Origin of the sequence: Streptomyces sp. NPDC052721 (assembly GCF_040678315.1) — a bacterium.
Classification (GTDB): Bacteria; Actinomycetota; Actinomycetes; order Streptomycetales; family Streptomycetaceae; genus Streptomyces.
Genome location: NZ_JBFATL010000057.1, coordinates 1 through 47654, shown reverse-complemented (window position 1 = coordinate 47654; position 47654 = coordinate 1). Strand labels below are relative to the sequence as shown.

Annotated in this window: 39 protein-coding genes, 1 tRNA gene, 1 rRNA gene and 1 pseudogene; 25 read left to right on the top strand and 17 right to left on the bottom strand. The window is 71.6% G+C overall.

Annotated elements, in window-relative coordinates; genetic code table 11:
• The 3 genes from rrf to AB0L21_RS35760 form a co-directional block, all read left to right on the top strand.
• Positions 1-95: ribosomal RNA gene (gene rrf, locus AB0L21_RS35770) — 5S ribosomal RNA — on the top strand; the annotation flags it as partial.
• Between the two features lie 114 nt (positions 96-209).
• The gene (locus tag AB0L21_RS35765; RefSeq protein ID WP_365788346.1) at positions 210-872 is read left to right on the top strand and encodes a DegT/DnrJ/EryC1/StrS family aminotransferase; all 663 of its coding nucleotides are present in this window, start codon (positions 210-212) and stop codon (positions 870-872) included.
• A gap of 84 nt (positions 873-956) precedes the next feature.
• A tRNA-Thr gene (locus AB0L21_RS35760) sits at positions 957-1032 on the top strand.
• Positions 1033-1076: 44 nt separating this feature from the next.
• Here the strand turns inward: AB0L21_RS35760 and AB0L21_RS35755 are convergent.
• A complete protein-coding gene (locus AB0L21_RS35755; protein ID WP_365788343.1) occupies positions 1077-3836 on the bottom strand; it encodes a SpoIIE family protein phosphatase in 2760 nt (919 codons plus the stop codon).
• Positions 3837-4246: 410 nt separating this feature from the next.
• On the opposite strand from AB0L21_RS35755, the gene AB0L21_RS35750 reads away from it, so the two are divergent.
• The 10 genes from AB0L21_RS35750 (at position 4247) to AB0L21_RS35705 (ending at position 19227) form a co-directional block, all read left to right on the top strand.
• Positions 4247-9706 carry a HAMP domain-containing protein gene (locus AB0L21_RS35750; RefSeq protein ID WP_365709523.1) on the top strand — a complete coding sequence of 1820 codons (5460 nt, stop codon included), beginning with the start codon at positions 4247-4249 and terminating at the stop codon, positions 9704-9706.
• A 293-nt stretch (positions 9707-9999) separates the two neighbouring features.
• On the top strand, positions 10000-10680 hold the full coding sequence (locus tag AB0L21_RS35745) for a response regulator (RefSeq protein ID WP_132792470.1): 681 nt from the start codon (positions 10000-10002) through the stop codon (positions 10678-10680).
• 157 nt (positions 10681-10837) lie between these two features.
• Positions 10838-13582 (top strand): DNA translocase FtsK, encoded by a 2745-nt coding sequence (locus tag AB0L21_RS35740; RefSeq protein WP_365709521.1) that lies wholly within the window; start codon positions 10838-10840, stop codon positions 13580-13582.
• Between the two features lie 281 nt (positions 13583-13863).
• The gene (locus tag AB0L21_RS35735) at positions 13864-14706 is read left to right on the top strand and encodes a RodZ domain-containing protein (protein WP_365788342.1); all 843 of its coding nucleotides are present in this window, start codon (positions 13864-13866) and stop codon (positions 14704-14706) included.
• 96 nt (positions 14707-14802) lie between these two features.
• Entirely contained in the window at positions 14803-16275 is a 1473-nt protein-coding gene (gene rimO / locus AB0L21_RS35730) for a 30S ribosomal protein S12 methylthiotransferase RimO (protein ID WP_365788341.1), read from the top strand.
• A complete protein-coding gene (pgsA, locus tag AB0L21_RS35725) occupies positions 16272-17042 on the top strand; it encodes a CDP-diacylglycerol--glycerol-3-phosphate 3-phosphatidyltransferase (RefSeq protein WP_365788340.1) in 771 nt (256 codons plus the stop codon). Before rimO ends, pgsA begins: the two co-directional genes overlap by 4 nt.
• Positions 17039-17584, top strand: coding sequence for a CinA family protein (locus AB0L21_RS35720; protein WP_365788339.1), 546 nt, complete (start codon positions 17039-17041; stop codon positions 17582-17584). The genes pgsA and AB0L21_RS35720 overlap by 4 nt, the downstream gene beginning before the upstream one ends.
• 109 nt (positions 17585-17693) lie before the next feature.
• Positions 17694-18068, top strand: coding sequence for a helix-turn-helix transcriptional regulator (locus AB0L21_RS35715; RefSeq protein WP_014675397.1), 375 nt, complete (start codon positions 17694-17696; stop codon positions 18066-18068).
• Positions 18069-18325: 257 nt separating this feature from the next.
• Entirely contained in the window at positions 18326-18796 is a 471-nt protein-coding gene (locus tag AB0L21_RS35710) for a DNA starvation/stationary phase protection protein (protein WP_365788338.1), read from the top strand.
• 152 nt (positions 18797-18948) lie between these two features.
• Entirely contained in the window at positions 18949-19227 is a 279-nt protein-coding gene (locus tag AB0L21_RS35705) for a hypothetical protein (RefSeq protein WP_365709508.1), read from the top strand.
• Here the strand turns inward: AB0L21_RS35705 and AB0L21_RS35700 are convergent.
• The 3 genes from AB0L21_RS35700 to AB0L21_RS35690 form a co-directional block, all read right to left on the bottom strand.
• The gene (locus AB0L21_RS35700) at positions 19175-19939 is read right to left on the bottom strand and encodes an SDR family NAD(P)-dependent oxidoreductase (RefSeq protein WP_365709506.1); all 765 of its coding nucleotides are present in this window, start codon (positions 19937-19939) and stop codon (positions 19175-19177) included. The two genes, AB0L21_RS35705 and AB0L21_RS35700, sit on opposite strands and share 53 nt — an antisense overlap.
• An 88-nt stretch (positions 19940-20027) precedes the next feature.
• Positions 20028-20873, bottom strand: coding sequence for a DNA-formamidopyrimidine glycosylase family protein (locus AB0L21_RS35695; protein ID WP_365788337.1), 846 nt, complete (start codon positions 20871-20873; stop codon positions 20028-20030).
• A 479-nt stretch (positions 20874-21352) separates the two neighbouring features.
• Entirely contained in the window at positions 21353-26410 is a 5058-nt protein-coding gene (locus tag AB0L21_RS35690) for an ATP-dependent helicase (RefSeq protein WP_365788336.1), read from the bottom strand.
• A 305-nt stretch (positions 26411-26715) separates the two neighbouring features.
• Here AB0L21_RS35690 and AB0L21_RS35685 point away from each other — a divergent pair, with 305 nt between their 5' ends.
• From AB0L21_RS35685 to AB0L21_RS35675, 3 genes are read left to right on the top strand one after another with little or no spacing between them, the layout of a single operon-like run.
• Positions 26716-27663: an AraC family transcriptional regulator gene (locus AB0L21_RS35685; protein WP_365788335.1), complete on the top strand. Its 948-nt coding sequence runs from the start codon at positions 26716-26718 to the stop codon at positions 27661-27663.
• Positions 27633-28388 carry an AzlC family ABC transporter permease gene (locus AB0L21_RS35680; protein WP_365788334.1) on the top strand — a complete coding sequence of 252 codons (756 nt, stop codon included), beginning with the start codon at positions 27633-27635 and terminating at the stop codon, positions 28386-28388. Before AB0L21_RS35685 ends, AB0L21_RS35680 begins: the two co-directional genes overlap by 31 nt.
• The gene (locus tag AB0L21_RS35675) at positions 28385-28693 is read left to right on the top strand and encodes an AzlD domain-containing protein (RefSeq protein WP_365709494.1); all 309 of its coding nucleotides are present in this window, start codon (positions 28385-28387) and stop codon (positions 28691-28693) included. Before AB0L21_RS35680 ends, AB0L21_RS35675 begins: the two co-directional genes overlap by 4 nt.
• Before the next feature lie 111 nt (positions 28694-28804).
• On the opposite strand, the gene AB0L21_RS35670 is transcribed toward AB0L21_RS35675, so the two are convergent.
• Positions 28805-29749: a hypothetical protein gene (locus tag AB0L21_RS35670; protein ID WP_365788333.1), complete on the bottom strand. Its 945-nt coding sequence runs from the start codon at positions 29747-29749 to the stop codon at positions 28805-28807.
• Between the two features lie 80 nt (positions 29750-29829).
• On the opposite strand from AB0L21_RS35670, the gene AB0L21_RS35665 reads away from it, so the two are divergent.
• Positions 29830-30024 (top strand): DUF3046 domain-containing protein, encoded by a 195-nt coding sequence (locus AB0L21_RS35665; protein ID WP_103817556.1) that lies wholly within the window; start codon positions 29830-29832, stop codon positions 30022-30024.
• A 135-nt stretch (positions 30025-30159) separates the two neighbouring features.
• Positions 30160-31410 carry an AI-2E family transporter gene (locus tag AB0L21_RS35660; protein ID WP_365788345.1) on the top strand — a complete coding sequence of 417 codons (1251 nt, stop codon included), beginning with the start codon at positions 30160-30162 and terminating at the stop codon, positions 31408-31410.
• 25 nt (positions 31411-31435) lie between these two features.
• Here AB0L21_RS35660 and AB0L21_RS35655 read toward each other — a convergent pair whose 3' ends face one another.
• Both AB0L21_RS35655 and AB0L21_RS35650 read right to left on the bottom strand, forming a co-directional pair.
• Positions 31436-32182 carry a hypothetical protein gene (locus tag AB0L21_RS35655; RefSeq protein ID WP_365788332.1) on the bottom strand — a complete coding sequence of 249 codons (747 nt, stop codon included), beginning with the start codon at positions 32180-32182 and terminating at the stop codon, positions 31436-31438.
• Positions 32183-32268: 86 nt separating this feature from the next.
• Entirely contained in the window at positions 32269-32766 is a 498-nt protein-coding gene (locus AB0L21_RS35650) for a hypothetical protein (RefSeq protein WP_365709488.1), read from the bottom strand.
• Between the two features lie 281 nt (positions 32767-33047).
• Here AB0L21_RS35650 and recA point away from each other — a divergent pair, with 281 nt between their 5' ends.
• From recA to AB0L21_RS35635, 3 genes and pseudogenes are all read left to right on the top strand, one after another.
• Positions 33048-34178 (top strand): recombinase RecA, encoded by a 1131-nt coding sequence (gene recA, locus AB0L21_RS35645; protein WP_103817554.1) that lies wholly within the window; start codon positions 33048-33050, stop codon positions 34176-34178.
• A 3-nt stretch (positions 34179-34181) separates the two neighbouring features.
• A complete protein-coding gene (gene recX / locus AB0L21_RS35640; protein ID WP_365788331.1) occupies positions 34182-35063 on the top strand; it encodes a recombination regulator RecX in 882 nt (293 codons plus the stop codon).
• A gap of 288 nt (positions 35064-35351) precedes the next feature.
• Positions 35352-35534: pseudogene (locus tag AB0L21_RS35635) on the top strand (hypothetical protein); the annotation flags it as partial.
• A gap of 48 nt (positions 35535-35582) precedes the next feature.
• Here AB0L21_RS35635 and AB0L21_RS35630 read toward each other — a convergent pair.
• The 8 genes from AB0L21_RS35630 to AB0L21_RS35595 all read right to left on the bottom strand — a co-directional run bounded on the left by AB0L21_RS35630 (position 35583) and on the right by AB0L21_RS35595 (position 42059).
• Positions 35583-36023: a rhodanese-like domain-containing protein gene (locus tag AB0L21_RS35630; protein ID WP_365788330.1), complete on the bottom strand. Its 441-nt coding sequence runs from the start codon at positions 36021-36023 to the stop codon at positions 35583-35585.
• Positions 36020-36571 (bottom strand): cysteine dioxygenase, encoded by a 552-nt coding sequence (locus tag AB0L21_RS35625; protein ID WP_365709482.1) that lies wholly within the window; start codon positions 36569-36571, stop codon positions 36020-36022. Before AB0L21_RS35625 ends, AB0L21_RS35630 begins: the two co-directional genes overlap by 4 nt.
• 70 nt (positions 36572-36641) lie before the next feature.
• Positions 36642-36713: a putative leader peptide gene (locus tag AB0L21_RS35620; RefSeq protein ID WP_309544753.1), complete on the bottom strand. Its 72-nt coding sequence runs from the start codon at positions 36711-36713 to the stop codon at positions 36642-36644.
• A gap of 182 nt (positions 36714-36895) precedes the next feature.
• The gene (locus AB0L21_RS35615; RefSeq protein WP_365788329.1) at positions 36896-38539 is read right to left on the bottom strand and encodes an FAD-dependent monooxygenase; all 1644 of its coding nucleotides are present in this window, start codon (positions 38537-38539) and stop codon (positions 36896-36898) included.
• A gap of 177 nt (positions 38540-38716) precedes the next feature.
• A complete protein-coding gene (locus AB0L21_RS35610) occupies positions 38717-39610 on the bottom strand; it encodes an amino acid ABC transporter permease (protein ID WP_365788328.1) in 894 nt (297 codons plus the stop codon).
• On the bottom strand, positions 39607-40272 hold the full coding sequence (locus tag AB0L21_RS35605) for an amino acid ABC transporter permease (RefSeq protein WP_359273383.1): 666 nt from the start codon (positions 40270-40272) through the stop codon (positions 39607-39609). Before AB0L21_RS35605 ends, AB0L21_RS35610 begins: the two co-directional genes overlap by 4 nt.
• A gap of 75 nt (positions 40273-40347) precedes the next feature.
• Complete coding sequence (locus AB0L21_RS35600; protein ID WP_365788327.1) at positions 40348-41187, bottom strand: glutamate ABC transporter substrate-binding protein; 840 nt, start codon at positions 41185-41187, stop codon at positions 40348-40350.
• 95 nt (positions 41188-41282) lie between these two features.
• A complete protein-coding gene (locus AB0L21_RS35595; protein ID WP_014675420.1) occupies positions 41283-42059 on the bottom strand; it encodes an amino acid ABC transporter ATP-binding protein in 777 nt (258 codons plus the stop codon).
• A gap of 295 nt (positions 42060-42354) precedes the next feature.
• On the opposite strand from AB0L21_RS35595, the gene AB0L21_RS35590 reads away from it, so the two are divergent.
• Both AB0L21_RS35590 and AB0L21_RS35585 read left to right on the top strand, forming a co-directional pair.
• On the top strand, positions 42355-43041 hold the full coding sequence (locus tag AB0L21_RS35590) for a response regulator transcription factor (RefSeq protein WP_365709473.1): 687 nt from the start codon (positions 42355-42357) through the stop codon (positions 43039-43041).
• A gap of 9 nt (positions 43042-43050) precedes the next feature.
• Positions 43051-44481, top strand: a complete 1431-nt coding sequence (locus tag AB0L21_RS35585) for a HAMP domain-containing sensor histidine kinase (RefSeq protein WP_365788326.1) — start codon at positions 43051-43053, stop codon at positions 44479-44481.
• Between the two features lie 80 nt (positions 44482-44561).
• Here AB0L21_RS35585 and AB0L21_RS35580 read toward each other — a convergent pair whose 3' ends face one another.
• The gene (locus tag AB0L21_RS35580; protein ID WP_365788325.1) at positions 44562-45560 is read right to left on the bottom strand and encodes a TAXI family TRAP transporter solute-binding subunit; all 999 of its coding nucleotides are present in this window, start codon (positions 45558-45560) and stop codon (positions 44562-44564) included.
• A gap of 150 nt (positions 45561-45710) precedes the next feature.
• On the opposite strand from AB0L21_RS35580, the gene AB0L21_RS35575 reads away from it, so the two are divergent.
• On the top strand, positions 45711-46118 hold the full coding sequence (locus AB0L21_RS35575) for a MazG nucleotide pyrophosphohydrolase domain-containing protein (RefSeq protein ID WP_365788344.1): 408 nt from the start codon (positions 45711-45713) through the stop codon (positions 46116-46118).
• Between the two features lie 328 nt (positions 46119-46446).
• On the top strand, positions 46447-46605 hold the full coding sequence (locus AB0L21_RS35570) for a hypothetical protein (protein ID WP_365788324.1): 159 nt from the start codon (positions 46447-46449) through the stop codon (positions 46603-46605).
• A gap of 63 nt (positions 46606-46668) precedes the next feature.
• On the opposite strand, the gene AB0L21_RS35565 is transcribed toward AB0L21_RS35570, so the two are convergent.
• Positions 46669-47654 (bottom strand): glycosyl hydrolase family 18 protein (locus AB0L21_RS35565; RefSeq protein WP_365788323.1); only part of this gene is annotated, 986 nt, incomplete at its 5' end.

The following is a 47654-nucleotide window of genomic DNA, read 5'->3' as shown; positions in this document are numbered from 1 at the left end:
AAACGCCCGGTTACATTCCGAACCCGGAAGCTAAGCCTCACAGCGCCGATGGTACTGCAGGGGGGACCCTGTGGGAGAGTAGGACGCCGCCGAACAAATTTTGAAAAGGTCGGATCCTGAACTTCGGTTCGGGGTCCGGCCTTTTTCTGTTGTGCGTAACGTGTCGTTCACGTTGCGAGCCCAGCATCGCAGACATGGGAACTGCAGCAATGCTCAGGGCCGCCGGCGTGGGAGTCGGTGACGAGGTCGTCGTACCGGCCTTCGGGAACGTCGAGGTCGCCGAGGCGGTGACCCTGGCGGGCGCGCTCCCGGTGTTCGCGGACATAGATCCCGTGACCTACTGCCTCGACCCGGACGCGGTCGAGGCGGCCGTAACCGCCCGTACGGCCGCGGTGGTTGTCGTCCACCGCTTCGGACGGCGGGCCGACATCGCGCGGTTGCACGCGCTCGGGCAGCGGCACGGACTGCTGGTGCTGGAGCAGGGCGAGTACGAGACGCCGTACGACGAGATAGCGCAGCGCAGGCAGCAGGCCGCTTATCTCGACGCCAAGTTGAAGGGCGTACGGACGCCGGACGGCGGGGACGGGCACACCTATCAGCAGTACGTCGTGCGCGTTCCGGGGAACGGCCGGCCGGACCGGGACGCCTTCGCGCGGGCCGTGCGGGCCAAGGGAATTGAGTGCCGCGTGCCGGTGAAGACACCCGTGCACCGGCTGCCGGAGTTCCGTCGGTGCGTGTCGTTGCCGCAGACCGAGCTGGCCGCCGACGAAACCCTCGCGCTGCCCGTGGACGCCGCGCTCACCAAACGGGAGATGCACCGCATCGTGTCCGCCTGCAACGCCCTGGGCGGTCTGCTTCAGTCCGCCTTCTGACCGGGCTCGGCACGAATTTGGGAACTCGGGCCTGCTCGGGGTACAGTTTCTTCGTCGCCGCGAGGGAAACCTCGAAAACGACAGGCCCCTATAGCTCAGTCGGCAGAGCGTCTCCATGGTAAGGAGAAGGTCAACGGTTCGATTCCGTTTGGGGGCTCCAGCAAAAAGGCCCCACCCTCCGGGGTGGGGCCTTTTCGTGCTTCCTCAGGCCTCCTTGTGGATTCCCGGGACCCGCATCGCCAGAATCGCCATGTCGTCGGACGGGGCGTCGGAGGCGAAACGCTCCACCGCGCGCATGATGCGTGCCGCGACCGCGCCCGCCGTCAGACCCGTGCACGTCGTGAGGACGTCGGCGAGACCGTCGTCGCCCAGCATGCGCGAGCCCTCCCGGCGTTCGGTGACGCCGTCCGTGACGCAGAGCAGCACGTCACCCGGGTCGAGGGTGACCGTCTCCTCGTACAGCTCCAGGTCCTCGATGACGCCCAGCAGCGGCTGCGGTTCGGCCGCGGCGACCACCGTGCCGTCCTGGCGCAGGCGCAGCGGGAGCGGGTGACCGGCGCAGACGACCTTCAGCTCGGCGCTGCCGTCCTCCTGCGGGCGCAGCTCGCCGTAGAGGAGGGTCAGGAAACGGCTGCGGTCGCCCTCGTCGAGGATCGCGGAGTTCAGGCGCTCCAGCACGGCCGGGCCGGACAGGCCCTCGCGGGCCAGCAGGCGCAGGGCGTGCCGGGCCAGGCCGGTGACCGCCGCCGCGTTGGGGCCCGTACCGCAGACGTCGCCGATGGCGAAGCCGTACGCGCCGTCGCCGATGGGGAAGAGGTCGTAGAAGTCACCGCCGACCTCGTTGCCCTCGCCGGCCGCGCGGTAGATGACCTCGACCTCCACGCCGTCGATCTGCGGCAGGCCCGGCGGGAGCAGGCTGCGCTGGAGGGACTGGCTGATGGCCGTGCGCTCCGAGTACAGGCGGGCGTTGTCCAGGGCGAGGGCGGCCCGGCGGCTCAAGTCCTCGGCGAGTTCCAGGATTTCCTGGCGGAAGTGCTCGTCGGTGGGCTTGCCGAGGGTCAGCATGCCGATGACCCGGTTGCGGGCGACGAGCGGCAGGACGACCGTCTCGCCGCCGACCGCGGAGGCCGTCGCGAGCGTCGGGCCGATGCCGGAGGCCACCTGGTGCGTGGGGCCGCCGGCCAGGCCCAGGCTGCGCATGGACGTGCGCAGGGCGGCCTGGTGGGCGATCTCGCCGGGGGTCGTCCACACGCGGGCGCCGGGCGTCGGCACCGGGTCCGGCGGGGGAACCTTCGACAGCAACGACTTGATGCCGTCGATGAGTTCCTCGTCCTCGTGCAGGACGTACGACAGGTAGGGCTCGGAGGCCTGGTCGGCGATCGTGTAGACCGCGCACCAGGTGGCCAGCGTCGGGACCGTCATCTGGGCCATCAGGGCGAGGGTCTGGTCCCGGTCCAGGGTGCCGGCGAGCAGGTCGGAGGCCTCGACCAGGAAGCTCAGGGAGCCACGCCGCAGCCGTTCCAGCTCGCCGAGGCGGGCCGACTCGACGGCCAGGGCGATGCGGTCGGCGGCGAACTGCAGGCGCAGCGCCTCCTCGTTGGTGTACCGGCCGGGTGCCTCCGCCGCGACGCCGAGGGAGCCGGTGAGGCGGCCCTCGACCTTGAGCGGGACGGTGACGACGGAGCGCATGCCGGTTCCGGCGAGCAGGGGTACGGCCCCGGGGACGGCGGCGAGGTCGTCGTGGACGGCCGGCATGCGGGCGGAGCCGTAGCGGCCGGGGCCCGCCTCGACGGGCACGCGCGCGAAGCGCTGGCGGGCGGAGGGCAGGCCCGTGGAGGCACGGACCTCCAGTTCCGTCTCGTCGTCGGTGGCGAGCAGGAGGAACGCGGAGTCGCCGTCGAGCATGTCGCGGGCGCGTTCCACCGTGCGCTGGAGGAGGCCGTCGAGGTCGTCCGGGGCGGGGGAGCCGATGAACACCTCGAACGGATCGGTGCTCTGTCCGTCGGCGGACGGGGCCGGGTCGGTGGCCGGGACGCGGGACGGGGTCTGCAGGACGGCGCGCTCGTGGTCGCGGACGAGGAGGCAGACGGTGGAGGGTTCGCCGCCGGTGTCGCGGACCCTGAGGTGAGAGGCGTACACCTGGGCCACGCGGCCGTCGGCACCGCGGATGCCGTAGGTGCCCTCCCAGCGGGAGAGCTGGAGGGCCTCGGCGATGCCGGTGCCGGTGCCCGGGGTGTGCGGCCAGGCGGCCAGGTCGGTGAGGGGCTTGCCGATGACGTCGGACGCCGGGTGGCCGAACAGTTCCTCGGCGTCCTCGTTCCAGGCGCTGATGCCGCCCTTCCGGTCGACCTGGAGGACGGCGACGCGGACGCGGCCGTCGGCCAGCGGGAGCAGGTCGGCGGGCAGGGCCGGGCCGGCGGTGCGGGTGCCGACGGGGCGTTCGGGCAGGTTGAGCTGGAACCAGACGTTCTTGTGGGTGGGGGTGTAGTCCACGCCCCAGCGGGTGGCCAGGGCCGCGCAGAGCTGGAGGCCGCGGCCGCCCTCGCGGTCGGGGCTGCTCATGGCGACGGCGGAACTCTGGAGCGGAACCTCGCGCTCCGGGTAGCGGTCGGAGACCTCGATGCGCACGCCGTCCTCGGTGCGCAGGCACAGCACCTCCGCGTGCGTGCCCGCGTGGACGACGGCGTTGGTCACCAGCTCGCTGGTGAGGACCACCGCGTCGTCGACGATGTCGGCGAACCCCCAGCCCTGGAGGGTGTCGCGGACGAAGGACCGGGCGGTCGCGACCGATCGTCCGACGGGCTCGAAACTGGCAGCCGCGCGCGCGGTGATCACAGAACTCCTCGGCCGGTCGTCGACATGCAGGGCTGCGTGGCCGGCCGGCTCGCTCCGCTGCTGCGGCATCAGCTCGCCCGTCGGCTGTGGCTCCGGGGGCTGTCCCCCGGGGATCAGTCCGGTGGTCATGGTGTCCGGCCGCCCCTCCGATGCCCGCTCGTACTCGTGCCACCGCCCAGACCGGTCGGACCGGTGCGGCTGGACAGCCGCATGCAAGGTTACTTACCTTCGCGGTCCGAGCGGAGGCCGGTCGCCGGTGTTTACGCCCCCAGGGTGTGCGGACGATGTGCGAAGCTGCCGAACTGTTATGGCCGGGTTCGGCCGGGGTGAAACACTGGGCAAGCTTCTGACGAAGGTCGGGTCGGGCTGCGTGCGTTCCGTGTACGGCGGGCAGCAGCCCCTGGTGTGGCCGGATCTCGTCTGGCAGAAATACGCAGCAGTAACCGGTACGCGGAAGTAACCGGTATGCCGATGACCGGCAGGCCGGGCCGAAGCGGCCGAGCACAGCAGTAACGGTCTACCCCTCCGGGAGGGACACAGTGGAGTCTGGCGCGGCGACGCGAGGCACGAAGACGCGCGCGAAAGGCGAATCGTCCCTGGGCAGGAGCGGCGGCACCACCACAGTGGACACGGCTGCCCTGAACCGGCTGCTGGCGGCTCTCGGGGCGATGCGCGACGGGAACTTCCGCAAGCGGCTCACGGTCTCCGGGGACGGCGTGATGTCGGAGATCGCGGCCGTCTTCAACGAGGTGGCCGACCGGAACCTGCATCTGACCGGTGAGCTGTCACGGGTGCGGCGCATGGTGGGGCGTGAGGGAAAACTCACGGAGCGGCTGGAGACGGGGGCCTGTGAGGGCTCCTGGGCGACGGCCATCGACAACTCCAACGCGCTGGTGGACGATCTGGTCCGGCCGGTCTCGGAGGTCAGCCGGGTGCTCACGGCGGTCGCCGAGGGCGATCTGTCGCCGCGGATGGAGTTGCGGACGCAGGCACCGGACGGCGGTACGGGGCATCCGTTGCGGGGTGAGTTCCTGAAGGTCGGCCGTACCGTCAACAACCTGGTCGACCAGTTGTCGACGTTCACGGACGAGGTCACGCGCGTGGCCAGCGAGGTCGGCACCGAGGGCAAGCTCGGCGGGCAGGCCCGGGTGCGCGGTATGTCCGGTTCGTGGAAGGACCTGACCGAGTCCGTCAACACCATGGCGGACCGGTTGACCGCCCAGGTGCGGGACATCGCCCTGGTGACCACGGCGGTCGCCAAGGGTGACCTGTCCCGCAAGGTGACCGTCCATGTCGCCGGCGAGATGCTGGAGCTGAAGAACACCGTCAACACGATGGTGGACCAGCTGTCGGCCTTCTCCTCCGAGGTCACGCGGGTGGCCCGGGAGGTGGGCACCGAGGGCATCCTGGGCGGCCGGGCGCAGGTGCCCGAGGTGGCCGGCGTGTGGAAGGAGCTGACCGACTCCGTCAACACGATGGCGGGCAACCTGACCGCACAGGTGCGTGGGATCTCTCAGGTGACGACCGCTGTCGCCAACGGTGATCTGTCGCAGAAGGTGACGGTTCCCGCGCGCGGTGAGGTGGCGCAGCTCGCCGAGACGATCAACCAGATGACCGAGACGCTGCGGATCTTCGCGGACGAGGTCACGCGGGTGGCGAACGAGGTCGGCGCGGAGGGGCGGCTCGGCGGGCAGGCCAACGTGCCGGGCGCGGCGGGGACGTGGAAGGACCTGACGGACTCCGTCAACACGGTGTTCCGGAACCTGACCACGCAGGTGCGGGACATCGCCGCGGTGACGACCGCGGTGGCCAGCGGTGACCTGTCGCAGAAGGTCACCGTGGACGTGGCCGGCGAGATGCTGGAGCTGAAGAACACCGTCAACGGCATGGTGGACCAGCTGTCGGCGTTCGGTGCCGAGGTGACGCGGGTCGCACGGGAGATCGGCGTCGAGGGTGAGCTGGGCGGCCAGGCGCAGGTGCCGGGGGCGGCCGGCACGTGGAAGGACCTGACGGACTCCGTCAACACCGCGTTCCGCAACCTCACCGGGCAGGTGCGCAACATCGCCCAGGTGACCACGGCGGTGGCCAACGGCGACCTGTCGCAGAAGGTCACCGTGGACGTGTCCGGTGAGATGCTCCAGCTGAAGAACACCGTGAACACGATGGTGGACCAGCTGTCGAGCTTCGCCGACCAGGTCACGCGGATGGCCCGGGACGTGGGTACGGAGGGCCGGCTGGGCGGTCAGGCCCGGGTGGACGGCGTCTCCGGTACGTGGAAGGAGCTGACGGACTCCGTCAACTTCATGGCCGGCAACCTGACGTCGCAGGTGCGGCAGATCGCCCAGGTGACGACGGCCGTGGCGCGCGGTGACCTGTCCCAGAAGATCGACGTCGACGCGCGCGGTGAGATCCTCGAGCTGAAGAACACGATCAACACGATGGTCGATCAGCTGTCCGCCTTCGCCGACCAGGTGACCCGGGTCGCGCGGGACGTGGGTACGGAGGGCCGCCTGGGCGGCCAGGCGCAGGTGCCCGGTGTGGCCGGTGTGTGGCGGGACCTGACCGACTCCGTGAACGGCATGGCCGGCAACCTCACGGCCCAGGTGCGCAACATCGCGCAGGTCGCCACCGCCGTGGCGCGCGGTGACCTGTCCCAGAAGATCACCGTGGACGCGCGCGGGGAGATCCTGGAGCTGAAGAACACGCTGAACACGATGGTCGACCAGCTGTCGTCGTTCGCCCAGGAGGTCACGCGGGTGGCCCGTGAGGTGGGTACGGAGGGCATCCTCGGCGGTCAGGCCGAGGTGCAGGGTGTCTCCGGCACCTGGAAGGACCTCACGCAGTCGGTGAACTTCATGGCGAACAATCTGACGATCCAGGTGCGCAACATCGCCGAGGTGACGACGGCGGTCGCCAAGGGTGACCTGTCGAAGAAGATCACTGTTGACGCGAAGGGCGAGATCCTGGAGCTCGTCACGACGGTCAACACGATGGTCGACCAGCTGTCGAGCTTCGCCGAGCAGGTGACCCGGGTGGCCCGTGAGGTGGGTACCGAGGGCATCCTGGGCGGCCAGGCGCACGTACCGGGTGTCACGGGCATCTGGAAGGACCTCAGCAACAACGTCAACCTGATGGCCAACAACCTGACCATGCAGGTGCGGAACATCTCCCAGGTGGCCGCGGCCGTCGCCAACGGTGACCTGACGCGGCAGGTGACGATCGAGGCGCGCGGTGAGGTCGCGCAGCTCGCCGACACCATCAACACCATGGTGAAGACGCTGAGTTCGTTCGCCGACCAGGTCACCAAGGTGGCCCGTGAGGTGGGCACGGACGGCATCCTCGGTGGCCAGGCGCACGTGCCGGGTGTGGCCGGCACCTGGAAGGACCTCACCGAGTCGGTGAACCAGATGGCGTCCAACCTGACCGGTCAGGTGCGCAACATCGCCATGGTCACCACGGCCATCGCCAAGGGTGACCTGACGAAGAAGATCGACATTGACGCTCGCGGCGAGATCCTTGAGCTGAAGACGACGATCAACACGATGGTCGACCAGCTGTCCAGCTTCGCCGAGGAGGTCACCCGGGTGGCCCGTGAGGTGGGTACGGAAGGACAGCTGGGCGGTCAGGCACGCGTGCGTGACGTCGACGGCACCTGGCGGGACCTCACCGAGTCCGTGAACGAGATGGCCGGGAACCTGACCCGGCAGGTGCGGGCCATCGCGCGCGTGGCGACCGCGGTGACCCGCGGCGACCTGAACCTGAAGATCGACGTGGACGCGTCCGGCGAGATCCAGGAGCTCCAGGACTACATCAACAAGATGATCGCCAACCTGCGCGACACCACGATCGCCAACAAGGAGCAGGACTGGCTCAAGGGCAACCTGGCCCGGATCTCCGCCCTCATGCAGGGCCGCCGGGACCTGGAGGACGTGGCCTCGCTGATCATGAGCGAGCTGACGCCTGTGGTGTCCGCGCAGCACGGCGCGTTCTTCGTGGCGATGCCGCTCATGGAGGGCAAGGGCGTCGGCAACGGCGAGGACGACTACGAGCTGCGGATGCTGGGCTCGTACGGCTACTCGATGGGCTCCATGCCGACGGCGTTCCGGCCCGGTGAGGCGCTGGTCGGTACGGCCGCGCAGGAGAAGCGCACGATCCTGGTGTCGGACGCGCCGAGCGGCTATCTGAAGATCTCCTCCGGGCTCGGCGAGGCGCCGCCCGCGCAGGTCATCGTGTTGCCGGTGCTGTTCGAGGGCAAGGTGCTCGGCGTGATCGAGCTGGCGTCCTTCACGCCGTTCACGCAGATCCAGAAGGACTTCCTCAACCAGATCGCCGAGATGATCGCGACCAGCGTCAACACCATCTCGGTCAACACCAAGACCGAACAGCTGCTCAAGCAGTCGCAGGAGCTGACCGAGCAGCTGCGGGAGCGGTCGGCCGAGCTGGAGAACCGGCAGAAGGCGCTGCAGGCCTCCAACGCCGAACTGGAGGAGAAGGCCGAGCTGCTGGCCCGGCAGAACCGGGACATCGAGGTGAAGAACACCGAGATCGAGGAGGCCCGGCAGGTCCTGGAGGAGCGTGCCGAGCAGCTCGCGGTCTCGATGCGCTACAAGAGCGAGTTCCTCGCCAACATGTCGCACGAGCTGCGCACCCCGCTCAACTCGCTGCTGATCCTGGCGAAGCTGCTCGCCGACAACGCCGAGGGCAACCTCTCGCCCAAGCAGGTCGAGTTCGCCGAGACCATCCACGGCGCCGGCTCCGACCTGCTCCAGCTGATCAACGACATCCTCGACCTGTCGAAGGTCGAGGCGGGCAAGATGGACGTCTCCCCGACGCGGATCGCGCTCGTCCAGCTGGTGGACTACGTGGAGGCCACCTTCCGGCCGCTGACCGCGGAGAAGGGCCTGGATCTGTCCGTACGGGTCTCCCCGGAGCTGCCGGCGACCCTGCACACCGATGAACAGCGGCTGCTGCAGGTGCTGCGGAACCTGCTGTCCAACGCGGTGAAGTTCACCGACTCCGGGTCGGTGGAGCTGGTGATCCGGCCCGCCGGCGCGAGTGTGCCGCAGTCCATCCGGGAGCAGCTGCTGGAGGCCGGTTCGCTGCGCGATCCGGACGGCGAGCTGATCGCGTTCTCGGTGACCGACACCGGTATCGGCATCGCGGCCAGCAAGATGCGGGTGATCTTCGAGGCGTTCAAGCAGGCGGACGGCACTACCAGCCGCAAGTACGGCGGCACCGGCCTCGGCCTGTCGATCTCGCGGGAGATCGCGCAGCTGCTCGGCGGTGAGATCCACGCGCAGAGCGAACCGGGCCGTGGTTCGACGTTCACGCTCTACCTGCCGCTGCACCCGAGCGAACTGCCGCCGCAGGGCTACCAGCAGTCCGTGGCCGCGCTGGAGGCCGGTGATCTGGTCGCCTCCGAGGCGCATCTGTCCTCGGAGCTGTCCGCGGTGGAGATCGAGACGCCGGCCGAGGTGAAGTCGTACCAGGAGACGCAGAACGGCCCCGCGGCGCTCTTCAGGCGCCGGCGGCGGAGCCTGCCGGAGGACGGGCAGCGGTCCGGGCAGTGGACGGCGGTGCCGGAGCAGGAGCGGTCGCCGCAGCGGGGCCGCGCGGTGCGGTTCGGCGGCGAGAAGGTGCTGATCGTCGACGACGACATCCGCAATGTGTTCGCGCTGACCAGCGTCCTGGAGCAGCACGGCCTGTCGGTGCTGTACGCGGAGAACGGCCGCGAGGGCATCGAGGTGCTGGAGCAGCACGACGACGTGGCGGTCGTCCTGATGGACATCATGATGCCCGAGATGGACGGGTACGCGACGACCACGGCGATCCGCAGGATGCCGCAGTTCGCGGGGCTGCCGATCATCGCGCTCACCGCGAAGGCGATGAAGGGCGACCGGGAGAAGGCGATCGAGTCGGGCGCCTCCGACTATGTCACCAAGCCGGTCGATCCTGATCACCTGCTGTCGGTGATGCGTCAGTGGATGACCTCGGAGTGAGCGCGGGGTGACCATGGTGAGCGGATCGGACGGATGTGCGGTGAAGCCGGGGGAACCTCCGGCGGACGCGGGGAGTTGCTGCATGATGAAGGCCGGGAACGCGGAGGAATCCCGGATTCCGGGAACCGTCCGGGGTCTCGCCGCGTTTCCGCTATGTGCACAGTGACATCGCGGTGACAGGGTGTGGCGACAGGCGGGGTGCGGCTACGATGACCGGCACAAGGACGGGCGGCGAAAGGGAGTCGTCCCCTGGGGCGGCGCCCGGTGTACCGCCGGGGCGAGGAGGGCGGGCCATGGTGCAGAAGGCCAAGATCCTCCTGGTCGATGACCGGCCGGAGAATCTGCTGGCGCTGGAGGCCATCCTCTCTGCGCTCGATCAGACACTGGTGCGGGCATCGAGCGGGGAGGAAGCGCTCAAAGCGCTGCTCACGGACGATTTCGCGGTCATTCTGCTGGACGTCCAGATGCCGGGCATGGACGGGTTCGAGACCGCCGCGCACATCAAGCGGCGCGAGCGCACCCGGGACATCCCGATCATCTTCCTCACGGCGATCAACCACGGCCCGCATCACACCTTCCGGGGGTACGCGGCGGGCGCGGTGGACTACATCAGCAAGCCGTTCGACCCGTGGGTGCTGCGCGCGAAGGTCTCGGTCTTCGTCGAGCTGTACATGAAGAACTGCCAGTTGCGGGAGCAGGCGGCGCTGCTGCGGCTCCAGTTGGAGGGCGGCGGCAAGGGCGGAGCCGCCGGCAAGGAGCCGGCCGGGCTCCTCGCCGAGCTGTCCGCGCGGCTCGCGGCCGTCGAGGAGCAGGCGGAGGCGCTGTCCAAGCAGCTGGACGACGACTCCGCGGACGCGGCAGCGGTGGCCACGGCGGCCCACCTGGAGCGCAAACTCACCGGGTTGCGCCGCGCGCTGGACGCCCTGGAGCCGGGCGCGGGCGGCGCCGGTGCCTCGGTGCCCTCGCAGAACTGACGTACCGGCAGCACTGACGTACAGGCAGAACTGACGTACGCCGCGATTGCGGTCGTGGATGAGTGTGCGTCAGTTCCGGGCCCCGGCAGGCACGACACGAACGGGTGAAGCTGTGGGCACACGTGTCCGCTGTCGTCTCCCCCGGTAACCTCACAGCATGGCCTCACGTCCCTCCGCAGCCAAGAAGCAGCCCGCCAAGAAGGCGGCGGCTCCCGCGAAGGCTCCGGCGAAGAAGGCCGCCCCGAAGAAAGCCCCGGCCAAGAAGGCACCCGCCAAGAAGGCACCGGCGAAGAAGGCCGCGCCCGCGAGGCCGGCGCCCAGCCCGACCGGGGGCCTGTACCGGCTCGTACGCGCCCTCTGGCTCGGCCTGGCGCACGCCGTCGGCGCCGTCTTCCGCGGCATAGGGCAGGGCGCGAAGAACCTCGACCCGGCCCACCGCAAGGACGGCGTCGCGCTGCTGCTGCTCGGCATCGCCCTGATCGTCGCCGCCGGTACCTGGGCGGACCTGCGGGGCCCCGTCGGCGACCTGGTCGAGATCCTGGTCACCGGCGCCTTCGGCCGGCTCGACCTGCTGGTGCCGATACTGCTCGCGGTGATCGCCGTACGGTTCATCCGGCACCCGGAACAGCCGGAGGCCAACGGACGGATCGTGATCGGTCTGTCCGCGCTCGTCGTCGGCGTGCTCGGCCAGGTCCACATCGCCTGCGGCTCGCCCGCGCGCAGCGACGGCATGCAGGGCATAAGGGATGCCGGCGGCCTCGTCGGCTGGGCGGCGGCCACCCCGCTGACGTACACCATGACCGAGGTGCTCGCCGTACCGCTGCTGGTGCTGCTGACCGTCTTCGGACTGCTCGTGGTGACCGCCACCCCGGTCAACGCCATCCCGCAGCGGCTGCGGACGCTCGGCGTGCACCTGGGCGTGCTGCGCGACCCGGAGGAGGACCAGTTCGGGGAGGAGTACTACGACGAGCAGTGGCGCGAGGCGACGCCCGCGCGCCCCCGCAGACGCTCCGCCGCCCCGCAGGCGTACGACCCCGGCAGCGCCGAGGAGGAGGCCCTCTCGCAGCGCCGCGGGCGCCCCAGGCGCTCCGCGGTGCCCCAGCCGGACCTGCAGCGGCAGATGGACGCCGTGGACGTCGCGGCGGCGGCCGCCGCCGCCCTCGACGGCGCCGTCCTGCACGGCATGCCGCCGTCCCCGCTCGTCGCCGACCTCACCCAGGGGGTGAGCCCGGGTGAGCGCGAGGACACCACCCCGGTGCCCGCGCCGGCGCCCGACGCCGAACCCGCTCCCGCTCCCGCGCCGGTCCCGGCGGCCCGCCCCAAGCAGGAGAAGCTGACGACCGGTTCCGTCCCGGACCTGACCAAGAAGGCCCCCGAGGAGCCGCGCGAGCTGCCCGCGCGGGCGGAGCAGCTCCAGCTGTCCGGCGACATCACCTACGCGCTGCCCTCCCTGGACCTGCTCCAGCGCGGCGGCCCCGGCAAGGCCCGCAGCGCGGCCAACGACGCCGTCGTCGCCTCGCTCACCCAGGTCTTCACCGAGTTCAAGGTCGACGCGCGCGTCACCGGCTTCACCCGCGGCCCCACGGTCACCCGCTACGAGGTCGAACTCGGCCCCGCCGTGAAGGTCGAACGGATCACCGCGCTGACCAAGAACATCGCGTACGCGGTGGCCAGCCCGGACGTGCGCATCATCAGCCCGATCCCCGGCAAGTCCGCGGTCGGCATCGAGATCCCGAACACCGACCGGGAGATGGTCAACCTCGGCGACGTACTGCGTCTCGCGGAGTCGGCGGAGGACGACGACCCGATGCTGGTCGCCTTCGGCAAGGACGTCGAGGGCGGGTACGTCATGCACTCGCTGGCGAAGATGCCGCACATGCTGGTCGCCGGCGCCACCGGCTCCGGCAAGTCGTCCTGCATCAACTGCCTGATCACCTCGGTCATGATGCGGGCGACCCCGGAGGACGTCCGGATGATCCTGGTCGACCCCAAGCGCGTCGAGCTGACCGCCTACGAGGGCATCCCGCACCTGATCACGCCGATCATCACCAACCCCAAGCGGGCCGCCGAGGCACTGCAGTGGGTGGTCCGCGAGATGGACCTCAGGTACGACGACCTGGCCGCCTACGGCTACCGGCACATCGACGACTTCAACCGCGCGGTGCGCGAGGGCAAGGTCAAGCCGCCCGAGGGCAGCGAGCGCGAGCTGCAGCCGTACCCGTATCTGCTGGTGATCGTCGACGAGCTGGCCGACCTCATGATGGTCGCCCCGCGGGACGTCGAGGACGCGATCGTGCGCATCACGCAGCTCGCGCGCGCGGCCGGCATCCACCTGGTGCTCGCCACCCAGCGCCCGTCGGTCGACGTGGTCACCGGTCTGATCAAGGCCAACGTCCCCTCCCGGCTGGCCTTCGCCACCTCCTCGCTGGCCGACTCCCGGGTCATCCTCGACCAGCCCGGCGCCGAGAAGCTGATCGGCAAGGGCGACGGCCTGTTCCTGCCGATGGGCGCGAACAAGCCCACCCGCATGCAGGGCGCGTTCGTGACCGAGGAGGAGGTCGCGGCCGTCGTCCGGCACTGCAAGGAGCAGATGACGCCGGTCTTCCGGGACGACGTCACCGTGGGCAGCAAGCAGAAGAAGGAGATCGACGAGGACATCGGCGACGACCTCGACCTGCTGTGCCAGGCGGCCGAGCTGGTCGTCTCCACCCAGTTCGGCTCGACGTCCATGCTCCAGCGCAAGCTGCGCGTCGGCTTCGCCAAGGCCGGACGGCTCATGGACCTCATGGAGTCCCGCAACATCGTGGGGCCGAGCGAGGGCTCCAAGGCGCGTGACGTTCTGGTGAAGCCCGACGAGCTGGACGGCGTGCTCGCCATGATCCGTGGGGAGTCGGAAGGGTGAGGCGCGAAGGGCCGTTCGGCGGACGCGGTTTACGCCGGGTGGCGGGACCGCCGTGACCCACCCGTTAGCGACCGGCGGGCAACCGTTTCCCTTTGTCGTACGTCCAGTTGAGCGAAAGGACAGGTAGGCGCCCCATCATGGGGTACCAGCCTGTCAAACCATCGGATTGTCCGGCCATTCGATGGCGCAGAAATGTCCTACTGTCTGGTTGTCCCACCCTTTTGTACCCTCCCTAGACTGAGCTTCCAGCACAGGTGGCTACACGCTCGAAAGGCGCCCCCGTGTCCATCGGCAACTCCCCTGAAGACGAGCGTCCGTTCCGAGACCAGTCCCAGGAGGCCCGACCCTCCGTGGGCCGCGCGCTGCAGCAGGCGCGGATCGCGGCCGGGCTCACCGTGGACGACGTCAGCAGTGCCACTCGTGTCCGTATCGCCATCGTGCACGCCATCGAGGCGGACGACTTCGCCCCCTGTGGCGGCGATGTCTACGCCCGTGGGCACATCCGCACGCTGGCCAGGGCCGTCCACCTCGATCCCGAGCCGCTGATCGCCCAGTACGACGCCGAGCACGGCGGCCGGCCGGCGCCCACCCCCGCCGCACCCCTGTTCGAGGCGGAGCGGATCCGGCCCGAGCGGCGCGGCCCGAACTGGACCGCCGCGATGGTCGCCGCGATCGTCGTCGTGATCGGGTTCGTCGGGTTCACCGCGTTCAAGGGCGGCGAAGACTCCGGCGACGCGAAGTCGCAGGTCGCCGACGGCCTCACGCCCACCCCCGGCAAGTCCGCCTCGCCCACGCCGAAGAAGGAGAAGCCCGCCGCACCGACCGGCGAGCCCTCCGACAGCGCCATCGCCGCCGCGCCCCAGGACAAGGTCACCGTCCAGGTCAGCGCGCCCAACGGACGCAGCTGGATCTCGGCCAAGGACCACAACGGCCGGATGCTCTTCGACGGGCTGCTGAAGAAGGGCCAGTCCAAGACCTTCCAGGACAGCTCCAAGATCAACCTGATCCTCGGCGACGCGGGCGCGATCGAGCTGTACGTCAACGGCAAGAAGATCGAGGACAACTTCCGGCCCGGCGCGGTGGAGCGCCTCACCTACACGAAGGGCGACCCGGTCGCGGGCTGACGACGGGCCCGGCGGGACGGATGTGTGACGGAGTCGGCCACAATCGGCCAACCCCGTCGACGTGGGCTGTCAGTGAGACAAAGTAGTCTTGAGCCCATGCCTGAACGCCGCACCGTCGCACTCGTCACTCTCGGCTGCGCCCGTAACGAGGTGGATTCCGAGGAGCTCGCAGGCCGTTTGGAGGCGGACGGCTGGCAGCTCGTCGAGGACGCCGCGGACGCCGACGTCGCCGTGGTCAACACCTGTGGCTTCGTGGAGGCCGCCAAGAAGGACTCCGTCGACGCGCTGCTGGAGGCCAATGACCTCAAGGGCCACGGCAGAACCCAGGCCGTCGTGGCGGTGGGCTGCATGGCCGAGCGGTACGGCAAGGAACTGGCCGAGGCGCTGCCCGAGGCCGACGGCGTCCTCGGCTTCGACGACTACACGAACATCTCGGACCGCCTGCAGACCATCCTGTCCGGCGGCGTCCACGCCGCCCACACCCCGCGCGACCGGCGCAAGCTGCTGCCGATCAGCCCCGCCGAGCGCCAGGAGTCGGCAGCGTCCGTCGCGCTGCCCGGGCACGGCCCGGCCGACCTCCCGGAGGGCGTCGCGCCCGCCTCGGGCCCCCGTGCGCCGCTGCGCCGCCGTCTGGACGGCTCCCCGGTCGCCTCGGTCAAGCTCGCCTCGGGCTGCGACCGGCGCTGCTCCTTCTGCGCCATCCCCTCCTTCCGCGGCTCCTTCATCTCCCGCCGCCCCAGCGACGTCCTGAACGAGACCCGCTGGCTGGCCGAGCAGGGTGTGAAGGAGATCATGCTGGTCTCCGAGAACAACACCTCCTACGGCAAGGACCTCGGCGACATCCGCCTGCTGGAGTCCCTGCTGCCGGAGCTGGCCGAGGTCGACGGCATCGAGCGGGTGCGGGTGAGCTACCTCCAGCCGGCCGAGATGCGCCCTGGACTCATCGACGTGCTGACCTCCACCCCGAAGGTCGCCCCGTACTTCGACCTGTCCTTCCAGCACTCCGCGCCCGACGTGCTGCGCGCCATGCGCCGCTTCGGCGACACCGACCGCTTCCTGGAACTGCTCGACACCATCCGGAGCAAGGCCCCCGAGGCCGGTGTGCGCTCCAACTTCATCGTCGGCTTCCCCGGTGAGACCGAGTCCGACCTGGCCGAACTGGAGCGCTTCCTGAACGGCGCCCGGCTGGACGCCATCGGCGTCTTCGGCTACTCGGACGAGGAGGGCACGGAAGCGGCGACGTACGACAACAAGCTGGACGAGGACGTGGTCGCCGAGCGCCTGGCCCACATCTCCCGGCTCGCCGAGGAACTCGTCTCGCAGCGTGCCGAGGAGCGCGTCGGCGAGACCGTCCAGGTCCTGGTGGAGTCCGTGGACGAGGAGGAGGGGGTCTACGGCCGCGGCGCGCACCAGGCGCCGGAGATTGACGGCCAGGTGCTCCTCACGAGCGGCGCGGGTCTGAGCGCCGGACGTATGGTCGAGGCGAAGGTGGTCGGTACCGAGGGTGTCGACCTGGTGGCCGAGCCGCTGACCGGCTCGCTCGCGTGTAGTGAGGAGGCGGGCAGATGACCGGAGTCCCGGCATCCGCCGCGGGCGGCTCCTCCGGTGCGCAGGGCCCCCGGGGCTCCGCCGCCGCTGCCGACGGCGGAACCCCGTCCGAGGTCTCCGGTTCAGATTCGGGTGCGGCCACGGCTCCCGAGGGCGGCAAGTCCCCGCGTGGCGGGAAGATCGCGGCCGCGGCCGTCAACCAGGCGAGCGTCTGGAACGTCGCCAATCTGCTGACGATGCTCCGGCTGGTCCTGGTGCCGGGCTTCGTGGCACTGATGCTGGCCGGCGGCGGCTATGACCCGGCCTGGCGCTCCCTGGCCTGGGCGGCCTTCGCCATCGCCATGATCACCGACCTGTTCGACGGGCATCTGGCGCGCACCTACAACCTGGTCACCGACTTCGGGAAGATCGCCGACCCCATCGCCGACAAGGCGATCATGGGTGCGGCGCTCATCTGTCTGTCCGCCCTCGGCGATCTGCCGTGGTGGGTGACGGCCGTGATCCTCGGCCGGGAACTCGGCATCACCCTGCTGCGTTTTCTGGTCATTCGCTACGGTGTGATCCCCGCCAGCCGGGGCGGCAAGCTGAAGACGCTCACCCAGGGCGTGGCCGTCGGGATGTACGTCCTGGCCCTGACCGGGTGGCTCGCCACCCTGCGCTTCTGGGTGATGGCCGTGGCGGTCGTCCTCACCGTCGTCACGGGCCTCGACTACGTAAGACAAGCCATTGTGCTGCGCCGGCGGGGAATCGCCGAGCGCGCGGCAGCGTTGGAGGAGAAGGAAGCGTGAGTTCCCGGGCCATCGAACTGGTGCGACTACTGACCGTGAGGGGCGAGACCCTTGCCGTCGCGGAGTCGTTGACCGGTGGCCTGGTAGCGGCGGAGATCACCGGGGTACCCGGCGCGTCCCGGGTGTTCCGGGGCTCGATCACCGCCTACGCCACCGAACTGAAGCATGAGCTGCTGGGCGTCGACGCCACCCTGCTGGCCCAGCGCGGAGCGGTGGATCCGCAGGTCGCGGGCCAGATGGCAGCCGGAGTCCGTAAGGCTCTGGGCGCCGACTGGGGCATCGCGACCACCGGGGTCGCCGGCCCCGATCCGCAGGACGGCAAGCCCGTAGGGACGGTCTTCGTGGCCGTCGACGGACCCCTCACCGTCCGGTCCGGTTCTGCCGGTGGCGGAAAAGTCGAGGCTCTGCGGTTGAACGGCAGCCGTGCGGAAATTCGTATGGAGAGTGTACGGAGCGTACTCGCAGCGCTTCTGGAGCAGCTTGCGGGCGAACAGACTGGGAATGAGCGGGCACAGGATACGGAACGGAACGGGGGGTTTTGATGTTTGCAGCCCTGAGTGAACACGACATCGCTCCCCGCACGGCCGCGGCGCAAGGCGGTACGGTGGGGCGAGAAGGATGCGGCTACGCGGTCCGAGGAGGGAGCCACCGATGATTCTGCTCCGTCGCCTGCTGGGTGACGTGCTGCGTCGGCAGCGCCAACGCCAGGGCCGTACTCTGCGCGAAGTCTCCTCGTCCGCCCGAGTCTCACTCGGCTATCTCTCCGAGGTGGAGCGGGGGCAGAAGGAGGCTTCCTCCGAACTGCTCGCCGCCATCTGCGACGCGCTGGACGTACGGATGTCGGAACTCATGCGAGAGGTGAGCGACGAACTGGCGCTCGCCGAACTTGCCCAGTCCGCCAGGGCCACCGAGCCCGTGCCCACGCCGGTCCGGCCGATGCTGGGTTCCGTGTCGGTGACCGGTGTGCCACCGGAACGGGTGACCATCAAGGCGCCCGCGGAAGCGGTGGACGTCGTCGCCGCGTGAGGTTCGCGTACGCGGTCTGACGATCCGAGACGCGTGACGATCCGCTACCGGTGAAGCGGCCTGGGACGGGTGAAGCGATCCGGATACGGATGAAGCGATCGATACGGCTTGAGCCCCGGTCGGCTTCTCCAGGGAGACCTGGGGAGCCGGCCGGGGCTTTTTGCCGCTCTTCGCCCGGTGTGCGCCCGTTTGCCGGTGTCGTGGGGTGCGGTCATCGTGGGAGGGACGTGACGGCGCCTGAACACCGGAGGAAGCGGATGTACGTCGTGAAGAGCCCGTTGGCCGACGGAGACCTGAAGACCGTGTCCGAGGCGCTCCAGGGCGCCCTCGTCGATCTGGTGGACCTCTCCCTGGTGGCCAAGCAGATCCACTGGAACGTCGTCGGCCCGCGCTTCCGCTCCGTCCACCTCCAGCTGGACGAGGTGGTCGACTCCGCCCGCACCCATATGGACACGGTGGCCGAGCGGGCCTCGGCGCTGGGCGTACCGCCCGACGCACGCGCCGGCACGGTGGCCTCCGGCAGCGGCATCAAGACCACCCCGGCCGGGTGGATCAAGGACACGGACGCGGTCGGGGCGATGGTGGAGGCGCTGGGCACGGTGATCATCCGTATGCGGGAGCGGGTGGAGGCGACCGGGAAGCCCGACCCGGTGTCCCAGGACATGTTCATCGGGATCACCGCGGACCTGGAGAAGCATCACTGGATGTTCCAGGCGGAGAACGCGTAAGCGGTGCGGCCGGGGTCGGTGCCCTGCGCGGGAAGGCCGCTGTGAACACCGGACGGGCTGCTTGCCGCCCGGCGCTGCATCAGTGAGCCCTCGGTGCGCCTCCCGCGCGGTCGGGGCGGCGGTCTAGCGTCCGGCTGGAGGTGATGGCGGGCATGGCGGGACGGACAGTGCGCTGGGGACTGGCGCTCGGCCTGGGAGCGGTGTGGTGGTGGGCCGTGCTGCGGCTCGCCGTGGGGGAGGGCTCGGGCGTGCTGGAAGGGGCCGTCGCCGCCGGTGGCTGGGGGCTGAGCCTGCTGCCCGTGCACTGTGTGCCCAAGGGGCGCGCGACCGGCGCCGTACACCCGGGGCGCTGGGTGGCCGCCTGGCGGGCAGGGGACGTCACCAAGGCATCGCCACGCCCCCGTTCGGGCGAAGTATCTGACCCGTCATGAACGCCGACGCGTCCGACGCCAGATACAGCACCGCGTGCGCGACGTCGTCCGGTTCGCCGACCCGGCCCAGCGGGGTCATCCGGGTCATCACGGCCTCCGTGTGCGCCTGTGCCTCTCGGTCGTGCCGGTCGGTCATGGGAGTGCGGATCCAGCCCGGCGCGACGGCGTTGACCCGGATGCCGTGCGGGCCGACCTCGGTGGCCAGCGTCTTGGTCAGCTGCACCACGGCCGCCTTCGCCGCGCCGTAGCAGAGCAGCCCGGCGCCACCCGTGTCCACCGCGCCGGAGGCCATGGTGACGATGCTGCCGCGGGTCCGGTGGGCGAGCATCAGCCGGGCCGCCTCCTGGCAGGCGTGCAGCACACCTTTGAAGTTGACGTCCAGCACCCGGTCGAGATCCTCGTCGCGGGTCTCCAGAACCGGGCTGCTGTGCATGATTCCGGCGATCGCCGCCAGCACGTCCAGCCGGCCGCAGGACCGGACCGCCTCGCCCAGCCGAGCCCCGTCGGTGACGTCGAGGACGTGGATACGGGCCTTGCCGCCGCGGTCCTCGATCAGCGCGGCCGTGCCGTCCAGGCCGTCGGCGTCCCGGTCGGCACAGTGCACCGTCGCACCCGCCTCGGCCAGCAGTACGGCGGAGGCCCGCCCGATGCCACCGGCGGCTCCGGTGACGAAGGCGGTGCGTCCGCTGAGGTCGTACGCGGTGAGGGCCATGGGGGGACGGTACGAGGGTTTCTGACGGTTCGTCAATTGTTGGCGCCGGGGTGCCGGGGTGCCGGGGTGCCGGATAGGGGGTGCTGGGTCAGCTGGTGCGGCGCGGGTACTTGTCGCGCCAGCGTTGGGGCGTGCCGGGTGCGGGGGCGGGGCCGGACTGGCAGGTGGGGCACCAGTAGGTGGGGCGTTCCTGGGTGCCGTCGCCCTGGTCGGCCACCCGCACGGGGGTGTGGCAGCGCAGGCACGGGCGGGGTGCGCGGCCGTAGACGAACAGGTCGTGCCGGTGCAGGCCGGTCGTCTGCCGGACCGGGCGGTCGCGGTTGGTCTCCAGCAGCCGCTTGGCCAGACCGGGCAGCCGCTCGGCGCGGTCCGCGGGGAGCGCCCCGGCCGGCAGCCAGGGGGTCACGCCGAGGAGGAAACAGAGCTCGCTCTTGTAGACGTTGCCGATGCCGGCCAGATTGCGCTGGTCCAGCAGGGCCTCGCCTAGCTCGCGGGCCGGGTCCGCGAGGACGTTGGCCAGGGCGCGCTCGGGGTCCCAGTCCGGGCCGAGCAGGTCGGGGCCGAGGTGGCCGACGACCCGCTCCTCCTCGGTCGTGCGCAGCAGCTCCAGGACCTGCAGCCGGTAGCCGACGGCCGTACGGTCGGCGGTGCCGAGAACGGCCCGGATCTGGTACGCCGGTCCGCCCCGCCAGCGCTCGCCCGTGCCGTACACCTTCCACGTGCCCTCCATGCGCAGGTGGGTGTGCAGGGTGAGGCCGCCCTCGAACCGGGTGAGCAGGTGCTTGCCGCGCGGGATCGTGTTCAGCACCCTGCGACCGGTCAGGTCGACCGTCGCGTACTTCGGCACGCGGAAGTCGCTGCGGGTCAGCGCCTTGCCCGCGAGGGCCTCATGCAGCCGCCGCGCAGCCTGCCAGACCGTGTCACCTTCGGGCATGGGTCAAGGGTGCCATGGTGGGGTGAGGGGGTGAGGGGGTGGAGCGGCGGGGGTGGGAGGGGCGGAGTGTGAGGCGGCGGCTGTGCCGGGGCCGGGCGCGGAATCGCGTGGTGGGGGTGGCGCCGGCCGGCGTTGGGGGGCGGCCCCCCAGGTCCCGCCCGACAGTATGAACGGCACCGGACGACCCCGGGTCCCGCCTGCCGGCATGACGAGCGCGATTGCCGTGACCCGGTCCGCCGGGTACGGCCGCTGACACCCGCCGCGTCACCGCGCGACCCCCGGCGCGCTTACCGCGGGACGCCGCCGCCCCATCCACCCGGTACAGCCGCCCGTGCCCGTCCTGTGTCGGGGCCGGCGGGGCAGCGGTGCCGGGACGGTCACGCCGCGAGCGGGACCTGGAGGCCGGTCCGTGCCGGTCACCCTGTCGGGAGGGGCAGCGGGCCGGCCCCGCGTCGGCGCGCTGCCCGGCGTACTGTGCCTCACGCTCTCAGGCGCAGGCCGCGCGGTGTCGCCACGAATCCCGCCGCCTCCAGGAGGGTGCCTATGGGGGAGGTCAGGGCCTGGGTGCCGTTGATCCGCTCGACCGTGACCGTGCCGAGCGAGCCCGCGCGGGCTGCCGCCGCCAGCGCCTCGGCGGCCGTACGCAGCCGGGGGTCGTCCGCCGCGGCCGTGTCCGGGGCGGTCGGCCAGGCCAGCAGCGTCTTGCCGCCGCGCTCCATGTACAGCGTCAGCTCGCCCTCCACCAGGACGACCAGCGAGCCCGCCTTACGGCCCGGCTTGTGCCCGGCGCCGGTCGGCGGTTCCGGCCAGGGCAGTGCGGAGCCGTAGGCGTTCGCGGGGTCGGCCGCGGCGAGTACCACGGCGCGGGCGTCGGGCGCGGCGGTGCCGGACCGACCGTTGCCGTAGCCGCGGTACGGAGCCGCGCCGTAGGCGGTCGAGCCGTAGTGGGTGGGGCCGCCGCCGCGGGGGCCGCCGTAGCCGGGCGAGGCGAACGGGTCGGCGAAGTCGCGGGCTGCCGTGGCGTCGCCGTCGCCGCCGGAGGGGTCCTCCGGCGGCCAGGTGAAGTCGCCGTCCAGGCCGGGGTGGCCGAAACCGCTCTCGGCTCTCTCGAAGGCGTCGGGGGATGTATGGCCGTGCGGGATGCCGGTGGGGCTACCGGGACCGTCGGGCCCGTCGAACGGGTTCGGGAAGTCCGGTTCGGTGAAGCCGTTCACGGCGTCCCGGGCCCCGATGCCGTTCGCACCACCGGGGACGGCGAAGCCCTGCGGGCGGGCCGGGGCCGGCAGGCCCTCCGCTCGCTCGCGGGCGTTCGCCACCGCGCGGAGGCGGTCCACCGCGCCGTCCATGGCGAACTGGGCCGCGCCCAGTCCCTCGACCACGTAACCGCGCCGGGCCTGACCGCTCTCCTCGAAGACCGACAGCACCCGGTACACCGCCGAGAAGCCGCCCTCGACACCCTCCGCGGCGACCGCGCCCCGGGTGACCACGCCGTGCCGGTCCAGGAGCGTGCGGGCCAGCGCGTGCGCGCGCACCGTGGCGTCCGGCTCGGCCGCGGGCAGCAGTGACCAGCGGCCGGCGACGGTCGGCGGGCCGGTGCGGGAGGCGGTGCGCGCGGCGGCCGTCAGGGAGCCGTAGCGCCCGCGCGGGACGGCGCGCTTGGCGCGATGGGCGGTGGAGCCCGCCGTACGACCCGAGCCCAGCAGGGACCGCATCGGCGCCAGGGTGTCGTTGGTCAGCCGGCCCGACCAGGCCAGGTCCCAGAGCGCGTCGGCCAGTTGCGGGTCGGTGACGTCGGGGTGCGTCGTGGCGCGGACCTGGTCGGCGATCTGCCGGAAGAACAGGCCGTAGCCACCGGAGAGGGCGTCGAGGACCGACTGGTGGAGCGCGGTCAGCTCCAACGGGTGCGGTGCCGGGAGCAGCAGCGGGGCCGCGTCCGCCAGATAGAGGGAGACCCAGCCGTCCTTGCCGGGCAGGGCGCCCGCTCCGGCCCACACCACCTCGCCCGCGGCGGTCAGCTCGTCCAGCATCGCGGGCGTGTAGTTCGCCACGCGCGAGGGCAGGACCAGCTTCTCCAGCGCGGAGGCCGGCACGGAGGCACCCTGCAACTGCTCGACGGCCCGCACCAGTCCGTCGATGCCCCGCAGACCGTGGCCCTTGCCGATGTGCTGCCACTGCGGCAGGAACTGGGCGAGCGCGGCGGGCGGCACGGGCTCCAGCTCGTGCCGCAGGGCCGCAAGGGAACGGCGGCGCAGCCGGCGCAGCACGGCCGCGTCGCACCACTCCTGGCCGATGCCCGCCGGGTGGAACTCGCCCTGCACGGTCCGGCCGGACGCGGCCAGCCGCTGCAGCGCGCCCTCGGTGACCGCCACGCCCAGGCCGAACCGGGCCGCCGCGGTGGCCGAGGTGAACGGGCCGTGGGTGCGGGCGTACCGCGCGAGGAGGTCGCCCAGCGGGTCCTTGACCGGCTCGGTGAACGCCTCGGGGACACCGACCGGCAGCGCCGTGCCGAGCGCGTCGCGCAACCGGCCCGCGTCCTCCACGGCCGCCCAGTGGTCGGTGCCCGCGATCCGCACCTTGATCGCCCGGCGGGCCCCGGCCAGCTCCCGCGCCCACTGCGGGTCCGCACCCCGCGCGACCAGCTCCGCGTCGGTCAGCGGGCCGAGCAGCCGGAGCACGTCGGCGACGCCCTCCACGTCCTTGACCCGGCGGTCATCGGTGAGCCACTGCAGCTCGCGCTCCAGCTCGGTCAGCACCTCAGCGTCGAGCAGTTCGCGCAGCTCCGCCTGGCCCAGCAGCTCGGCCAGCAGCCGAGAGTCCAGCGACAGCGCGGCGGCGCGCCGCTCGGCCAGCGGGGAGTCGCCCTCGTACAGGAACTGGGCGACGTACCCGAAGAGCAGGGAGCGGGCGAACGGGGACGGTTCCGGGGTGGTCACCTCGACCAGGCGCACCTTGCGGGACTCGATGTCGCCCATCAGCTCGACCAGCCCGGGGACGTCGAAGACGTCCTGGAGGCATTCGCGGACCGCCTCCAGGACGATCGGGAACGAGCCGAACTCGCTCGCCACCTGGAGCAGCTGCGCCGCCCGCTGGCGCTGCTGCCACAGCGGGGTGCGCTTGCCGGGATTGCGGCGCGGCAGCAGCAGCGCGCGGGCGGCGCACTCCCGGAACCGGGAGGCGAACAGCGCCGAGCCGCCGACCTGGTCGGTGACGATCTGGTCGACCTCGCCCTTGTCGAAGGCGACGTCGGCCGCGCCGACCGGGGCCTGCTCGCTGTCGTACTCGGTACCGGCCTTCACGGGCTCCCGGTCGAGCAGGTCCAGGCCCATCAGGTCGGCGTCGGGCAGGCGCAGCACGATGCCGTCGTCGGCGTGCATGACCTGTGCGTCCATGCCGTAACGCTCGGACAGGCGGGCCCCCAGGGCGAGAGCCCAGGGGGCGTGGACCTGGGCACCGAACGGCGAGTGCACGACGACCCGCCAGTCGCCCAGCTCGTCGCGGAACCGCTCCACGACGATCGTGCGGTCGTCCGGGACGTGGCCGCAGGCCTCACGCTGCTCGTCCAGGTACGACAGCACGTTGTCCGCCGCCCACGCGTCCAGGCCCGCCGCCAGCAGCCGCAGCCGGGCGTCGTCCTTGGGCAGCGAGCCGACCTCGCGCAGGAACGCGCCCACCGCGCGGCCCAGCTCCAGCGGCCGGCCCAGCTGGTCGCCCTTCCAGAAGGGCAGCCGGCCGGGCACGCCCGGCGCGGGCGAGACGAGGACACGGTCGCGCGTGATGTCCTCGATCCGCCAGGAACTGGTGCCCAGCGTGAAGACGTCCCCCACCCGCGACTCGTACACCATCTCCTCGTCCAGCTCGCCGACCCGGCCGCCGCCCTTCTTGGGGTCGGAACCGGCGAGGAAGACGCCGAACAGGCCACGGTCCGGGATCGTGCCGCCGGAGGTGACGGCGAGGCGCTGGGCGCCCGGGCGGCCGGTGATCTCGCCGGTGACGCGGTCCCACACCACGCGCGGGCGCAGTTCCGCGAACGCGTCCGACGGATAGCGGCCCGCCAGCATGTCCAGCGTGGCCGTGAACGCCGACTCGGGCAGCGAGGCGAACGGGGCCGCCCGGCGGACCATTGCGAGCAGGTCGTCGAACTGCCAGGTGTCCAGTGCCGTCATGGCGACCAGCTGCTGCGCGAGCACGTCCAGCGGGTTCGCGGGCACCTTCAGCGACTCGATCGCGCCCGTGCGCATCCGCTCGGTGACCACGGCGGCCTGGACGAGGTCGCCCCGGTACTTCGGGAAGACGACACCGGTGGAGACGGCGCCGACCTGGTGTCCCGCGCGGCCGACCCGCTGGAGACCGGAGGCGACCGACGGCGGGGACTCGACCTGCACCACCAGGTCCACGGCTCCCATGTCGATGCCGAGTTCGAGGCTGGAGGTGGCCACCACCGCGGGCAGCCGCCCGGCCTTGAGGTCCTCCTCGACGAGGGCACGCTGCTCCTTGGAGACCGAGCCGTGGTGCGCGCGGGCGATCACCGGCGGCGCGCCCTGGGCCGCGCCGGAGCCGCCCATCAGCTGGGCGGGGGAGTGGTGCTCGTCCAGGGTCTCGCCGGTGGCCCGCTCGTACGCGATCTCGTTGAGCCGGTTGCACAGCCGCTCCGCCAGACGGCGGGAGTTGGCGAAGACGATCGTGGACCGGTGAGCCTGCACCAGGTCGGCGATCCGCTCCTCCACGTGCGGCCAGATCGACGGCCGCTCGCCGCCCTCGGAGGCGTCGGCGGCCGGGGCGCCCGCCAGCTCTCCCATGTCCTCTACCGGCACGACCACGGAGAGGTCGAACTCCTTGCCGGACTCGGGCTGGACGATCTCCACCTTGCGGCGGGGGGACAGATACCGGGCCACCTCGTCCACCGGGCGCACGGTCGCCGACAGGCCGATCCGGCGGGCGGGGTTGGGCAGCAGCTCGTCCAGCCGCTCCAGGGACAGCGCGAGGTGCGCGCCGCGCTTGGTGCCCGCGACCGCGTGCACCTCGTCCAGGATCACCGTCTCCACACCCGTGAGCGCGTCGCGCGTGGCCGACGTCAGCATCAGGAACAGTGACTCGGGGGTGGTGATCAGGATGTCCGGCGGGCGTGTGGTCAGGGCGCGGCGCTCGGCGGCCGGGGTGTCGCCGGAGCGGATGCCGACCCTGACCTCGGGCTCGGGCAGGCCCAGCCGCACGGACTCCTGGCGGATACCGGTCAGCGGGCTGCGCAGATTGCGCTCGACGTCGACCGCCAGGGCCTTCAGCGGGGACACGTACAGCACCCGGCAGCGCTTCTTCGGATCGGCCGGGGGCGGGGTCGAGGCCAGTTGGTCCAGGGCGGCGAGGAACGCGGCCAGCGTCTTGCCGGAGCCGGTCGGGGCGACCACCAGCACGTCCGAGCCCTCCCGGATGGCCTGCCACGCGCCCGCCTGGGCCGCGGTGGGCGCGGAGAAGGCCCCCGTGAACCAGCCGCGGGTCGCGGGGGAGAAGCCGTCGAGGGCTCGGTGTGCGGAGCTGACCATGCGTCCATCCTGCACCCACCCACTGACAATCGCCCTGACCTGGGCAAACGGGGCGAGTACGGGGGTTGTGACGTGGAGTGCCGAGGGGTGTGGGCCGGCTGCGCGGGCCGCGAGGGGGCTGTGGGCGTTGGGGACCGGGCGGGATGCGGCGGGGGCGGTGTTCGGTGGTGACTGCGGCCGATCCAGCCGTGCGGGGCCGGGCTGGGCATGCGGTCGGTGGAGCCGGGTCCGACCGTGCGGAGCCGGGCCGGGCCGGGACCGGGGGGGGGGGCGGCGCGATGGTGGGCCGGGCGGACAATGGGCCCATGGCGGGTTCAGGGGAGCGGGCACGGCACTGGCGGTACGCGGAGCTGCCCGGGGTCGACCTGCTGAGGGCCCGGTATATCCGCAAGACCTTCATCCGGCACACCCACGAGAACTTCGTGATCGCGGCCATCGCCGACGGTGTCGAGGTCTTCCACCACCGCGGCTCCGACGTCTCGGCCGGTGCGGGAGCGCTCGCCCTCGTCAATCCGGACACGCCGCACACCGGCCGGGCAGGGGTCCCCGAGGGCTGGCGGTACGGCGCCCTGTACCCGTCGCCGGACGTGGTCGCCGCGATCGCCGCCGAGACCACCACCCTCCGGGGCACGCCGGGCTTCGTCAGCCCCGTCGTGGACGACCCCTACACCGTCCGCCTGGTGCACCAGGTGCTGCGCGCCGCAGACGAGGGCAACGCGCTGGCCGCCGACACGCTCCTGCGGGTCGCCGTGACCAGGCTGCTGCGGCTGAACGGCGGCCCCCTGCCCCAGCGCCGGCCCCGGACGGCCGGCGCGCGGATCGCCGCACGCGCGCGTGCGGTGCTGGAGGAGCGGATGGCCGCGCCGCCGACTCTTCAACAGCTGGCCGCCGGCCTCGGGACCAGCCCGTTCGCCCTGCTGCGGGCGTTCCGCGAGGCCTACGGCATGCCGCCGCACACCTGGCTGACCGACACCCGCGTGCGCCACGCACGGCGGCTGCTGGACGCGGGGACGGCCCCCGCCGAGGCGGCCGTCGCCGTCGGCTTCACCGACCAGCCGCACCTCAACCGGCACTTCGCCCGGATCGTCGGCGTGCCCCCGGGCGCCTACCAGCGCGAGCGTGCGGGCTTGGACGAGCGCGCCGATCCGGGGGAGCGCACCGGGCTGGGAGAGCGCAAGAACGTACAAGACGCGGGCCGGCGGCCGCCCGTACCGTCCGAGGCGTGGCACAGCACACAGCACTCACGGACCTGACCGCCGACGGCGCGGACAAGCCGGACGCGGCCGTCGTACGGGACGCCCTCGGGGTCGGCGTCGCCGTGGGCCTGTCCGGATTCGCCTTCGGAGTGACCTCGGCCGGCAGCGGACTCGGGCTGCTCCAGACCTGCGCGCTCAGCCTCCTGGTGTTCACCGGCGCCTCCCAGTTCGCCCTGGTCGGCGCGCTCGCCGCCGGCGGCAACCCGTTCACGGCCGCCGCAGGCGCCTTCTTCCTGGGCGTGCGCAACGCCTTCTACGGGCTGCGGCTGTCCCAGCTTCTCGCCCTCCCGCGCGCGCTACGGCCGTTCGCCGCGCAGTGGGTGATCGACGAGACCACCGCGGTGACCCTGGCCCAGCCGACCCGGCGGGCCGCGCGGCTCGGCTTCACCGTCACCGGGCTCAGCCTGTACGTGCTGTGGAACCTCACCACGCTGCTCGGCGCGCTGGGTGCCCGGGCTATCGGCGACACGCGCGCGTGGGGCCTGGACGCGGCGGGGCCGGCCGTGTTCCTGGCGCTGCTCGCCCCGATGCTGAAGACGGCCACCGAGCGCGCGGTCGCGGGCCTCGCCGTCCTGCTGGGCCTCGGTCTGCTGCCCGTCCTGCCGGCCGGCGTGCCGGTGCTGGTGGCGGCACTGGCGGCCCCGCTGGCGCTCTTCGCGGAGGGCCGGCGCGCGGGGCGTGTCCGACAGGACGGTCTGGACGGCTCGGAGGAGAACCGGTGATCACCTGGATCGCGATCGGCGTGACCGCCCTCGGCTGCTACGCCGTCAAGCTCGCCGGCCTGCTGGTCCCGGCGCACGCCGTCGAGCGGCCGTATGTGCGACGGCTCGCCGCCCTGCTGCCGGTCGCCCTGCTCGCCGCGCTGACGGCCCAGCAGACGTTCGCCGACGGGCACGCGCTGGTGCTGGACGCCCGGACCGCCGGGCTCGCCGCGGCGGCCGTGGCACTGGTGCTGCGCGCGCCGTTCCTGCTGGTCGTCGCGGCGGCCGTGGTGGTGACGGCGGGCATACGGGCCGTCGGCGGGTGAGGCGGGCCGTCGGCGGGTCAGCGGGCGGCCGGCGCGTGAGGCGGCCGTCGGTGGCCGAGCGGGCCGGGCCCGTCCGCCGACGGGCGGACCCGGCTCGCGGGCGGGGTCCGCTCAGCCCACGAAGCGGCCGTAGGCCCGCAGGGTGCACAAGGCTTCGATCGTCACCAGGGAGCGCGCCTCCAGAGCGGGCGCCGGGGCCCACCGGCGCCACCGGACCGGCCAGCCGCCGTCCTCGTCCTGCCCGGCGGCCAGGTGGTCCAGCGAGCGCGTCATCTCCTCGTCCGTGAACCACGCGCGCGCGAGCGAGTCCGGGCGCGGGGCGAAGTCGTGCGGGAAGTGGTGCTCGCCCGGGGCATAGCCGGACGCGACCGGGAACGCGTCGAGCCGGTCGGGGTCCAGCACAGCGAGCCGCTGCTCCCGTACCAGGCGGCCCAGCCGGTCGGCGGCGGCCTCCGCGCGCGGGCGGTCGGGAGCGGAGTCCAGGAAGGTCACGGCGGCCTGCACCTCATAGGGGTGGGACTTCTCCAGGGACTCCACCGCCTGCCAGCAGAAGTCGGTGGCCCGGAACAGCCAGGCGTGCCACACCTCGTTGCGGTGCAGCAGCCCGACCACCGGCCCGGTGGCCAGCAGGTCGCTGGGCGGGTCGTCGACGACCGGGACGAACGGCGCCGCGGGATAGCCGCGCTGGCTGGGGTGGATCGCCGGCAGGGCGCCGTCCGGGGTGGAGACGGAGGTCAGATAGCGGCACACGCGCTCCACCCGCTGGCCGCCGCAGCGTCCGATGGCGTCCAGCACGCGCAGGGCGTGCGCGGTGTGCAGGGGCTGGCTGACCGGTCCGCGCAGATCGGGCTCCAGCGCGTGCCCGTAGCCGCCGTCCTCGTTGCGGTAGGCGTCCAGTGCCGTTTCCACCGCCTCCGGGCTGCCGCGCAGGAAGTGGTACGCGAAGAGGTGCTGCTCCAGCACGCGCGCGGTGAGCCACACGAACTGTTCGGCGCGGAAGAGCGGGGAGCGCGCCGGGGGCGTGGAGGGGAGTGGGGAAGCTCCTGTTTCGGCCATGCGTCAGACCGTAGGACGGAAAGCGGTCTCGGCAGGCGCTCCCGGGCAGGGCCCACCCCCAGGGGCGGGATACTGGAGTCATGCGGTTGACGGTCTTCTGGCAGCGGATGGCGGAACACTTCGGTCCGGGGTACGCCGACACCTTCGCGCGCGATCACGTCATGTCGGAACTGGGCGGACGCACGGTGAACCAGGCGCTGGACGCCGGCTGGGAGGCCAAGGACGTGTGGCGGGTGGTCTGCGCGGTGATGGACGTGCCGGGCGAGAAGCGCTGACACGTCGGCCGAAATGCCGGGTTTGCCGGTGAAGAAGTCGACAGTACGGCACTGATCTGTCACGAAGATCGCCACGGGGCTCCGGTTGTCGGTGGCGTGGGCGAGACTGGGCGCGTGGCACCCAACGAGCACCCCCTGGCATCCACTCCCGAGGACGGCGAGCCGTCCCCCGGGCAGGCAGCACCGGCCGCTACGACCCCGCCCGGCCGGCCTCCGGTCTCCGGCGCCGTCGCTCCGGGCGGCCGGATGCCGCGCTGGCTGCCGCGCGCCATGGTGCTCGCGCTCGCGCTGATCGCCGCGTTCCAGCTGGGCAGTTGGGCCTTCCACCAGCTGACCGGACTCTTGATCAACATATTGATCGCGTTCTTCCTGGCCCTCGCGATCGAGCCCGCGGTGAGCCGGATGGCGGCCCGTGGCATGCGCAGAGGGCTCGCCACCTTCCTGGTCTTCCTCGGGTTGACGATCATCGCCGCCGGGTTCGTCACGTTGCTCGGGTCCATGCTGGCCGGTCAGATCATCAAGATGATCGAGGGCTTCCCGGGGTACCTCGACTCGCTCATCCACTGGATCAACCAGACCTTCCACACGGACCTCAGACGGGTGGACATCCAGGAGGGGCTGCTCCACTCCGACTGGCTGCGCAAGTACGTGCAGAACAGCGCGGCCGGAGTCCTGGACATCTCCGCCCAGGTGCTCGGCGGGCTCTTCCAGCTGCTGACGATCGCGCTGTTCTCCTTCTACTTCGCCGCCGACGGCCCCCGGCTGCGTCGCGCCCTGTGCTCCGTCCTGCCGCCCGCACGCCAGGCCGAGGTGCTGCGCGCCTGGGAGATCGCCGTCGACAAGACGGGCGGCTATCTGTACTCGCGCGGCCTCATGGCGCTCATCTCCGGCATCGCCCACTACATCCTGCTCGAGGCCCTCGGCGTGCCGTACGCGCCCGTGCTCGGCGTCTGGGTGGGCCTGGTCTCGCAGTTCATCCCCACCATCGGCACGTACCTCGCGGGTGCGCTGCCGATGCTGATCGCGTTCACCGTCAACCCCTGGTACGCGCTCTGGGTGCTGATCTTCGTCGTGATCTACCAGCAGTTCGAGAACTACATGCTCCAGCCCAAGCTGACCGCCAAGACGGTCGACATCCATCCGGCGGTCGCCTTCGGCTCGGTCGTCGCGGGCACCGCGCTGCTGGGCGCGGTCGGTGCGCTGATCGCCATCCCGGCGGTGGCCACGCTCCAGGCGTTCCTGGGGGCGTACGTGAAGCGGTACGCCGTCACGGACGACCCCCGGGTGCACGGGCGTCGCGGCAGTGGCCGGGGCGGCCCCGGAGTGCTCACGCGCGTACGCCGACTCTGGGCCGGCCGCCGCTCCGGCGGGGAACAGCGGCCGTAGCCTGCCCGCGCGCGACCGCGCCGCCTCAGTATGTGAGGACCGCCCACACGGCGGCCACGGCGACGGCCGCCGTGTAGCAGCCCGCCGCCACGGCCACGATCCGCCGGCGCGTCCGCTCGCTCCACGGCGTACGGGACAGCAGCCGGGCCAGCAGGGGCAGGACGAGGACCGCGTGGAGGCTCACACCGTGCAGCGGCTTGAGCGGGGCCGTCGAGTGATAGGCCGCCTCCTGGTGGCCGGTCCGCGTCAGGACGACCCCGCGCGCGATCATCGCCGCACCGGAGGCCAGCGCGATCAGCAGGAGCGCGAAACCGGAACGCACGGCGAGCGGCATGCCGGCGGGGCCCGCCGGCCGGTGCCGGAAGGACGCGACGGCGAAGACGGTGAGCAGGACCACCAGGACACCGCCGCCCACCGCGAGCGTCATGGACACCACCGTGTCGAAGGGCGTCTCCCTGTTCAGGTGCGAGGGCACCCGGCGCCACGCCTGGAGGGTGATGCCGCCCACCTCCACCACGCAGTCGGCGGCGAAGACCAGCAGCAGGACCGAGCGCAGCCGGTCACCGGTCCGCAGGTACGACGTGACCCACGTGACCGCGATCAGCGTCACTCCGAACGAGAGCCCGAACGTGACGGGCTTGCGCCAGGAGACGGGACCGTCCCAGGGGCCTCCGTCGACCGCGAACACCACCAGGTGGACGAGGCCGGACAGGACGAGAAGCAGCCCCGTCGTGTGACAGAGGCGGTCGACGGCGGCACGCGGATTCTTCATGGGCCAAGGTTTCCGGGCGCGGTCCGCGCGGTCGTCGTCCGGCCGGAGACACCCGCGGTACGTCACCGGGAGCAGGCCGGCCCGCGTCACAGGTAGTCGAAGAACCGGGTCCACCAGGTGGCGTGGTCCTCGTCGGCGAGCCAGGTCACACCGTCGTACGGCCGGTGGAGCAGCCGTGGGGGAACCAGCCGGTAGCCCAGGTCGGACAGGGCGGCCGTGATCCGGTCGCGGTCCGCCTCGGACAGCGCTCCGTCGCGTACGGCGTCGTCCAGGTCGTCGTGGCCGCCGGGCGCCGGCGTGGTGACCACCGCCAGATCGCCGTAGTTGCTCAGCCGCACGGCGAATAGCACTCCGGCCCCGGTCGCCTCGGCCGGGACGTCCACGGAGAAGGAGAAGCTCGCGTCCTGGAAGCCCTCGTCGAGCCGGCAGGGCCGGCCGAAGTCCTGGACGAGCCGGTCCCGCAGCCTCGCCGCCCGGAGCCGGGCCCCGGCGTGGTCGAAGCCGTCGGGGTGCTCCAGGTGGCGCGGTCCGGGCAGCCTGTCCAGCGCGTGGAACAGGGCCCGCGTCCGGTCGTCGTCGTTCATCTCCGCTCACCCTACGGAAGCCCTGGCCCCTGCCCCACCGGGGCCGTGGCCCGCCCCGGGGGAGCCCCGGCCGGTGCCGTGTGGCGCGGCTTGACACAAAAATCGAACATCCATTCTCATGGAGGCTCAGGCGAGGCTTTCGGTTGGGGATTTCGTCCCGATTCGCGGGTAGATGTCCCTCGGTTATCCACAGGCTGGGCCTGCGTCGGGGCGCATTGTCAGTGGCAGGCGTTAGCGTCTTTGACGTGAAGCGATCGACTCAAGCAAACCGGGTGGAACCCATGGCAGGAACCGACCGCGAGAAGGCGCTCGACGCCGCGCTCGCGCAGATTGAACGGCAATTCGGCAAGGGCGCGGTCATGCGCATGGGCGAGCGGTCGAAGGAGCCCATCGAGGTCATCCCGACCGGGTCGACCGCCCTCGACGTCGCCCTCGGCGTCGGTGGCCTGCCGCGCGGCCGTGTCGTGGAGATCTACGGACCGGAGTCCTCCGGTAAGACGACCCTGACCCTGCACGCCGTGGCGAACGCACAGAAGGCCGGCGGCCAGGTCGCCTTCGTGGACGCCGAGCACGCCCTCGACCCCGAGTACGCGCGCAAGCTCGGCGTCGACATCGACAACCTGATCCTGTCCCAGCCGGACAACGGCGAGCAGGCCCTGGAGATCGTGGACATGCTGGTCCGCTCCGGTGCCCTGGACCTCATCGTCATCGACTCCGTCGCCGCGCTCGTCCCGCGCGCGGAGATCGAGGGCGAGATGGGCGACAGCCACGTGGGTCTGCAGGCCCGCCTGATGAGCCAGGCGCTGCGGAAGATCACCAGCGCGCTCAACCAGTCCAAGACCACCGCGATCTTCATCAACCAGCTCCGCGAGAAGATCGGCGTGATGTTCGGCTCCCCGGAGACCACGACCGGTGGCCGGGCGCTGAAGTTCTACGCCTCGGTGCGTATCGACATCCGCCGCATCGAGACCCTGAAGGACGGCACGGAAGCGGTCGGCAACCGCACGCGCTGCAAGGTCGTCAAGAACAAGGTCGCGCCGCCCTTCAAGCAGGCCGAGTTCGACATCCTCTACGGCCAGGGCATCAGCCGCGAGGGCGGTCTGATCGACATGGGCGTGGAGCACGGCTTCGTGCGCAAGGCCGGCGCCTGGTACACGTACGAGGGCGACCAGCTCGGCCAGGGCAAGGAGAACGCGCGCAACTTCCTCAAGGACAACCCCGACCTGGCCAACGAGATCGAGAAGAAGATCAAGGAGAAGCTGGGCGTGGGCGTCCGGCCGGAGGAGCCCGCCGCCGAGCCGGGCGCCGACGCGGCGGTCACCACCGCGGCGGCCGACGACCCCGCCAAGTCGGTACCCGCCCCGGCAGCCGCCAAGGCCACCAAGCCCAAGGCCGCCGCAGCCAAGAGCTGACCCGTGACACGACGAACCGACTGGGCCGAGTACGAGTACGCCACCCCCGGTGCCCCACGGGGGAGGGGCACCGGGGGCCACCCGGACTCCGCCCCGGACGGTGACGACGGACACCGGGGCGACGGGTTCGGCGCGTACGGCGGACATGACGCGCACCCCGGGGCCGGCGGCTACGACGGTGACGGCGGTGCTGCGGGCCTGGAGGACGAGGGCGGCGAGCCGTACGGGGGCGGTTCGCCCGGCGGTCGTGGGTCCGGGCGGAGCACAGGAGCGCGCAGCGGTCGCCGGGGGCGTGGCCGGCGGCGCGGGTCCGGCGACGCGTCCGGGCCCGGTGAGGACGAAGGCGCCCCTTCCTCGGCGAGGGACGAGCGGGGGGAGTCTTCAGGGGACCCGGTCGAGCGGGCCCGGGCGATCTGCCTGCGCCTGCTCACCGGGACCCCGCGCACCCGCAAGCAGCTCGCGGACGCCCTGCGCAAACGGGAGATCCCCGAGGACGTGGCCGAGGAGGTGCTGTCGCGGTTCGAGGAGGTCGGGCTCATCGACGACGGCGCCTTCGCGGACGCCTGGGTGGAGTCCCGGCACCATGGCCGGGGGCTCGCCCGCCGCGCGCTCGCCCGGGAACTGCGCACCAAGGGCGTCGACTCGGCGTTGATCGAGGACGCGGTCGCCCAGCTCGACTCCGAGCAGGAGGAGGCGACCGCCCGGGAACTCGTCGCCCGTAAACTGCGGGCCACCCGTGGCCTCGACCGGGACAAGCGGCTCCGCCGGCTCGCGGGCATGCTCGCCCGCAAGGGCTACCCCGAGGGCATGGCCCTTCGGGTCGTCCGCCAGGCCCTGGAGGAAGAGGGCGAGGACACGGAGTTCCTCGGGGACGGGGACTTCTGACGGGTCCTCGGGACAGGGGCTTCTGACTGCTTCGCCGAGACGGAGGGGCGTGAGCGCTCCTCGGGACGGAGGGGTTGCGACGGCTGCTCGGGACGGTGGGGCCGACGTCTCCTCGGGACGGCTCCTGACGGTTCGTCGGAGGCTGGTGTCGGGCACTCCCGGGTAGGACTGACCCCCGCCGTGGACGGTCGGGTGGCCCCCGCCGCAAGACGCCGGGACACCGCGGTGCTCGCGACCGGCTCACCGTGCGGTCCACCCAGGCCCCGCGCACCTACCGGATCACCGGTATCGCTGTGCGTCCTGCTCCTCGCCACCTCGGTCGGCAGCGGTATCGCCCTCGCCGTGCTCACCGCGTTCAGCGTCGGCATGACGGGCCGGGCCGCCCCGGCGGTCACCCCGCTGCTCTACCTCGGGGTCGTCGCGGTCGCCGGCCTCCTCGCGCTCGTCGCCAGTGCCGTGCCGGGGCGCGTTCGTGCGTGCCGTTTTCCGGTCAGTGCCGGTCAGGGCGTCCAGTGCCGGTCAGGGCGTCGCCGGGTTCACCGGCAGGCCCTCCGCGCGCCACGCCTGGAAGCCGCCCACCAGGTCCGTCGCCCGGTGCAGGCCCAGCTGGTGGAGGGAGGCGACGGCGAGGCTGGAGGCGTAGCCCTCGTTGCAGATCACCACGACCCGCAGGTCGTGGCCGGTGGCCTCAGGGAGGCGGTGGCTGCCCTGGGGGTCGAGTCGCCACTCCAGTTCGTTGCGCTCGACCACGACGGCGCCGGGGATGAGTCCGTCCCGGTCGCGCAGGGCCGCGTACCGGATGTCGACCAGGAGCGCGTCACCGGACTGCGCCGCCTCGTGCGCCTCCCGGGCCCCGACGCGCCGGTAGCCGGCACGCACGCGCTCCAGCAACTCGTCGATGCCCAGCGGCCGTTCCGCCGTCACACCCGTGCTCCCCGGCTGCTCGATCGTGCCGCTCACTGCCAGTCCTCCGGGCGTTCGACCTGCTCCAGGCGCAGCACCTGGCCCGTGCGACTGTAGCGGCGGATCCGGGGCAGCGGCGGGTAGTAGGCGTGGACGGAGATCGCGTGTCGCTCGCGGGACTCGTTGAGTACTTCGTGCACATGGTGGCGGCCGAAGGCGCGGCCCTGTCCGGCGGGCAGCCGGCGTACGCGGTCCACCCCCTCGGTGAGTTCCAGGGTCTTCCAGCCGTCGGTGGGCAGTCGGGCGGCGAGGGAGTTCTCGGTGAGCTGGCCCGAAGCGGTGAGGAAGGCGCCGACCGAGTCGGCGTGGTCGTGCCAGCCGGTTCCGGTACCGGGCGGCCAGCCGATCAGCCAGGCCTCGCTGCCGCCGGGGCCCTGCAGCCGCACCCAGGTGCGCCCCTCCGGATCGAGCGGGAGGGAGGCGATCAGCTCGGCGTCGGCCGCCGTACGCCGGACGAAGTCCAGGAGGTCCGCCTGAGTGGGCGCCGGATCGGCGGCAGGGGAGACGGACGAGGGCAGAGAAGGGGAAGGGGAGGGGACAGACACGTACACCGTCCTGAGGAACGTTCGCGGAACGGGCGCGCGACGGCGCCCGGAAAGGAAAGAGGATGCGAATTCAGCAGGACGGCCGACACACGCAGCCCGCATAGCGGACGAGGTCCATATGGACCCTCCGCCACAGGCGCACACAGGTGTCGGTCACGATCCGGAGTACAGCACTGCTGCCGCACCGCGGTCAACCGAGTGTCACCTTGTGGACGGGGGTGCGAGGGGGTGTGGTCGGCGCGTACGGGAGCCACTACGGAGCACGGCCGGCGCGCACGGGAGCCGTCGCCGGGGTCCGCCGTCGGTGTACGAGCGGGTCTGCCGTCAGCGTGCGACCGAGCCGGCCTCCGCCGCTGCCTTCCTGCCCTGCTCCCTCTCCTCCTGTGCCGTCTGCTGCGTGTGAGCCGCGCCCCCCACCGTGGCCTCGGCCGCCGCGTACAGGTCGGCCGGGCGGACTCCGCTCAGCGCGGTGACCAGGTGGCCGTCGGGACGGACGAGCAGCACGCTGTGCGCCGGTGCGCCCGGGTAACTCTCGGCCACCAGGAGTTCGGCGGGGTGCGGCAGCGCGGTCACGGCCGCCGCGAGCCGGGGCATCACCCCGGCGGACATCCAGTGCTTGCGGTCCCAGACACCCGTACCGGGCGCGATGAGCACGACGAGCAGCGCGCCACGGCCTAGCCGGTCGCGCAGCTGGACGAAGGAGCCGTCCTCCGCCGTGACCCGGACGTCGGTGACCGGTGCGCCGGGCGGGGTGCCGACCGGGATCTCGCCTTCCAGCGCCCGGGGGGCGAGCGGCGAGTCGGCGTACGTGCCGGACGCGCCCAGCGGGCCGCGGCCCAGATGGCCGTCGGTGAGCAGCGCGTCGTGGTTGCGGGCCGCGCCCGGCACGATGTGGCGCAGCCCGCCCCCGCCGCGCAGCACCGGCAGGGCCTGGTCGGCGGCGCGCAGCCGGGCGGCGACCAGCGCGCGCCGCTCGGTCTGGTAGCTGTCCAGCAGGGCCTCGTGCGGGCCGTGGTGCCAGGCCGTGGCCAGCTTCCAGGCGAGGTTGTCGGCGTCCCTGAGGCCCTCGTCGAGCCCCTGGGTGCCGAGCGCGCCGAGCAGATGGGCCGCGTCCCCGGCGAGGAAGACCCGGCCGGCGCGCCACCGGCGGGCGAGGCGGTGGTGCACCGTGTGGACGCCGGTGTCGAGCAGCTCGTACACCGGTGTGGTGCTGTCCGTCCAGCCCGTGAGGGTCTCATGGATCCGGGCCAGCAGGATCTCGGGTGTGACCAGGTCCTTGCCCGGCGGCAGCAGCCAGTCCAGGCGCCACACGCCGTCCGGGAGGGGGCGGGCGGTCACCTCCCCGGCCGAGGGCCCGGACGACCGCCACGGCGGCATCCGATGGAGCAACGCGTGACCCTCCCACGGAAGTTCCGCGCGCAGTGCGGCGACCGCGTGCCGCTCCACCGCCGTACGGCCCGGGAAGCGGATGTCCTGGAGTTTGCGCACGGTCGAGCGGGCACCGTCGCAGCCGACCAGGTAACTGCCGCGCCACCAGGTGCCCTCGGGGCCACGGGTGCGCGCGGTGACGCCGGAACGCTCCTGCTCGATCGCGTCCAGGCGGCTCTCCACCGCCGTCTTCACCAGGGGCTCCGCCGCGATGGCCCCGCGCAGAAGGCCCGTGAGCACATGCTGGGCGATGTGCAGTGGCGCGGGTTCGGTCTCGGCGAAGGTGATCTCGCTCATCACCTGCTTGCGCCTGACCGACCGCCAGCCGGCCCAGCGCACGCCCTGCTCCGCGAGCGCCACCCCGGTCAGCCGCTCCAGCAGGGCGGCCGTGTCCTCACGCAGGACGACGGTGCGCGCCGGACGGGGCTCGTCCTTGCCGACCCCTTCGTCCAGCACGATGGACGGCACCTGCTGACGCGCCAGCGCCAGGGCGAGCGTGAGCCCGACGGGCCCCGCTCCGACGATGATCACCGGGTCCACGGTGTGGCGCCCCCTGCTCGCGGCGATGCCTTGACGGAGACAAGTGAACAGGAAGGTGAAGCGGGGTGCACGATCACACAACGTATGCAACCCATTGGCAGAGTTTGCGTCAAGCGACCGGGGGCAGTGGCGATCATGCCACTGCCCCCGGGTGAGGCATTCGGGTCTGACAGGACGTCAGGCCGCGGTTCCCGTGCCCGCGTGGCCGGGGATGCCCACGGTCTCGTCGACGCCGAGCACCGCCCCGGTCGACTTCTTGCCGCGTCGCAGCCGGCCCTCCAGCCAGCTCGCGAACGAGGTCAGCGAGAAGTTGATGGCCACGAAGATCACGGCCACCACCGTGAAGGAGGCGATGGTGTTCGCACCGTAGTAGCCGCTCATCGTGTTCGCCGAGGCGAGCAGTTCGGGGAAGGTGAGGACGGCGCCGCCGAGCGCGGTGTCCTTCACGATGACCACGAGCTGGCTGACGATCGCCGGAAGCATGGCGGTGACCGCCTGCGGCAGAAGGATGAGCCGCATCACCTGGTTCTTGCGCATGCCGATCGCCATGGCCGCCTCGGACTGGCCCTTCGGCAGGGAGAGGATGCCCGCGCGGACGATCTCGGCGAGCACCGACGCGTTGTACAGCACCAGGCCGGTCACGACCGCGTACAGCGGACGGTCGTCGGAACTGACGTCGGTGTACTGGCTGTACAGCTCGTTGCCGAAGATCATCAGGACCAGGACGGGGATCGCCCGGAAGAACTCGACCACGACCGTGGCCGGGCCCCGTACCCATATGTGGTCCGAGAGCCGGGCGATGCCGAGGACGGCGCCCAGCGGCAGCGCGATGACCATCGACAGGGCCGCCGCCTTCAGGGTGTTCTGCAGGCCGGGCCAGATGTACGTGGTGTACGCCTCGGAGCCGCTGAAGAACGGCTTCCACAGCGCCCAGTCCAGCTGGTGCTTCTCGTCCAGGGAGGAGTACACCCACCACAGGACGGCCGCGAAGGCGACGACGAAGAGCGCCGTGTAGAGGATGTTGCGCCGTTTGGCGCGCGGTCCCTGGGCGTCGTAGAGGACCGAGCTCATCGCTTCACCGCCACCTTCTTGCCCACCCAGCCGAGGATCAGACCGGTCGGCAGGGTCAGGCAGCAGAATCCGAAGGCGATGATCGCGGAGATCAGCAGCAGCTGGGCCTCCTTCTCGACCATGTCCTTCATGAGCAGGGCCGCCTCGGCGACGCCGATCGCGGCCGCCACGGTCGTGTTCTTCGTCAAGGCGATCAGGACGTTGGTCAGCGGGCCGACGGCCGCCCGGAAGGCCTGCGGCAGCACGACCAGGAACAGCACCTGGGAGAAGCTCAGGCCGATGGCCCGAGCTGCCTCCGCCTGGCCGACCGGCACCGTGTTGATGCCGGACCGGATCGCCTCGCACACGAAGGCCGACGTGTAGACGATCAGACCCAGCACGGCGAGCCGGAAGTTGATCGTGTCGGTGTCCTTCCCGGCGAGGGTGATGTTCAGCGTCTGGTAGAGGCCGAGCGACGAGAACAGGATGATCACCGTGAGCGGGATGTTCCGCACGATGTTCACGTAGGCGGTGCCGAAACCGCGCATCAGCGGTACCGGACCCACCCGCATGGCGGCCAGCAGAGTGCCCCAGACCAGGGAGCCCACGGCGGACAGCAGCGTCAGCTGCACCGTCGTCCAGAAGGCGCCCAGTACGTCGTAACCGTCAAGAAAGTCGAACACGATCTCCCGCGCTTTCGCGTGTAGGGATGCCCGGGTGCGCCGCCCTCACGGACGGCGCACCCACCGGGCGTTGCCTCAGCTCTTGATGTCGCCGATCTTCGGAGCCGGCTCGTTCTTGTAGCCGGCCGGGCCGAAGTTCTTCTTCACGGCCGCATCCCAGGAACCGTCGGAGACCATGGCCTCCAGCGCCTTGTTGATCTTGTCCTTGAGGTCGCTGCCCTTCTTGACGCCGATGCCGTAGTTCTCGTTGGTCATCTTCAGCCCGCCGAGCTTGAACTTGCCCTTGAACTGGGACTGGGCGGCGTAGCCGGCGAGGATCGAGTCGTCCGTGGTGAGGGCGTCGATCACCTTGTTCTGCAGACCGGTCAGGCACGCGGAGTACGTCGGGTACTGCTGGAGCTGCGCCTTGGGGGCCAGCTTCTCCTTGACGTTCTGCGCCGAGGTGGAGCCGGTGACGGAACACAGCTTCTTGTTGTTCAGGTCGGCCGGCGACTTGATGCTGCTGTCGTCCGCGCGGACCAGCACGTCCTGGTGGGCCAGCAGGTACGGCCCGGCGAAGTCGACCAGCTTCTGGCGCTCCGGGGTGATCGAGTACGAGGCGGCGATGAAGTCGACGTCACCGCGCTTCAGCATCGTCTCGCGGTCCGCGCTCTTCGACTCCCGCCACTCGATCTGGTCGGCGTTGTAACCGAGCTTCTTGGCGACATAGGTGGCCACGTCCACGTCGAAGCCCGCGTAACCCTGCGGGGTCTTCTGGCCGATGCCCGGCTGGTCGAACTTGATGCCGATGGTGATCTTCTTGCCACCGCCGGAGGAACCGGCGCCGTCGTCCTTCTTGTCGCCGCCGCAGGCGGTGGCGGTCACGGAGAGGGCGAGGAGGACGGCCGAGGCGGCGGTGACCTTGCGGAGCTTCATGGTGAACATCCTTCTGAGTGGTGAGGAACGAGTCCCTGAGGCAGGGATGACGCGGACCGGGCGGGGCGTGCGACCCGGGCGGCCCGGCGGTGCCGTCAGTGGTGCAGGATCTTGGACAGGAAGTCCTTGGCCCGGTCGCTGCGCGGGTTGCTGAAGAACTGGTCGGGCGTGGCCTGTTCGACGATCCGGCCGTCCGCCATGAAGACCACCCGGTTCGCGGCCGATCGCGCGAAGCCCATCTCGTGGGTGACCACGATCATCGTCATGCCCTCGCGCGCGAGCTGCTGCATGACCTCCAGGACCTCGTTGATCATCTCGGGGTCGAGGGCGGAGGTCGGCTCGTCGAACAGCATGACCTTCGGGCCCATCGCCAGCGCCCGCGCGATCGCGACCCGCTGCTGCTGGCCGCCGGAGAGCTGGGCGGGGTACTTGTCGGCCTGCGTGCCCACGCCGACCCGGTCCAGCAGGGCCCGGGCCTTCTCCTCGGCCTGCTTCTTGTCCGCCTTGCGGACCTTGACCTGACCCAGCATCACGTTCTCGAGCACGGTCTTGTGCGCGAAGAGGTTGAACGACTGGAACACCATGCCGACGTCCGCCCGCAGTCGCGCCAGCTCGCGGCCCTCGTGCGGCAGGGGCTTGCCGTCGATCGTGATCGTGCCCGAGTCGATCGTCTCCAGGCGGTTGATGGTGCGGCACAGGGTCGACTTTCCGGACCCGGAGGGCCCGATGACCACGACGACCTCGCCGCGGGCGATCGTCAGATCTATGTCCTGGAGCACGTGCAACGCGCCGAAGTGCTTGTTGACGCTCCTCAGGACGACCAGTTCGTCGGACGTGGCCACATCTTCCTTGGCCACCGATACATTGGTCATCGCTCTCAGGCTCCGTCCTCCTCGGGTTTCCGAGGACAGTAGTGAGGGGCGTGACCTGCGTCATCACATCTGAGGGAGATCTGAGCATCACGATCCGATAGCAATCGGACACAAGTCGTAGCACTTGTCGCCGGTGCGCGTATCGGCCGGATAACGGAAGCGACGGGCAACCCGAACCCTCTTGACGCCGTCCTTGTCCATCGGCGTCACTGCCATGGTGCACGCGCGCGTACGCGTGATCTACAAGCCCGACGCGAACCGAGACCGTACGACCGCTGAACCGGAGGGGGCCGGAATGAGACTGCTCCTCGTCGAGGACGACAACCACGTCGCCGCGGCGCTGTCGGCCGTCCTCGCGAAGCACGGCTTCCAGGTCACCCACGCGCGCAGCGGCGAAGAAGCCCTCCAGGCGCTCGTCCCCGAGGGCAACGGCTTCGGTGTCGTCCTGCTCGACCTCGGCCTGCCCGACCAGGACGGCTACGAGGTCTGCGGCAAGATCCGCAAGCGCACCACCACCCCGGTGATCATGGTCACCGCGCGCTCCGACGTCCGCTCCCGCATCCACGGGCTCAACCTGGGCGCCGACGACTACGTCGTGAAGCCGTACGACACCGGGGAACTGCTCGCCCGGATCCACGCCGTCAGCCGGCGCACCGCCCACGAGGACCCGGCGACCGGCGGCGAGAGCGCCTTGCTCCTCGGCCCGGTCCGGATCGAACTGCCCACCCGCCAGGTCAGCGTGGACGGTTCGGTCGTCCAACTGACCCGCAAGGAGTTCGATCTGCTCGCCCTGCTCGCCCAGCGGCCCGGCGTGGTCTTCCGGCGCGAGCAGATCATCAGCGAGGTCTGGCGCACCAGCTGGGAAGGGACCGGCCGCACCCTGGAGGTGCACGTCGCCTCCCTGCGCGCCAAGCTGCGGATGCCCGCGCTGATCGAGACCGTACGCGGCGTCGGCTACCGGCTCGTCGCCCCGGCCGCCTAGCGGGTACGGGTGCGCACACGCCTCCTGCCGCTGCTCATCGTCCTGCTGGCGGCCGTCCTGCTCGCCCTCGGCATCCCGCTCGCCGGCAGCGTGGCCGCCGCACAGCAGCAGCGGGTCGTCGTCGACCGGATCGACGACACGGCACGCTTCGCGGCACTCGCCCAGTTCGTCACCGACGGGCCCAGCGGACCCCACCGCACCACCACGGACGAGCGCGGGGAGACCCTGCGCAGCGAACTGGAGAGCTACTACGGCGTCTACGGCATCCGCGCCGGTGTCTTCTACCGCAACGGCTACGCCATGGCCAACGCGCCCGGTGACTGGTTCGTACCGCGGACGGGGGAGGTCCGCAGGGCCTTCGACGAGGCGAAGCTCAGCCGGCGCAGCCACGACCCTCGTCAGGTGTGGCCCTGGCAGCGCGGCCGGCTCGTCGTCGCCTCACCGGTGATCCGGGACGGGGACGTCGTCGCGGTCGTGGTCACCGACTCGCCCACCGGACAACTGCGTTCCCGGATCCTGCGGGGCTGGCTGTTCATCGGGGCCGGCGAGATCGCGGCCATGCTGCTCGCCGTCGGCGCCGCGCTCAGGCTGACCGGCTGGGTGCTCAGGCCGGTCCGGGTCCTGGACGCCACCACCCACGACATCGCCACCGGACGCCTGAAGTCCCGGGTCGTGGTCGCCGGCGGGCCGCCGGAACTCAGACGGCTGGCCCGCTCGTTCAACGAGATGGCGGACAACGTCGAGGCCGTGCTGGAGCAGCAGCGCGCCTTCGTCGCCGACGCCTCGCACCAGCTGCGCAACCCGCTCGCGGCGCTGCTGCTGCGCATCGAACTGCTCGCCCTCGAACTCCCCGAGGGCAACGAGGAGATCGCCTCGGTCCGCACCGAGGGCAAGCGTCTCGCGCAGGTCCTGGACGACCTGCTCGACCTGGCGCTGGCCGAGCACGCCGAGGCCAACCTCGTGCTGACCGACATCGGCGCGCTGGCCGAGGAACGGGTGGCCGCCTGGGCACCGGCCGCCCGGACCAAGGGCGTCCGGCTGACCGGCGACTGCCCGCCCACCACCGGCTGGGCCGACCCGATCGCCCTGTCCAGCGCCCTGGACGCGGTGATCGACAACGCCGTGAAGTTCACCCCCGAGGACGGCACGGTCGAGGTCACCGTCGCCACCGACGGCGACACCACCACCGTCGTCGTCACGGACACCGGCCCCGGCCTCACCGACGAGGAACTGGCGCGCGTGGGCGACCGCTTCTGGCGCAGCGGCCGGCACCAGAACGTGAAGGGCTCGGGCCTCGGCCTGTCCATCACCCGCGCGCTGCTCGCGGCGGGCGGCGGCTCGATCGACTACGCCCACCACGAGCCGCGGGGGCTGCGGGTGACGGTACGGGTGCCCCGGCACGCGGAGACCGGCGGGGGCGCCACGGACGCCGCCTCCTAGACTCCGCCAAGGCCGGCGTCGGCTCCGGGACTGCCGCCCCAGCTTCCCTCGGGCGCCTTCATGACTTCACCGAGAGGCCCTTATGGCTTCACCGAGCGGTAGTACCGACGGGCGCCCTCCTGCAAGGGCAGTGGGTCGGTGTAGATGGCGGTCCGCAGATCGACCAGCTGGGCGGAGTGGACGTGGGCGCCGATGCCGTCCCGGCTCTTGATCACCGTACGGGTCACCCACTCGGTCAGCCGGGGATCCACGTCCGTGCGGGTCATCAGCAGGTTGGACACGGCGATCGTCGGCACCTGCGCTCCCTGCTGCACGTTCGGGTAGGCCGACTCGGGGATGTTGGTGGTCCGGTAGTAGCGTGCGCCCTCGCCCTGGCCGTGCAGCCGGGCGACGAGGGCGTCGTCGATCGGCAGGAACCGGAAGCCGCCCTGCTGTGCCAGCGAGACCAGCCCCTTCGTGGGCAGACCACCGGACCAGAAGAACGCGTCGATCTTCCCGTCCCGCAGCCGCGCGGGTCCGGTGTCGATGCCTTCCGCGACCGGCGTGATGTCCTTGCGCGGGTCGATGCCGGCGGCCCGCAGCACCCGGTCGGCTATCAGCCGCACCCCTGAATCGGGCAGTCCGGTCGCCACCCGCTTGTGCCGCAGGTCGGCGACGCTCCGGACGTCCGAGTCGCGGGGGAGGATGAGGTGCACGTAGTCGTCGTAGAGCCGGGCCACACCGCGCAGCCGCCCGGCGCCGCTGCCGTGCCGCAGCTCGTACGTCGCCACCGCGTCGGCCGCCGCGATGGTGAAGTCGGCCTGCCCGGTCGCCACCCGCTGGACGTTCTCCTGGGAGCCGGCGCTGTTGAGCAGCTTCACCTTCAGGCCCGGCATGTCCTTGCCCAGCTCGGTGCGCAGCCGCTCGCCGTACTCCTGGTAGACCCCGCGGGGCGTCCCGGTGCTGAACACGATCGTCCCGCTCGGCGGCTTCTCGCCCAAGGGCAGCAGCCACCACAGCAGCAGCGCGAGGGCGACGGCACCGACGGCCGCGCCCTGCAGCGCTCGGCGCCTGCCGAGCCGGGGGAACACCTTGGACATGCGGCGATCCTGCCAGGCGACGTGCTCCACTGACCAGGGCCGGGGTCAACCCGGGACCGGGAGCGGATGCCGCGGCGTCCGCACGGACCGAGGGGCGTTGTCAGTGGCCGCCGTTAGAGTCGCCGTATGACCACTTCGCCCGCCGACCGTGTGAGCACGTCGCCCGCCCGCCTCGTCCGCGAGTTCCACCACGCCTTCGGTCTCGACGCCCGCAGCACGCCGACGGAGGTGGACCCGGAGCTGGCCGCTCACCGCGGCGAACTGCTCGCCGAGGAGGCCGCGGAGGTCGCCGAGGTCGCGGTGGAGGGGCCGCTGGACCGGCTCGCGCACGAGCTGGCCGACGTCGTGTACGTGGCCTACGGCACGGCCCTGGTGCACGGCATCGACCTCGACGAGGTGATCGCCGAGATCCACCGCGCCAACATGAGCAAGAGAGGCCCGGACGGGACGGTCGCCCGCCGGGCCGACGGCAAGGTGCTCAAGGGGGAGCACTACCGGGCGCCGGACGTGTCGGCCGTGCTGCGCCGCCAGGGCTGGATACCGGGCGGCGCGGCCTGACGTCCGGGCCGGGGCCTACGGGGGCGGCGGGCCGTTCGCCGGTTCTCCCCTCGCGGCGGAGGCGAAGGGTGCGGCGCCCGGCGACGTCGTGAACCGGCCGGCACCAGGCAGTTCGCACAGGGCGACGGCACCCCGTACGGGGCCGTCCTGGAGGTCGACCGCCTGCTGCTCGCGGACATCGGCCCATGAGGAGCCGCGGCCTGGGTGGTGCAGCGGCAACAGCCGGCTGTGCGGCACCCGCGGCGCTGCGCGGCCGGCGGTCCGACCACCGGCTGACCGGCGCGGCCCGCGAACTGGCGGAGGGGAGTGATGAGCGGGTTCTTCCCCCATGACCGACCTGAAGCTGGGGCCCCGCCGCCGGGTGACCCCGGCGGGCACGGTGCTGTGGCGGGTGCACCAGTCCCGGGACACGGCGGACGAGTTCACGCAGAAGGCGCCGGGAGAACCGGGAACGGGAGGCGCCGAGCGCGCCGATCGCCTCCCGTGAGGTCACCGCGAGAGCCCCGGCCCGACCTGGCGGTGTCCGCCGCCGGTCCCGGGGCCAGGGAGGTCAGCCGGTGTAGCCGGCGAAGACCCGCGTGTAGTCCCAGGCGGACTGGCTGACGCCGGAGCAGCTGTCGGCGGGCCCGCCGGTGCAGGGACGGTCCCGGTTGGCGGACCAGAAGGTGAGCCGGGCCAGGTGGTGCTGCTGGGCGTAGGCGAGGATGGTGCGGAAGTCGGCCACCGTGACGGTCTCGTTCTGGTCGGTGATCCCGTTCATCGACGAGATGCCCATGTCCCGGTAGGCCTGGTCGTCGCTGTAGTGGTAGGCGTTCTTCAGCGCGTTCTTCAGCCCCTCGGCCGCCTGCACGGTCAGGTTGCCCATGTTCTGGCCCGCGCCGCCGAAGTCGAACGGCATGATGGCCCAGGCGTCGACGGTCAGCCCGGAGGCGGCGGCCCGGTTGATGAGGCTGGTGTCGGGGCCGCTCTGCCCGGTGCCGATGGTGACGTACACCTTCAGACCGGGGTTGTTGGCCTTCACGGTCTTCAACGCGTCGACCGTGCGCTGCTGGACGGCGCCGTTGCTGTAGGCGTCGGCCTCCAGGTCGATGTCGATCGCCTTCAGGCCGTAGGCGTTGATGACCTTCTGGTAGGCGGCGGCGAGCTCGCCGGCGCTGGAGCAGGAACTCTCCAGCTTGTTGCCGCTGTAGCCGCCGAACGACGGGATGACGTCACCGCCGTTCGCCCGCACGGTGTTGACCGTCTGCTGGTCCACTCCGCCGGTCAGCGGACGGCTGCCGTCCCACTGCGGGTTGCAGTAGCCGTTGCTCAGCACGAAGGCGAGCGTGAACCACTTGACGCCGGTGGCCTGGGTGATGGTGGTCGGGTCGGGCGGGCTGCCCCAGCCGTTGTACAGGTACGGCGCCACCGCCATCGGCGCCGAGGGGGTGCCGCCGCCGGCCGCGGGGGCGTTCCACTTCTGGTTGGCGGCGCCGGTGCAGCTCCAGATCTGTGTCCGGGTGCCGTTGGCGGAGTTGTTGTCGGTGACGTCCAGGC

Bases quoted from the DNA above. Each gene is read 5' to 3' on its own strand.
- AB0L21_RS35765 (WP_365788346.1), top strand. From the start codon at position 210: ATGCTCAGGGCCGCCGGCGTGGGAGTCGGTGACGAGGTCGTCGTACCG.
- AB0L21_RS35755 (WP_365788343.1), bottom strand. From the start codon at position 3,836: ATGACCACCGGACTGATCCCCGGGGGACAGCCCCCGGAGCCACAGCCG.
- AB0L21_RS35745 (WP_132792470.1), top strand. From the start codon at position 10,000: ATGGTGCAGAAGGCCAAGATCCTCCTGGTCGATGACCGGCCGGAGAAT.
- AB0L21_RS35740 (WP_365709521.1), top strand. From the start codon at position 10,838: ATGGCCTCACGTCCCTCCGCAGCCAAGAAGCAGCCCGCCAAGAAGGCG.
- rimO (WP_365788341.1), top strand. From the start codon at position 14,803: ATGCCTGAACGCCGCACCGTCGCACTCGTCACTCTCGGCTGCGCCCGT.
- pgsA (WP_365788340.1), top strand. From the start codon at position 16,272: ATGACCGGAGTCCCGGCATCCGCCGCGGGCGGCTCCTCCGGTGCGCAG.
- AB0L21_RS35715 (WP_014675397.1), top strand. From the start codon at position 17,694: ATGATTCTGCTCCGTCGCCTGCTGGGTGACGTGCTGCGTCGGCAGCGC.
- AB0L21_RS35710 (WP_365788338.1), top strand. From the start codon at position 18,326: ATGTACGTCGTGAAGAGCCCGTTGGCCGACGGAGACCTGAAGACCGTG.
- AB0L21_RS35705 (WP_365709508.1), top strand. From the start codon at position 18,949: ATGGCGGGACGGACAGTGCGCTGGGGACTGGCGCTCGGCCTGGGAGCG.
- AB0L21_RS35700 (WP_365709506.1), bottom strand. From the start codon at position 19,939: ATGGCCCTCACCGCGTACGACCTCAGCGGACGCACCGCCTTCGTCACC.
- AB0L21_RS35695 (WP_365788337.1), bottom strand. From the start codon at position 20,873: ATGCCCGAAGGTGACACGGTCTGGCAGGCTGCGCGGCGGCTGCATGAG.
- AB0L21_RS35690 (WP_365788336.1), bottom strand. From the start codon at position 26,410: ATGGTCAGCTCCGCACACCGAGCCCTCGACGGCTTCTCCCCCGCGACC.
- AB0L21_RS35685 (WP_365788335.1), top strand. From the start codon at position 26,716: ATGGCGGGTTCAGGGGAGCGGGCACGGCACTGGCGGTACGCGGAGCTG.
- AB0L21_RS35670 (WP_365788333.1), bottom strand. From the start codon at position 29,749: ATGGCCGAAACAGGAGCTTCCCCACTCCCCTCCACGCCCCCGGCGCGC.
- AB0L21_RS35665 (WP_103817556.1), top strand. From the start codon at position 29,830: ATGCGGTTGACGGTCTTCTGGCAGCGGATGGCGGAACACTTCGGTCCG.
- AB0L21_RS35655 (WP_365788332.1), bottom strand. From the start codon at position 32,182: ATGAAGAATCCGCGTGCCGCCGTCGACCGCCTCTGTCACACGACGGGG.
- AB0L21_RS35650 (WP_365709488.1), bottom strand. From the start codon at position 32,766: ATGAACGACGACGACCGGACGCGGGCCCTGTTCCACGCGCTGGACAGG.
- recA (WP_103817554.1), top strand. From the start codon at position 33,048: ATGGCAGGAACCGACCGCGAGAAGGCGCTCGACGCCGCGCTCGCGCAG.
- AB0L21_RS35610 (WP_365788328.1), bottom strand. From the start codon at position 39,610: ATGAGCTCGGTCCTCTACGACGCCCAGGGACCGCGCGCCAAACGGCGC.
- AB0L21_RS35600 (WP_365788327.1), bottom strand. From the start codon at position 41,187: ATGAAGCTCCGCAAGGTCACCGCCGCCTCGGCCGTCCTCCTCGCCCTC.
- AB0L21_RS35595 (WP_014675420.1), bottom strand. From the start codon at position 42,059: ATGACCAATGTATCGGTGGCCAAGGAAGATGTGGCCACGTCCGACGAA.
- AB0L21_RS35590 (WP_365709473.1), top strand. From the start codon at position 42,355: ATGAGACTGCTCCTCGTCGAGGACGACAACCACGTCGCCGCGGCGCTG.
- AB0L21_RS35580 (WP_365788325.1), bottom strand. From the start codon at position 45,560: ATGTCCAAGGTGTTCCCCCGGCTCGGCAGGCGCCGAGCGCTGCAGGGC.
- AB0L21_RS35570 (WP_365788324.1), top strand. From the start codon at position 46,447: ATGACCGACCTGAAGCTGGGGCCCCGCCGCCGGGTGACCCCGGCGGGC.